Origin of the sequence: Acetobacter farinalis (assembly GCF_011516935.1) — a bacterium.
Lineage (GTDB): Bacteria > Pseudomonadota > Alphaproteobacteria > Acetobacterales > Acetobacteraceae > Acetobacter > Acetobacter farinalis.
On sequence record NZ_WOTF01000003.1, the window covers coordinates 1 to 57671 of the forward strand.

Sequence of the window (57671 nt, forward strand, 5' to 3'; positions counted from 1 at the left end):
TTCTCTTGTCAAAGACCACCCCCCAACCGGGCCAAGTAACTTAGCAGAGCCTCTCAGCTCCGTCAACCGTTAAACACCACCGCGTCGGTGAAGCGGTTTCTAAGCGATCAAACACACCCCGTCAACACCCCTCATCATAAAAACTTCAAAAAAATGCACCCCACACCCATGCCCTAAACAAAAATCCTAGTTTCCCGCCAGTTTTTCCCCACACGCTCCGCTTGGACACCGTTTGAATTGCGCCTCACAATCAGCCTGCACGGGTTTTACGACGGAATTCGACCTGATGAATGAAGCGATTTCCCCCTCGGACAGCCATCCTGTGCGCATACTTTGTCTACTCCCCCCTCCCCGCCACGCCCCCGCGAGAGCCTATGCATCTTTATTATATGGGAGACGGGGGTGCTGGCCTGATGTTACCTCCCCTCCCCGAAGGGGGAGAAGCCGGGAGATGAGTGCCTCTTCCCCTTGCGCTCCTGCTCACGAAAAACCGGGGCTTTAAGGCCCTGCCCCCTCGTGACTGACCTTGACTATATGGAGCGTGCCACGATTTGTGCATGTGTGCCGGTTATAGTGCCGCACTATGGACAGGTTGATGAGGCACAGAATGACGCGAGCGACCAAGCCGGATCATGCCTCAACACAAGAGGTGTTATTTTACTGATGCGCGTTCTTTTTCCTTACATCGCACAGCCGCACCAAACCTTGCATTCCCTGCCGATTGCAATGGAAATTGCCAGCCGACACCCGGAGACGGAAGTCCATGTTGCCTGCGCCACACAGGCTCATCTGGAGTATGCGCAATCCCTCGCGGCGTATTACCCGGAATCGAAAGCAAGCTTCGAGCTTCTGCACCTGCCAAACGTGATTCGTGAACGTGTGGAACGGCATGGGCACACCGTTTTTTCCCGCCTTGCGAGCCTTTTTTTCAACAAGAAATATTTCTCTACGTTTCAGGCCATTGTCGTGCCCGAACGGACATCACTCTATTTAAGGACGCTTGGTGTCCGCCAGCCACGCCTGATCTGGACCCGCCATGGCGCGGGTGACCGTGCCATCGGGTTTGCGCGGGATGTCAAAAATTTTGACTATGTTCTTATGGCCGGGAAAAAGGTCGAGCAGCGCCTTCTTGCGCAGGGCGCCATTCGCCCGGGCCATTACCATACGGGTGTGTATGCCAAGTTCGACATGGTTCGCAGGATGCGGAACACCGGTGAACGCCTGTTCAACAACAACCGCCCGACCATTCTTTATAACCCGCACTTTAATGCGCGCCTCTCCTCCTGGCCGCAGATGGGGCTGAATATCCTCAGCCATTTTGCCAACCAGGACCGCTACAACCTGATTTTCGCGCCGCATTACCGTCTGTTTGACAACAGACGCGCGGAAGCGACGCAGCTCCAGCGGGCTTTTGGCGGCCACCCGCACATGATTATTGATACAGGCAGCGCCCGTAGCATCGACATGACCTACACCTCAGCCGCGGACCTGTATCTTGGCGACGCCAGTTCCCAGATTGCCGAGTTCCTGATTCATCCGCGCCCCTGCCTGTTCCTGAATGCGCACAAGGTCGCCTGGCAGGGGGATGAGAATTACCGCTTCTGGACCCTGGGGCCTGTGCTGGAACGCCTGGAAACCCTTGCTGAAGACGTCGATGCCGCATTTTCTTCACATGATGCTTTCGTAAATCTACAAAAAGATTATATACGCGACACGTTCGATCTCACGGGGGACGAACCAACCGCGCCGGTAGGGGCCGACGCTATTGTTGATTTTCTTCGAATGGCCAGCTGATGAACGTTTTGAATCCTGCTTCTTCACTTTCTGACGAAGAGACCCTGCAACCCGTTCCAGCTGCTTCCGGCCAGCCGCGCCGCTATGGCGATTTTGCGACATTCCCCGCAGCGCTGGATTATGCCGCACAGGGCGGAGCAGGTTTTAATATCTATTCCGGCAAAGGGGTTCTGCTTGAAGCCCTGCCGTATCGCGTCCTGCGCGAGCAGGCGATTGAAACCGGCCTGCGCATGCTGGGCATGGGACTTCAGCCGGGTGATCGCGTGGCGATTGTCGCGGAAAGCGATGGCGATTTTGCCCGCATTTTCTTCGGCTGCCAGTATGCCGGGCTGGTTGCGGCCCCCCTCCCCCTTCCCGTTGCCTTTGCCGGGAAAGAAACCTACCTGACCACTCTGCGCGGCATGATTACCAGCGCAGGGGCCAGTGCCGTGGTTATCCCGCAGATCATTGAAGGCTGGACCGATGATATTGTCAGCGGCCTTGGCCTGACCTTTGCCGGTTCCCCCGCTGAACTGATGGCACGCCCCGTGCCGGATATGGCTCTGCCGGAAATCCGCCCGGAAGACCTGTCTTATCTTCAGTTTTCTTCGGGCAGCACCCGCTCCCCGATGGGTGTGTGCGTCAGCCAGCGCTCCGGCATGGCCAACGTGGCCGCCATTGCCCATGATGGGTTGTGTGTGCACGAAACCGGCGACCGCTGCGTTTCCTGGCTGCCGCTTTATCATGACATGGGGCTGGTCGGCTTCTTTCTGACCCCCATGACATGCCAGCTGACGGTTGACCTGCTCCCGACACGCGAATTCGCCCGCCGTCCGCATGTCTGGCTGGATCTGATCAGCCGTAACCGAGGCACCATCGCCTACAGCCCTTCCTTTGGCTATGAGCTGTGCGCGCGCCGCCCTGCCTCTGCCGGGCTGGATCTCTCTTGCTGGCGTGTGGCCGGCATTGGGGGCGACATGATCCGCCCGCATATCCTCAAAGAGTTCTCTGAACGGTTTGAACCTGCCGGCTTCAACCCCAAAGCCTTCGTCGCCAGCTATGGCATGGCGGAAGCAACGCTGGCCATCAGCTTTGTTCCCCTGAACAGCGGCATTGAAACTGATACGATTGATCTGCCCGCTCTGGAACGCGACGGCGTTGCCCGCGCCGCGACAGACCCGGCCACGCCGACCAGAACATTCGTGATCTGCGGCAAGGTGCTGCCCGGCCATGACATGGAAGTTCGGAGCCCGGACGGAACCGTGCTGGCTGACCGGCAGATTGGCACCATTTTTGTGCGTGGCCCGAGCCTGATGGATGGCTACTTCCTCAAGCCTGCGGATACGGAGGAAGTGCTCGACCACAACAAATGGCTGAATACGGGTGACCTCGGCTACATGCTGAATGGTCAGATTGTGGTCACCGGTCGCGCCAAAGACCTGATTATCATCAACGGTCGCAACATCTGGCCGCAGGATCTGGAATGGTCCGCCGAGAGCCACATTCCCTCCCTGCGCAGCCGCGATGTGGCCGTGTTCTCGCTCGATCAGGGAGATCATGAAGAAATCGTCGCTCTGATCCAGTGCCGTGCGACAGCGCCGGACGCACGGGAAGCCCTGCGCGCAGAGGCAGCCAGCCTGTTCCGCCGCCTGCATGGTGTGGATGTTTCCGTCGTGCTGGTGGCCCCGCATGCCTTGCCGCAAACCTCTTCCGGCAAGCTGACACGCGCCAAAGCCCGCAAGATGTTCCAGTCCGGCATGTTTGAACCGCAGTCCGAAGCAGCCTCTGCCTGTTGAGGCGGGAAAAAAGGAGTCCAAAATGAGCGAAACTGTTGAAAGCGTTTCTGCGCTGATCATCCAGAAGCTTCTCGCCAACCCGAAAGTGCCGCGTGATATCGACGGCAACTGCAAGATTATGGACGATCTGGCTTTTGACTCTCTGGCTGTCATGAATTTTGTCATGGAAGTGGAAGACTGCATGGATGTCTCCGTTCCGCTCGACAAGCTGGCCGATATCCGGACTATCAATGATCTCGCAACCTGCGTTGTCGATCTAAAAAACAAAGGCTGACCACGCATGACGTCCCTGTTTTCCAAGTTTGACGGTATTGCAAGTTCACTCGGTGCCCTGATGGAAGCCGGTGGACGCAATCCGTTCTCTGTTGTGATCGAAAAGCCCCTCTCTTCCACGGTGGGTCTGATTGAAGGCCGCGAGACGCTGCTTTTCGGCACAAACAACTATCTGGGCCTCAGCCAGTCCCCCCGCGCCATCAAGGCGGCGCAGGACGCTGTTGCCGCCTGCGGCGTGGGCACCACCGGCTCCCGCATTGCCAACGGCACGCAATCCCTCCACCGGCAGCTTGAAAGCCGGATTGCCAACTATTTTGGTCGGCGCGACGCAATGGTGTTCTCCACCGGGTATCAGGCCAATCTGGGCATGATTTCCACCCTGGCGGGGAAAGACGACTACCTGATTCTGGATGCCGACAGCCACGCCAGCATTTATGACGGTAGCCGCCTGAGCCCTGCACAGGTCATTCGCTTCCGGCATAATGATGCGGATGATCTGCACAAGCGCCTGAAACGTCTGGACGGCACGCCCGGAGCCAAGCTGATTGTTGTGGAAGGAATTTATTCCATGACCGGCAATGTGGCTCCCATTGCCGAGATGGCTGCGGTCAAACGCGAAACCGGTGCCTATCTGCTGGTTGACGAAGCCCATTCCTTCGGCGTGATGGGGGAAAAGGGCCTCGGTGTTGCTGAAGCCGCGGGTGTGGAAGCCGATGTCGATTTTGTTGTCGGCACGTTCTCCAAAAGCCTTGGTACGGTTGGTGGGTACTGTGTGTCCGACCATCCGGAGCTGGAATTTGTGCGGCTGAACTGCCGCCCTTACATGTTCACCGCCTCCCTGCCGCCGGAAGTGATTGCCGCAACCATGGCAGCGCTGGAAGACATGGCCGAGCACCCTGAACTGCGCACGCAGCTTATGGACAACGCCGCGCGCCTGCATGCCGGATTCCACCGTATCGGGCTGAACGCCAGCAAACAGGTAAGCCCGGTGATTGCCGTGACACTCGAAGAAATCGGGCAGGCCATTACAATGTGGAACCGCCTCCTGGATCTGGGCGTTTACGTCAACCTCAGCCTGCCGCCCGCAACGCCGGACTCTCGCCCGCTGCTGCGCTGCTCTGTGATGGCAACACACACCGCAGCCCAGATCGACAAGGCTATCGAGATCTTCCAGCAGGCGGCCCGTGACGCCAACGCTCTGCCGAGCGCTGCTTAAGAGCGCCTGAAAGCCCCTTTGCGCCATAGCCACCAGACCAGCGGTGGCGCGGCCAGCAGAGGGTGCTTTTCTGCAAACGGTGTCAGAGGGACTTTTATCCCGCTATGGCGTTCGATTTTCCACGCGGCATAGCGGGCTCCCCCGGTAAATGTATAGGCTGCCTTTATCAGGCGCAGGATATTCAGCGGACGCCCTGACTGCCGCCGGACCTGCCATGCCTGCTCTGCCCGGGTTTTCTCCGCAGGGGTGATCAACGGGCGCACTTCGCCCCCCTCCGCCACGTAGGGCACGTCTGCCAGTTGCCAGCACGGCAGAAGCAAAGACTGATACCGTTCCTGATAGCTGGCGACGATCCCCGCACCCCGGCCCGCTTTTTCAACACGCAGTTCCGCCTGATAGGTCTGGCGGTAGAGCGCGTTCCAGAACGCATCGCACTCGCCTTTTTCGGGGCCAAGAAAGGCCGCCCAGCGGGCCGCCGTCAGGGTGGCACGCATGACGCACCGCCGCAGGGCATGCGCCGCCGCCGCATCACGCTGCCAGACCAGCCGGACGGGTTGAGAAAAACGCGCCCAGACTGTGGTGTTCAGCGCGCTGAAGCGGGTCAGCCTGCGAAACTGGGCCAATGTCAGGATGGCAATCTTGGCCCGTAAGAGGCGGCCCCCGATGCTCAGTTCACGATATTCAACATTGGGGGGCAGAAGCGTATTGGCCAGACAGGCCAGCCTCCCCCGGGGCCAGTCGGACTGGTTGTGAACAATGACGTAAAAATCCAGCAGGGTATCCGCGTGAATGCCGCTGCGCAGACCAGACCCGTAAAACAGCACCCCAAGCGGGGTGGCCTCGCCAAGCATCTGCTCGACAAAATCCACCACATGCCGGCTGACCGGCGTTGCCAGTTCCTGCCCGATCTGTTCATCCAGACACTGAAGAGCGCGGCCCTTCATGCCAGAAGATGTATCCTTCAGGGGTGGCTGTTCTATCATGTCATGCCTGCAGGAAAGAGATAACGGGCCCGGCAGAGAGTTCCAGACTGTGTTCAGGTCCGGTTTCCAGAATCTCACCGTCCAGCACAAAAGATTGTTTTGTTTTCAGCAGGATGCGCCGCACAGACGCACTTGTGTAAGCAGGATTGTCCCGCAGCCATGCAGGAGTGCGCCCGCGCAGCAGGTTCCAGAGAGCACGCAGCAGTTTTGGCGGGTGTGCCGCCACATCCAGATAGCTGATCCCTTCATCCTTCTGTGCGCTCTCGCGCCAGAACGGCCAGACGCCATATGGCAGGCGGTGCAACGCCGTGCACAGAAAGAGAAAACGGCTCCGCTCCACTGGCGCGGCCTCATCCAGCGCCAGCGCCACAGGAGTGCCTTCCACCCATTTCTGCCGCAGGCGCGGGGTGATGATCTGGCGCAATGTTTCCGCCAGCGTGATCAGCACAGCCGTATCATGCGCGTAATTTTTCAGGATGGCTGGCTGATGGGCAATTTCAATGCCCCGGGTAAACGCCCCCAACCCGCCAAAAAAACCAAGGACAGGAGCCCGATTCAAGCCCGGCCAGGACACAACCAGCGGCTGCCGTTTTTTGACGCCTGACTGCAAATCCCCCGACCGGCACCGGTTCTGAAGGCAGTGCAGGGCCTCTGCCCCGCGCAGGCCGAAGCCGACATCGGCAGCAATCAGATTAGTATTGCCTGACGGCAGAACCGCAATCACGGGCAGTTTGTCTTTGGGGTAAGAGGAGGCATACACGGCGCTCAGCACATTCCCGACCGTGCCATCCCCCCCATCCACCACCAGGCACTCAACCTGCTGCCGGGCCAGACTCTCCACCGCCTCATACAGTTCCTCCTGCGAGGTGGGCGAAAAAAACATCGGCCCCAGCATGCTCCGTGCGCACTCCAGGTAACGACGATCCGCTTCGATATTGCGCCGACTGCGGGAATTGTGGATCAAGGCAAAACGATCGGACACTCGGAAACTCTTGTTTTTGCAGATACGGCGCCAGCGCTTTTGCCCCGGCATATGGCGGTGGTATAATTAGACTCACAGCACTTGTCACATATTGTCCTTGCAGGCCCCTGTGCCGGAGATCTTCCTTCTTGTCTTTTTTTCAAATCGCACATCTCTCCGACCCCCACCTGCCGCTGGCAGAACTGCCCGCTCCGGACGAAATTCGCTTCAAGCGCCTCCTCAGCCTGCTGTCCTGGACACTGAAACGCCGCCATCTGCATAAGGCCGCGCCTCTGGCACGCGTGATGGACGATATCAGGCAGGCTCACCCCGAACTGATTGCCCTGACGGGAGATCTGACCAACCTTGGCCTGCGTTCCGAGTTCCGGCGCGCCCGGCAGTGGCTGGAAGAGCAGAGTCTGCCCCCGACCCTGCTGGTGCCGGGGAACCATGATGCGCTGATCCGGGAGAATGCCTCGGGCAAGGCGGCCCTCTGGGCTGAGTGGCTGAAAACGGGCACAACCTTTCCCTCTTTGTTGGTCAAAGACCATATTGCCCTGATTGGCGTGAACTCAGCCGTGCCAACCGCCCCGTTTTTTGCTTCTGGCAGGATCGGGGCTGCGCAAGCGGAGCGCCTGCGCGCCCTTCTTGCCAGAACGGGGCGGGCCGGACTGTGCAGGGTTGTGCTGATCCACCATCCACCTGTGGAAAATCTGGTCAGCCGCCGCAAGGGACTGGAGGATTTCCGGCTGTTCCAGACCATCCTGCGCGAAGCCGGAGCCGAGCTGGTGCTGCATGGCCACTCGCACCGCGCAACGCATACCTGCATCCCCGATACGGATATTCCGGTTGTCGGCACGACCTCCGCCTCTCATAGTGCGGGCAACCCGGCTACCGCAGCGGGGTGGAATGCCATTGCAGTCCATCCGCAGGCCGGACACTGGTCAATCACCGTTCTGCGGCGGGAACTTGGAGCCGATGGCATGATGCGGGATGGTTTGATACGAAATTTCACACCTCATCGCCTTTCCCGTTCAATCCCGCTATGACAGCCCCATGCTGAATCACCCCCTGCTGCACCGCGTGAAAGCGTTTTTCACTCCAGGCACTCTGGACCGCTATCTGATTGCGCAGCTTGTTCCCCCCTTCATGGTCGCACTTTCTGTGGTGATGATCGCCCTGCTGCTGGAACGGCTGCTGGTGCTTTTCAATCTGCTGGCCGCAGGCAACAACCATCTCGGCATTTTTGTTGAGCTGCTGACCACCCTTCTGCCTCATTATCTGGGGCTGGCCATACCGGCCGCGCTGTGTGTAAGCGTTTTTTCCATTATCCGGCGCATGAGCCAGAATGAAGAGATTGATGCCATCACGAGTAGCGGCATCTCTCTGGTGCGTATCACCCGCCCCTATATCCTGCTTGGGGGCGTGCTGAGCTTTATTGCCTTCCTGCTGTACGGGTTTGTTCAGCCGCATGCCCGATATGATTTCCGTGCGACCTTCTACACAGCCAGCCACACCGGGTGGGCACCGCGGCTGCAATCCAACATGTTTGCAAGCCCCTCCCCCACGCTCACCATTGTGGCAGACCACGTTACACAGGGCGGGTCAGACCTGCAGGGCGTGTTTATCCGCGATACCTCGGACCATCAGGAGCGCGATATTACTGCCCGGCACGGCCATATCCGCCTGGCCTCTGACAATTCCGCCGTGGAAATTGATCTGGAAAACGGCACAATTCTGACTGATCCCGGCAAGGGCCTCCCTACCCTCACCACGTTTGAGCACGCAACGCGCCTGCTGACACGGGCAAACCATATTGCCCCGTTCCGTGAACGCGGAGAGGATGAACGGGAGCTGACCTCCCCGGAGCTGGTCAGCCGGCTTCTGCATCAGGACCCGTCCATCTCCCGCCCGCATATGCGCTCGGAAGTGCATTTTCGTCTGGCCCGCAGCCTGACCATTCCCTTCATTCCCGCCCTGGCTGCGGCTCTGGCCATCATGCGCAAACGCCAGCGGAGCAGTGCCGGGCTGGTGCTGGCCTTTATTGTCATGGTGGGGTTTGATCACATGCTCCAGTTCGGGCACAGCATGGTCGCTACCAAGAAGGCCTCGCTTCTGATGATCTGGGGCCCGGCCCTTGTGTTTGTCACTGGCAGCTCCCTGTTGCTGCTTTATAAGTCCGGCACGTTCCAGACTCTGAAGGCCCGGTGGGGCGGCGCGCGGCGCATCGAAAAGAAAAACAACCAGAAGGCCCTGCCTTGAAAACGCAGCCTCCCGCCCCGACCCATGTTCTGCTGCGCTACCTGTCTGGCGTGCTGTTCAACCGTGTGATGTTCAGTTCCGCCATTCTGGTCGGGCTGATGGAAATTCTGGCCCTTCTGGAACAGACCACCCCCATTCTCCAGCGGCATCTGGGGGTGGCCGGTATCCTGACCTATGCGGGCATGCGGCTGCCGTTTCTGATGTCTGGAGCCCTGCCCCTTGGCGTGCTGATTGGCGCGCTGCTGATGCTGACGCAAATGACGCTCGCCAGCGAGATGGCCATCCTGCAGGCCTCCGGCCTGTCCATGTGGGGGCTCTACAAGCGGCTTGTTCCGGCCACCCTGCTGGTTGGCGCGCTGGGGATTGTTCTGGATGATCAGGTCACACCCCGATCCGAGCAGGCTCTGGCGGCCTGGTGGAACCGTACGGACCCACACCCGGAGGACGGCCACGCCTTCTGGTTTCATGAAGGCGGGCGACTCGCGCATGTGCGGTATGTGGCGGATGGCGGCAACATGCTCGCGCACCTTGACCTCTACACCCGTACTCCTGAAGGCCTGCTTCAGGAAACACTCCATGCCGAACGCGCGGACTATACCCATGCCCACGGCTGGCAGCTTCATGCCATTACCCGCGTTCAGATAGACCAGCAGAAAGCCCAGAGGCTCCCCGCAGAGGACAGCATGCCCTGGCAGACCACCCTGCACCCGTGGGATTTCATCAGGCTTTCCGCCGAAAACCCTCCGCTTTCTTCCGGCACCATTATCGGGATGCTCCGTGGGCGGTTGCCTTCGGATTCCAGTTCGGGATTTCTGCAGGCCGGCCTGCTGGAACGCTTCCTCCGCCCCGCGGCCATGATGGTGCTGCTGTTGCTTGCCATGCCGGTAATCTATATCCCCCCCAGAACAGGCACACGTAGCTGGGTTCCGGTCTGGTGCCTTGGGGCCGGGCTACTTTTCATTATTGCGCAAGGGCTGTTACGGGCCATGGGAAATGCAGGACTTCTGCCCCCGCCCGTTGCAACCATTCCCGGGTTGATTATCTTCACGCTCGGGGCAGTCACTGCGCTCCTGAGGAACGAAGCAAAATGAGCGGCACTCTGAATAACGCAACCCTACGGACAGGCCGGAGTTTCGATCTGGGCAAGATGAACCTCCGGCAGTTGTGGGTTGCCTATCTGACCTACCCGACCATCCTGCTGTATTTTGTGCTGATTATCGCCAGCGTTGCAGCCTCGGTCCTTGCCTTTGCGGGGTGGGGCCCCACGCTTGTTGCGATTGTGGCGGTCATTCTGGTCTATCCGCTGGCGTGGTACCTGCTGCATCGTTACGTTCTGCACGGGCGCATGCTGTACAAGATGAAATGGACGTCCTCCCTGTGGAAGCGCATCCATTTTGACCATCATCAGGACCCACATCTGCTGGATGTTCTGTTTGGCTCCCCCCTCACCACGGTGCCGACCATCGGCTGCATTACCGGGCCCATCGGCTATCTGATCGGGGGCTGGGGCGCGGCCGCCACGGCATTTGGCACGGGTCTGGTCATTACCTGCATCTATGAATTCTTCCACTGCATCCAGCACCTGAACTACAAGCCTCGTTCCGCATGGATCCAGCGCATGAAAGCGCGGCACGTCCTGCACCATTTTCATGATGAAGACGGCAACTTCGGCATTACCAGCTTTGTGGTGGACCGCCTGTTCGGCAGTTACTATGTGGACGCCAAAGCCCGCCCCCGCAGCCCTACCGTGTTCAATCTGGGGTATGACATCAAGGAAGCCGGGCGCTTCCCCTGGGTCATGCGTCTGACAGGCTCCCCCCCGCGTGACCGGCCCGATGGCGCACGCCCGGACGCCAGATCATGATGCGCGCTCATCACACCAGACACCCGGTATGAGCACGCCGCGCGGAGCACTTTCCGCACTGGTTCTGGCCGGGACACGCCCCGGCACGCCAGACCCGATGGCACAGGCTTATGGCGTGTCCCACAAGGCCATTCTGCCCGTAGCGGGCGTCCCCATGATCCTGCGCGTAATTCAGGCTCTGCGGGCCACGCCGGAAATCGGACGGATTGCTGTCTGTATTGATGCCCCCGCCGTTCTGGAGGGTCTCCTCCCCACGGATATCGAGATCATCCCCGCCAGCCCGAACGGCCCCAGCGCCAGCGTGCTGGCCGGGCTGGAGCGGATGGGAACTCCCTTGCTGGTCACCACTGCTGACAATGCCCTGCTGCGCTCGGCCTGGATCAGTGAGTTTCTGGCCCGATGCAGCCCGCAGAGTGACGTGGCCGCCGCCGTTGCGCCGGAGGCCGTGGTCCTGCGGGACGTTCCCGGCACGAAGCGCACTTTTGTCAGGCTGGCCGATATGGCGTTTTCCGGCTGTAACCTGTTCCTGTTCCGCACGCCCGCGGCTTTGCAGGTTGCCGCCCTGTGGCAGCGCGTGGAAAAAAACCGCAAGCACCCGTTGCGCATTGCCTGGCTGCTTGGCCCCGGCATTCTGCTGCGGGCACTGTGCAAGAAGCTGACCCGCGCCGCCTTGTGCGCGCGGATTGGGGCCCTGAGTGGCACAACGGCCGAACTGGTGCCGCTTTCAGATGGTCGGGCTGCGGTGGACGTGGATAAGCCGGCCGATCTGGAACTGACGGAAAAGCTGATTGCCGCTGAAGCCGCAGCGAAACCCTGAGCCACCATGCGCATTGCCTATCTTATCAATTCGACCGAAGGGGGCGGTGCGGCGTTTCCTGTACCGGCCATTACCGGTGTGTTTCGCAATGCCGGGCATGAGGTGGCCGTTTTCGCCCTGACGCGGCGCGATGGCCGGGCCATCAAGCCCATGCAGGATGCCGGGCTTGATGTCCGGATTCGTGATGGCGGCCGAAAAGATCATCTCGCCGCCCTGTTCTGGCTGAAGCAGCAGATGGACGCCTGGCGCCCCACCCATATCTGGACCTCCCTGACGCGCGCGACACTGCTCGGGCAGATTATCGGCCAGATGCGGGGTGTGCCTGTGGCAAGCTGGCAGCATTCCGCCCGGCTCCGCCCGCCCAACGGCACCCTGCTGCGTCTGCGGCGAAACGCCTCCTGCCTCTGGCTGGGCGATTCCCGATACGTGACGGACATCACGCGCCAGCAACTCCACATTCCCTCTGAGCGCCTGCTGTGCTGGCCGATTTTTCACGCGCGCCCCACAGCCCTTCAGTCCCGCCCCTGGATGCGGGGGGAACCTGTGCGCCTTGGTTCTCTGGGGCGGCTGCATCCGGTGAAAGGGTTTGACACGCTCTGTCTGGCCCTCGCCCGGCTCAGACAGGCAGAGGCGCTCCCCCCTTTTCATCTGACCCTTGCGGGAGAAGGTGAGGAACGCCCGGCACTGGAAGCCCTCATCCGTGAAAACGGGCTGAGCGAACAGATTTCCTTGCCCGGCTTCTGCGAGAGGACGGAGCAGTTTCTGGCCGACCAGCATCTTTATCTGCAACCGTCCCACTGGGAAGGGTTCTGCATGGGCGCGCATGAGGCCATGCAGGCGGGTTTACCCGTTATTGCCTCCGCCGTTGGAGAACTGACGCATTCCATCCGGAATGGCGTAACCGGCTGGACCGTCCCGCCGAAGGACCCTGATGCACTGGCCCAAGCTCTGGCAACCGCCCTGAGCCAGCCGGAGCAGCTCGCACCCATGGGGCAGGCTGGCCGGAACTATGTCCTGACCCAGTTCAGCGAACAGGCCTTTACCCGTGCGGGTGAAGCCGCCCTGCAGAAATTTGCCTCCCTCACACCCTGAGCACCTCTGACACTACCCTAGAAGAGCCTGTGCCTTGACTGGAACCTCCGCCATGCTTGCCGCACTGGCGTCCGCCGCGTTTGCGAAAGCCGGATCCCCATAGCCCCATGCGGCAAACAGGGAGGGTGCTCCCGCACCTTTTGCTGCCAGCAGATCGGGCATCATATCCCCGACCATCACCGTGCTGGCGGGCTGCCCCCCGGCCTGAGCAATGGTGCCCAGCAGATGGCGCGGGTCCGGCTTTCTGACAGGAAAGCTGTCCCCGCCCCCTATGCTGGCAAACAGCGGCGTCAGTCCGAACTGGTCAAGAATATGCCGCGCCGCTGCTTCGGGCTTGTTGGTGCAGACAGCCAGCCGCCAGCCCTGCCCCCGCAACACCTCAAGTGCCGCCTCCGTGCCGGGAAAAAGACGGGAAAGGCGCGTTGCACGCGGGGTGTACAGCGCGAGAAACTGTCGGACGATCTGATCCGGCTGCATCCCCACATTTCCGGCAGGGTCCGCCGTATGGATCAGCGCTTCCGCCAGCGCCTGCACCCCATTGCCAATCATACCGCGCACCACACTGTCCGACACGGGCGGCAGGCCGTGTGAAGCCAGAATTTCGCGCACGCAATCCGCAATATCCGGCAGGGAGTCCAGCAGGGTGCCGTCCATATCAAACACTGCAAGCCTTGGGTGAGTCATGGACTGTTATCCTTCGGTAAATTTCGGAAAAATTTTATGATACCCTTATAACGCCTTTACCCTGCCAGACGTTTGACACGTGCATGAGCTTGGCTTACCGCAAGGTGATCATGACGTCTTCCTCCTCATCCCGCCCCGCCACCGCCGTGCTGCTGGCCGCAGGCCTTGGCACCCGTATGAAATCCTCTCGCCCGAAGGCCATGCAGCGTCTTGCAGGCAGGCCCATGCTGGCTCACCTGATAGCCAGCGCGGCCGAGGTGTTTGACCGGCTGGTAATCGTCATCGGTCCGGAGATGGCCGATGTGGCTGAACTGGCTGCCCCTTACCCTGTTGTGATCCAGCATGAACGTCTGGGCACCGCACACGCCGCCCTGCAGGCGGAAGAATGGTTTGGCGAGGGGGATGTCGCGGTCCTGTATGCTGATAATCCGCTGATCTCCTCTGAAACACTCACCCGCCTTCTCGAAGCGCGGCATGCGCCGGATGTCGGGCTGGCGCTTCTGGCCATGCGCCCCACTGAACCGGGCCGTTATGGCCGGGTGATTGCGCATGACGGCCTTGTGGAACGGATTGTGGAATGGGCGGATGCCACGCCGGAAGAGCGGGCTGTTGATCTGTGCAATGCCGGTGTACTGTGCGCGGATGCCGCAACCTTCCGCCGCTGGCTGCACAGCGTGAAAAATGACAACGCAAAAGGCGAGTTCTACCTGACGGACGTGGTTGATTGCGCCGTGGCCGATGGCGTGCGCGTCCACGCGGTGGAAGCCGCCGAGGCTGAACTACGCGGTATCAACTCCCGCAGTGAACTGGCCGAAGCGGAAGCCGCCCTGCAAAACCGCCTGCGCCAGAAGGCCATGGAAAACGGCGTGACTCTGGTCGCACCTGAAACCGTCTTTTTCTGTGCGGATACCACGCTGGCTCCGGATGTTCTGGTGGAACCCCATGTGGTGTTCGGCCCCGGTGTGACCGTTGAAAGCGGTGTGGAAATCCGCGCCTTCAGCCATCTGGAAGGCTGCACGGTACAGGCGAATGCCATTATCGGCCCGTATGCCCGCCTGCGCAGCGGCACCAATATTGGCGCACAAGCCCGCGTCGGGAACTTTGTGGAAGTGAAAAACACCACACTCGGTGATGGCGCCAAGGCCAACCACCTGACCTATCTGGGGGATGCCTCCATCGGGGCTGGCACCAATATCGGCGCAGGAACCATTACCTGTAATTATGATGGTTTCTTCAAACACAGGACGACCATTGGGGACCGGGTTTTTGTCGGCTCCAATGCCATTCTGGTCGCCCCTGTCAGTATAGGCACCAATGCGCTGGTCGCGGCTGGCAGCGTGATTACCAAGGACGTGCCTGAAGAGGCCATGGCCTTTGGCCGCCCCCGGCAGGAAAACAAGCCGGAACTGGGCAAACGCTTCAAGGAAACCCTTCGGGCCAGAAAGGAAAACGGCTGATGTGCGGAATATGCGGCGTTGTCGGCCTGCGGCACGCCACCCCGATTGTTTTTGAAGGTCTGCGGCGGCTGGAATATCGCGGGTATGATTCCGCAGGGATCGCAACACTGGCGAATGGCCGGGTAGAACGCCGCCGCGCGGCGGGCAAGCTGGACAATCTGGCCCACGTTCTGGAAGAAAACCCGCTCCCCGGCACCACCGGCATTGGCCACACACGCTGGGCCACGCATGGCGCGCCTACCACCTGCAACGCCCATCCGCACAGCACGGAGCGGGTTGCGATTGTCCATAACGGCATTATCGAAAACTTTGAGACCCTCCGCCGGGAGCTTGAAGCCGTCGGGCAGGTTTTCCATACGGAAACGGACAGCGAAACCATCGCCCTGATGGTGGATTATCATCTGGCGCAGGGCCTTGGCCCGAAAGAGGCCGCTCTCAAAACCCTTCAGCGCCTGGAAGGGGCCTATGCCATCGCAATGATTTTTGCGGGGCATGAAGGGCTGATGATTGGCGCCCGCCACAATGCCCCTCTGGCTGTGGGCTATGGTGACGGGGAAATGTTTCTGGGCTCTGACTCCCTCGCCCTCGCCCCGCTGACCCGCCGCATTACCTACATGGATGATGGGGACTGCGTGGTGATCACCCCCGCGGGCGCTGAATTCATGACGTTTGATGGCACGCCCGTCACGCGGAAAGAGCAGACAACCGCACTGGTCGCAGGGGCTATCGGCAAGGATGGCTACCGCCATTACATGGAAAAGGAACTGCACGAACACCCGCTGGTTATCGGCCAGACGCTCCAGCGTCTGGTAGACCCGGCGAGCCGCACGGTTGTGCTGCCCGACATGCCGTTCGATCTGGCGTCCGTGCCCCGCGCTGTCATCACCGCCTGCGGGTCCGCATTCTATGCGGGCATGATCGGCCGGTACTGGCTGGAAGATATTGCCCGCCTGCCGGTGGATATCGATGTGGCCAGTGAGATGCGCTACCGCAATCCGCCGCTCACATCCGGCTCCCTTGGGGTGCTCGTCTCCCAGTCCGGTGAGACGGCGGATACGCTGGCGGCCCTCCGCAGCCTGCGGGAAAAGGCGGTGCATATCCTCTCCATCCTGAACGTGGAGCAGAGCACCATGGCGCGGGAAAGTGCTGTTGTGCTCGGCACGGTCGCCGGTCCGGAAATTTCAGTCGCCTCCACCAAGGCCTTTACCGCCCAGTTGACCGTTCTGGCCTGCCTGACCATTGCCACGGCCCGTGCCCGCGGCACGCTGGACACCGCGGGGGAAGAAGCTCTGGTGGCTGCCCTGCTTGATCTGCCCAGCCGTGCGGCTGACGTGTTCACGTCAGGCGATGCCATCCGCCGCATGGCGCGGGTCGTAGCGGAAGCGCGGGATGTGCTCTACCTTGGCCGGGGCAGCATGTTCCCCGTCGCCATGGAAGGCGCTCTGAAGCTGAAGGAAATTTCCTACATCCACGCAGAGGCCTACGCTGCGGGTGAGATGAAGCACGGCCCCATCTCCCTGATCGACAGAACCGTGCCGATTGTTGCCAGCGCGCCGTACACACCGCTGTTTGATAAAACGCTTTCCAACCTTCAGGAAGCCAAGGCCCGCGGCGGACGCCTGCTGGTCTTTACCGACACCAAGGGCGCGGACCGTGTCTCTGCCATTGCAGAAGATATGGTGGTGCTGCCGCATGTGCATGATTTTGTGGCCCCCATCCTGCAAACCATTCCGGTGCAGATGCTGGCTTATGAAGTTGCCGTGCTCAAAGGCACGGATGTGGACCAACCCCGCAACCTCGCAAAGTCAGTCACGGTCGAATAAGGACGCTTGATCCCTGCAAGGGCACGCGTCCGGAAAAGCTGAACGCCTGCATTCGGATCGTGCAGGCGTTCAGCAGATTTCAACGCAAACCGGCCACGCACTCAGGCTTCAGAGAATGCCACGTTCAGAGTGTGCGGCGTGTGATGTTCCGGCAGGTGCGTCTCACAGCTCTCCGGTCAGGCGCTGCCAGTTCCCGCTGGCAAACGCCAGCCTGCCGGCCTCATCCAGACCGCATGTTTCAAGAAACTGCCGTGCAGTTCTGCCTGGCCGATACTGGTAAGGGTAGTCGGTTGAGAAAAGCAGCCGGTCCGTGCCGACAATGCGCGCGGCCTGCTCCAGATAGTGCGGCAGGAACATGCCACTGGCCGTAACGTACAGGTTCCGCTGGAAATACGTCATCACCGGGTGTGCGAGGCCGGAGACACGATCCACATTGGCAAAGCGTTCAGCGTAGAACAGCACCAGCTCTCCCCAATGCCCCAGAATAATCTGCAAGTCCGGCATCCGGTCAAAGTGCCCCGCGAGGATAAGGCGCAGGAACTGAAGCCCCGCATCATAATGCCAGCCCAGACTAAAGCAGGAAAACGCTGCATCCACAGACGGGCTGAAGCCGGAATAATAGGCATCCCGGACTGACTGTTCCGGCACTCTCGGGTGCAGCAGCACCGGCGCTTTCAGCGCGGCGGCACTCTGGAAGATGGGCAGCAGGTCTGCGTGGTCCAGACTACGCTGCCCAACCCGGCCGCAGAGCATGGTGCCTTTGAAGCCGAGCGTCTTGACGCAGCGCTCAAGCTCCAGCGCGGCCTCATCCGGCTGTGTTACGGGAAGTGTCGCAAATGCCTGAAAGCGGTCAGGATGCCGCGCCACGGCCTCGGCTACGGCATCGTTGACACGGCGGGCCATGGCAACGCTTTCAACCCCGACATCATGTAAGGATGGTGTGGTGAGTGAGAGAACCTGCACATCCAACCCGGTTTCATCCATGAGCGCCAGACGCTCATTGGAGAGATCACACAGCCGCGTCTCCAGTGCGCCACCATGAAAGGCGACACTCGGGTCGGACGCTTCAAGGCTGAGGGCAGACCATGCGGCCTTTACCTCGTTTGTGAGGAAATGTTCTTCAATGCCAATCAGTTTCACGAGACTGTCCCCTTTTCCAGAAGCTCCCTTGTCGTAACGGTGGTCACGCCAACAGGGTCTTACAAAGAGATACGGCGCGCCGGGAGCAGGCACCAGGCGCATCAGGATTAAGATAATTTTGCATCCAACGCTATGTATCGCAGGGCATCGGGGTTAAAGTCTCACCATGAGCACAGTGGATCTCAATCTTCTGGCGGCCCTTGATGTGCTGCTTGACGAAGGCAGCGTGACGGGAGCCGCCCGACGCCTCGGCCTCAGCACCTCGGCGATGAGCCGCACGCTTGCACGGCTCCGCGCCGCAACGGGGGACCCGTTGCTGGTCCGGGCCGGCCGCCATCTTGTGGTGACACCTTATGCGGCTGAAATGCGGGATCATGTTCATGATCTGACCCGCACTGTGCAGGCTGTCCTGCGTCCGCGCGTTCAAAATCTGGACCTGCACACACTCGACCGGACGTTTGTCCTGCGCACAAACGAAGGCTTTCTGGACAGTCTCGCGCCCCCACTTGTTGCCGCTGTCATGAAAGAGGCACCGCGCGCACGCCTCCTGTTTACCCCCAAACCCGACAAGGATGCCCTGCCGTTACGGGAAGGGAAACTTGATCTGGAGATTGGCGTGCGCGGCACGTCCGCGCCGGAAATCCGGAGCCGACTCCTGTTCCGGGACACATTTGTGGGCGTTGCGCGGGCCGATCACCCGATATTCGGAGAGGGCGATATCACGGACGAACGCTATGCCGCATATCACCATGTCGCCACCTCACGGCGTGGAGCCTTCTCCGGCCCTGTTGACGCGGCACTGGAGCAGAAGGGGCTGCACCGGACTGTGTCCGTGGTTGTGCCCGGATTTCCAGATGCGCTTCAGATCGTGCGGCATTCGGACCTGCTCACCCATGTTCCGCAGTCCTGCCTCACCGGCAGCCCTGCGTGCGATGCCACAAAATCAGCCGGGCTGAGAGCCTTCACGCTCCCCTTCAGCACACCCGAAATCGTCATTTCGGCCATGTGGCACCCGCGTATGGAGGCTGACCCCGCTCATCGCTGGCTGCGGGACACCGTTCAGGCAGTTTGCCGTGCCATGAGACCCCGGCAACGGCCTCCCCTGACCGATCTTCCCTGACCAACCTGAAATTATCCGCGTTCTGACGCGCCTTCCCGGAAAACCGGCACTCCCGTGCCGGAAACCTTTACTCAGCTCGCCTGTTGGGGTGGACCGTCCATCACAATGGTGATGCGCCCGAGCTTGGGGTGATCCACCTCCACCCGCACGGCCACAAACCCGGCCTCTCCCACTTTTTCAAACCATGCGCGCCCCGGCTGCGGGTTGCGCAGTTTGCTTTTCTCGCTGGAAAATTTGAAGCCCTCTGTCTGCTGGGCAACAAAATCACAACGCAGCGCATCTTCACCCCAATCCAGCGGGCCGCCGGAAGGAATGTGCTGCAACCCTGCGGGATGAATGGAAAGCGTGCTCAGGCGCATGCCATCAAACACTTTTTCCTGCCCGCCACAGCTCTGGGATGTGCGCACCTGATGCAGGAGGTTCATCAGGGCGGACAGGGTATCAATGGCACCCAGCTTATCTGCTGCCGGGACGCTTTCCCGATCGGTCTCAACAGGGTCAATCAGCGTGACCTCCGGCATCTGGTCCCGATAGACAACCGACACATGCCGGTTCCGGCCACGGGACCACCCCGCACTGTCGAACAGGGCAGGCTCCACCTCTGCCCCGCTGAAATGCCCCTGCGCGCTGGTCTGCAAATTGGTTTTCATGAACATGCCAAAAAAACCGCCCGTTTTGACCCGCGCCGTAATGCCATACTGAGACTCGCTCAGCCGGTAAGAGGCCTGAATATCCATGACATTAAAGCCATGCGCATAAACGCGGTATTTCACGATGGTCTGGGGCAGCACCCCATCCGCTCGCGCGGGAGCCGCGGAACCGCCCCCCAGCAGAAAAACCGTGCACAGACCCGGCATGAAAGACCGCAGAAGCGCAGTTCCACCAGAGAGCAAACGTAAACGCGGCATAGTATTCCTTTTCAATCCGCCAACCTGAGGTGCCTTCCAGCCGGAAGGACTGTCTCGGAGCCAGACGTTTCAGGCAGACTCGCCCTTCTCCACGCGATACCCTAACCGGCGGGAAAGAGCCTGCGCCAGAGCCTCCGCCATTTTACCAAGCTGGCTGACCTCATACCGGCCAAGCTCGGTCTGTGGCAGGCTCAGACCAACCCCGGCAACCATCCGCCCGGAATGATCCCGGACCCCGGCCCCGAAGCACCAGAGGCCATCATGAACCTGCTCATCATCCACGGCGTACCCTCGCTCCCTGATCTCGGCAATCTCCCGCACCAGCGTGGTGACAGAGCGGATACCATGCGGTGTCAGCGGTTCCGGCCAGGTTGAAGCCGGGTGCAGGGTCAGCCATTCCCTGAACGAGGTATCATCCATCTCCGCCAGCATGGCATTCCCTGTTGCCGTAAAAATGGCAGGCAAATGCATCCCGACGCGGAAGGATGCCCCCAGCACTGTGGCGCTGTTACGGCAGGCCACGTAGACCACATCCGTATCTTCCAGCAGCGTGAGCGTGACGGTGAAGGCCGCGAGATCTGAAAAACTCTCCAGAGCCTGATAAAATTCAGTCACCAGATCCCGGCTTTCCGTGACTCCGGTAGCCCAGTCCGCCAGCCGCGCCCCAAGACGATACCCCTGCAGGCTCGTTTTCTCCAGCAAACCAAGCTCCACCATCACCGCCACAAGGCCATGAACCGTGCTGCGGGGCAATTCAAGCTGGCGGGCAATATCCGCCGCCAACGGCGGGCGCTCAGCGCTTTTCACCAGATCGAGAATACGCACGGCGCGACGCAGGGCGGGCACAGAATCATGAGATGGGGTCATGCCGAGTCTTATTTTCCTTGTTGACAAAGAGGGCTCATACCCTCATATTCGAAATACGGGATCGAGTTCAATATAATGAACAATAAAAATCAGAACTCGATCCTTCATCACAGAGCGATCTGGTGGAAGCCTGACAAGAACCCGGAACAGGGCAGCAGGCTTCCCCCCGGCTTTTCCAATCACACACCATCTACTCGCCCCCTTGAATGTCCTGCGCTAAACACAGCAGGGACAAACCCTGTCAATGCAATAGAGATGAGTGCCGGACCGTGACGACAATCTACGACTTCACACTTCCCGCCCTTGAAGGCGGTGAGATCAATCTGGCTGAGTATCGCGGTCGTCCCATTCTTATTACCAATACGGCCTCCAAATGTGGTTTCACCCCGCAATATGAAGGGCTGCAAGCCCTGTGGTATCAGTTCCGCAGCATGGGGCTGATTGTTATTGGTATTCCCAGCAATGATTTTGGCCAGCAGGAACTCGGGTCTTCCTCTGAAATCGCTGCTTTCTGCCACAGAAATTATGGGGTCAGCTTTCCGATGGCGGCCCGCAGCCCTGTTCGGGGGGCGCAGTCGATCCCCCTGTTCCGCTGGCTGGACAAGGAATGCGGCTTTCTGGCCCGCCCCCGCTGGAATTTCTATAAATATCTGACAAACCGCACCGGCAAGCCCGTGGCGTGGTTTTCCAGCATTACGCCCCCCACCTCTGCCCGTGTCAGCAATGCTGTTGAACGCGTGATCCTGAACCCCTGACCGGGGCTCAGGTCATCTTGCCTGAGCCGTAAAAGAACGCCGGGGTTTTAGCGCGGGACGATCAACCCGTCCCGCAGTGTCACCACGCGATCCATGCGGCTCAGAAGTTCTTCATTATGCGTGGCAACTAGTGCCGCCAGCCCCTGCCCACGCACTGCGGCCATCAGTTCTGAAAACACGGCGTCTGCCGTGCGCACGTCCAGATTGCCTGTCGGCTCATCCGCCAGCAGGAGAGCCGGATTATTGGCCAGCGCCCGGGCAATGGCCACGCGCTGCTGCTCCCCGCCGGAGAGTTTACCCGGCAGATGGCTGACACGATGCGCCAGACCGAACATTCCCAGCAATTTTTCCGCTTTCTGGCGGGCATCCGGCTTGCGCACACCTGCAATCATCTGCGGGAGCATGACATTCTCACGCGCTGTGAATTCAGCCAGCAGGTGATGAAACTGATAGACAAAGCCGATCTGGTCCCGCCGCAGCGCAGTCCGGCCCACCTCGGCAAGGCCCCGCGTCTGTTTGCCGCAGATCTCGATTTCGCCTTCATCCGGCGTATCCAGCAGGCCCGCCAGATGCAGCAGGGTCGATTTCCCTGTGCCGGACGGCGCGACAAGAGCCACAATCTCACCGGCATGCAGGCTGAAATCCACCCCCTGCAAAACGGGCAGTGTGCCGTCTTCCCCGCTCCGATAGGTCTTCTTCACGCCGCGCAGGCTGAGGGCGACATTACTCATGGCGCAGGGCCTCCACAGGGTCAGTTTTTGCCGCACGCCAGGACGGGTAGAGTGTTGCCAGCAGGGAAAGCGCAAGGGCGATCACAATCACTTCCCCCACCTGCCCCCACACCAGTTTGGCGGGCAGATGCTCAAGGTAATATACCTCGGGGTTGAAAAGATTTGTGCCTGTCAGCTTCTGAAGGGCCACGCGAATACGCTCGATATTCTCACAGAACACCACCCCCAGCACGGTGCCGACCACAGTCCCTGTGACACCAACCGAGGCCCCGCACATCAGGAAAATGCGCAGAATTGCTCCCCGGCTGGCCCCGATGGTGCGGAGCACGGCGATATCGCCCGTCTTGTCCTTCACCATCATGATCAGGGAGGACACAACGTTAAACGCCGCCACCAGAATAATCAGTGTCAGGATGAGGAACATCACATTCTGTTCCACCTGCACCGCGCCAAACAGGGCATTGTTCGCGTTTGTCCAGTCCAGCACCCGCAGGCCGGGCTCACCAACAGCGTTGACAATGCGCATCGTGACCGGGCGGATGTTCTGCTCATCCGTCACCATGACCTGAATCTGGGTCACTTTATCCGGCATCTGGAAATAGACCTGCGCCGCGTGCATCGGCACGAACACGTAGCTGGAATTATAGTCGTTCACGCCCGCATCAAAAATGGCCACCACACGATAGGCCCGCACCCGTGGCACGGTGCCAAACGCCGTGGCAGCCCCATCGGGCGAGACAAGCGTGATGCGTGAGCCGATGGAAAGCCCGGCACGGTCGGCCAGTGTCACACCAATGGCGATGGAATCATCACTGCCGAAATCATCCAGCGTGCCTGCCACAAGGGAAGAACTCACCCCTTTAAGGTCAAGCAGCCCCTGCCGTGTCATGCCATGCACCACACCGCCAGAACTGTAGGACCCGGCGCTGAGCAGCACCTGTCCTTCAATCAGCGGTGTTGCACTGATAACGCCCGGAACCTTGCGCACCTTTGCCGCGACATCCTCATATTGAGAGATCGTGCGGCCCGTGCCGTAAATGCTCAGATCCCCGTTCAGGCCAAGAATGCGGCTCATCAGGTCTGCCTGAAAGCCATTCATGACCGCCATGACGATAATGAGTGTCGCCACCCCGAGGGCAATCCCCACAAGCGAGAAGATGGCAATCACGGAAACAAAGCGTTCCCCACGCCGTGCCCGGAGGTAGCGGCCTGCCACGGCCCGCTCGAAGGGACCAAACATCATCAGCCTGCCAGCACCAGAGCGAGGGCTTCTTCCACGCTCACGTCCTGACGTTCACCGGTAGCGCGGCGCTTGAGCTCCACGCGGCCTTCCTTGGCGCTGCGCGGCCCGACCACAATCTGCCAGGGGTGGCCCATCAGGTCCGCATCCGCGAATTTCGCCCCGGCGCGGTCTGTCCGGTCATCATACAGGAAGGCTTCCGTGTTGGTGTTGTAGATCCGCTCACACACGGCATCACAGGTTTCATCACCAACCTTCAGGTTCAGGATCGCGGCGCGGAACGGAGCCACGGCATCCGGCCAGATAATACCGGCCTCATCATGGCTGGCCTCGATAATCGCTCCCGCCAGACGGGAAACACCAATGCCGTAGGAGCCCATTTCCGGGTAAACCGGCGCGCCCTCCGGTCCGCTGACCGCGACATCCATGGACTGCGTATATTTGGTGCCAAAGTGGAAAATATGCCCCACTTCCACGCCGCGCCCTTCCCGACGGCGCGCCTCGGGCACGGACTCCCACGCAGTGGTATCGTGCATTTCATCGGTTGCGGCATAGGGTGTGGTCACGCGGGTGTAGAAGGCTTCCAGCGCCTTGGGGTCTTCCACATCCACCGGCTCATCCAGCCAGTCCTGCTCTTCCAGAGCGGCATCATAAAACACGCCGCTTTCCCCTGTGGGGGCAAGGATCAGGAATTCGTGGCTCAGTTCCCCACCAATCGGCCCGGTATCGGCCCGCATGGGCACCGCCCGCACGCCCAGACGCTGGAACGTGCGCAGGTACGCCAGCAGCATACGGCGATACGTGGCCACGGCGGAGTCATAATCCAGATCAAAGCTGTAGGCATCTTTCATCAGGAATTCGCGGCCGCGCATCACACCAAAACGGGGGCGCATTTCATCGCGAAATTTCCACTGGATATGATACAGCACCTGAGGAAGATCCTTGTAGGACTTCACGGCCTGCCCGAACAGATCGGTAATCATTTCCTCATTGGTCGGCCCGTAGAGCAGTTCCCGCTTGTGGCGGTCCTGAATACGCAGCATTTCCGGGCCATAGGCATCATACCGGCCAGAACGCTTCCACAGATCAGCGGACTGAAGAGTGGGCATCAGCACTTCCTGCGCGCCAATACGGTCCTGCTCTTCCCGCACGATCTGGCTGATGTTGCGCAGAACCTTCAGCCCGGCAGGCAGCCATGCATAAATGCCGGATGCCGTCTGCCGGATAAGCCCGGCCCGCAGCATAAGACGATGCGAGACGATCTGCGCCTCTGCCGGGTTTTCCTTAAGCGTGGGAAGAAAACTGCGCGAAAGACGCATGATACACTCAGCCTTGTCTGGCAGGTGAGGCCACAGGCGGCCTCACTCTGAAATTCTAGTCTTTATCTGCTCTAAAACAGTGCGCGGACAAAGAAAACCCGCCTGACGCGGGTCTCCTTTTCATCACTGTTTCTGCCCTGCTCCGTGCAGGGGCATGTTCTGTGCGTCAGACGCGCAGAACATGCACGTCCACCAGCGGACGCTTCTGAAGTTTGCGGCCAAGTGCGCGGCGCAGCGCGGTTTTGGCGGCATCACGGAAAGCCTGGTCATCCCCGCGCAGTTCATCCGGAATCACGTCAATCGCATTGGCGAATTCTTCGCGCACGCGCACGCTTTCCAGATCATCCGGGTCCAGCAGGCCGGGTGCGCTGACTTTGGGCTCACCAATCACGAAGCCTTCATCATCCACCGCGAAGCTGGCAATCACCACACCGTTGAACAGCATCTTGCGGCGTGCCGCCAGAACACCACCGTTCATGGGCAGCAGACGGCCCCCATCCAGCGCCAGACGGCCGCTCGGGGCGGTATCCACCACTTCAACCTTGCCGGGGGACAGACGCAGGATATCCCCATCTTCCAGCAGAATCGGGGCAATTCCTTTTTCCTGTGCCAGAGCGGCATGCGCTGTAAGGTGGCGCCATTCTCCATGCACCGGGACGGCATATTTCGGCCGCACCAGATCATACATGGTGCTGACATCACCCGCCGTTGCATGGCCGGAGACATGCACGAACGCTTCCTTGTCCGTGATCACGGTCACGCCGCGACGGGACAGATTATCCTGCACCGCCATAATGGCGCGCTCGTTCCCCGGAATCATGCGGCTGGAATAAATGACCGTATCGCCCTCACCGAGGGACACATTCGGGTGCATATCCAGCGCAATACGGGAGAGAGCTGAACGCGGTTCACCCTGACTGCCGGTAATGATCATGACGAGCTGATTATCAGGCACATCATTCACATCCTGTTCCGTCAGGAACGGCAGCACCCCGGAGAGATACCCGCATTCACGCGCCGCCACATCCAGATTGCGCAGGGAGCGGCCAACCAGCACCACCGTGCGGCCCGCAGCCTGTGCCGCCATGGCAATGGTTTCCACGCGCGCCACGTTGGAGGCAAAGCAGGTGACAGCAATGCGCCCCTTCAGCCCGCTGATCAGGTCCGTCATGCTCCGGCGGACTTCAGCTTCGGACTGGGATGGGCCGGGCTTCATGACGTTCGTGCTGTCACACACCAGCGCCAGAACGCCTTCATCCCCCACTTCCTTCAGACGCTTGATGTCTGTCGGCGGGCCGACCAGCGGATCCGGATCCAGCTTCCAGTCCCCCGTATGCACCACAACGCCTTCCGGCGTGCGCAGCACAACAGCCTGCGCTTCCGGCACGGAGTGGGTTACGGGAATGAATTCCAGATCAAACGGGCCGACTTCAAAGCGGCCGGCACACGGAATAACGTGAATGAGCACCTGCTGGAGCAGGCGCGCTTCCGCCAGTTTGCGGCGCAGCACAGCCGCGGCAAACGGTGTCAGATAAACCGGGCACTGCAGCAGCGGCCACAAATGGGCCACGGCCCCAATATGGTCTTCATGCGCGTGGGTAATTACCAGCCCGGCAAGCTTGTCCTTGCGCTCGGCAATAAAGGTGGGGTCGGGCACCAGGATTTCCGCTTCCGGGGTGTCGTTCCCGCTGAAGCCAATCCCGCAATCTATGGCCAGCCAGGTTTCCCCAAGGCAATAGAGGTTCAGATTCATGCCGATCTCACCCGTCCCGCCTAGAGGCAGAAAGGCCAGACCGCCGTTCTCTTCTTTCATCAGTATCGTTATCCTTCTGTCAAAAAATCTTTTTCGATTGTGAGACGCGGCAGGGGATTCCGCCCCGCCAATATCCGCAGGCCGTTCAGGGTCAGCATTGAATCCACATGATCAAACACCGTCGTACCTTCTGAGAAGAGCGGAGCCAGACCGCCAGTTGCGAGCACCTTCATGGTCTGCCCGACTTCCAGCCTGATCCTCTCGACGATCCCCTCGATCAAACCGACATACCCCCAAAACACGCCTGACCGCATGGCCGCGACCGTATTGCGCCCGATGACGGACTCCACCGCCGGGCGGCCAACGCCTATTCTTGGCAACCGTGCGGCTGCCTGATGCAGGGCCTCAACCGAAAGATTGATGCCCGGCGCGATCACGCCACCGCAATAACTGCCTTCCACATCCACCACATCAAACGTTGTGGCGGTTCCAAAATCAATCACTGTCAGCGGACCACCGTACAGATGGTGTGCCGCAAGTCCGTTTAACAGGCGGTCCACCCCGACTTCGTCCGGGTTATCCATTTTGATGGAAAAGCCCCAGTCCAGCCGGGCCGACGCCAGCAGCGGCTCTACCGCAAACCACTGGCGGCACAGGGTGCGCAGGTGGTACAGGGCCGCAGGCACCACGGTGCCAATCACAGCCCCTTCAATATCATCCGCCACAATACCCTGCATCTTCAGCAGGGCCAGCAGCCAGACGGCATATTCATCAGACGTGCGCTGGGCCTGCATGGTAATGCGCCAGACACCCCGCCATTTTTCACCATCATGCACGGCAAACACGACATTCGTGTTCCCTGCATCAATGACGAGAAGCAACGTCAGCCCCGTGTTGTGCCAGCAGGATATCTCCTGTTGCGATCGTTTTCATTCCATCTTCCGTCTCAAGCAGAAGCCGGCCATCAGCGGCAAGCCCTGCAAACTGGCCCTTTTCATAAGTAGTCCCGCCGCTTACGACAAGGGGCGTGCCAACAGGATGCGCCCGTTTGCGCCATTCTGCACATAAAGCGGCAAACCCTTCACGGTTCCAGACATCACACCAGTTCGTCAGATGTGCAAGAATGGCCCGCGCCACATCGGCGGAAGACGGCACGGGACCGTAATCCCCCAGCGCGCCCGCTTTCCGGCCAATCTGCGCCTCCTGCGGGGGCTGTGCAAGGTTGGCCCCCATGCCGATGACCAGCATGGTCCCTTCCCGCTCGATCAGAATACCCGCCAGCTTCTGTCCATCAAGCAGAATATCATTGGGCCATTTGATCATCAGATGCTTACGGGCGGCAGGAACGCTCTCTGCCAGCCCTTCAAAAAACGCCAGAGAGGCCACGAAGGGCCATCCGCCCAGCGCGTCCGCCCCTGCTTGCCCTGCATCCAGCAGAACGGAAAACGCCAGGCTCTGCCCGGCATTCGCCCAAGCCCGCCCCCGACTGCCTCGCCCCTTTGTCTGGTGGTGTGCAAGCAGCGCCAGACCCGGAGCCTCTCCGGCCCGGGCACGCTCAAGGCAGATATCAGAGGTTGATGTCAGTTCCTCATAACATTCCAGCCGCCAGGCGGCCGCCTCCGGCTGCGTCATCCGCCAAGAGCCAGAGCAGCCTGCCGGGCCAGAGCCATCAGCGGGCCAAGAGCCAGAACAAAGAACACGGTTGCCAGCCCCATGCTGCCCGAAACAAACACAAGGCTGCGTGCTGGCTGGTCCAGCCTCTCAGCAGAGGCATCAAAATACATAACCTTCACCACCCGCAGATAATAATACGCACCAATCACACTCGAGAGTGCCCCGATCCCGACCAGCACGTAAAGACCGGATTGCCATGCGGCGGCAAAAACCATCAGTTTGCCGAAAAAACCAGCCAGCGGCGGCGCGCCAACCATGCTGAACATGAACACCGCCAGCGCCGCCGCCAGACCGGGGTCTGTCCGCCCCAGCCCGGACAGATCGGCAAGGGATGTCACCTCCCGCCCTTTGCGCCGCATGGCGGTGATCACGGCGAACACCCCGGCGTTCATAACGAGATAGGCCGCCAGATACACCAGCGTGGCCCGCACGCCATTGGTGGACGCCGCAGCCAGACCCATCAGCGCATACCCCATGTGACCAATGGAGGAATAGGCCATCAGGCGCTTGATATTGGTCTGCGGAATGGCCGCGAGCGCGCCGTAAACCATGGAGAGGATGGACAGCGTTTCAATCAGGATCTGCCAGCGGGGGGCCATGGCCCCGAACGGACCGCTCATCACCCGCAGCAGCAGCGCAAAAGTTGCGAATTTGGGAGCACCCGCCATATAGGCTGTCACAGGGGTCGGGGCACCCTGATACACATCCGGCGTCCACATATGGAACGGCACGACGGAAAGCTTGAAGCACAGCCCCACAACAAGAAACACAAGGCCGACCATCAGCCCCACAGGCAGCGCTGTGGTCTGCTGAATGGCCGCAATCAGCCCGCTGTACTCCATGGTTCCGGCGTAACCATACACCAGAGACATGCCATACAGCAGCAGGCCGGACGCCAGAGACCCCAGCACGAAGTATTTCAGCCCGGCTTCGGAGGAGAGCACGTCATCCCGTTCCAGAGCAGCCAGAATGTAGATGGAGAGTGAGGATAGCTCCAACCCGACAAACAACGTCATCAGATTGGCTGAAGAGGCCATGATCATGGCCCCCACTGTTGAAAACAGGATCAGCACCGCTGTTTCAAAAGGCAGGGGCGCACGCTCGTCCGTGCGGTAGCTGACTGTCAGCAGCAGAGCAACCAGCCCGCCCAGCAGAACCAGAATTTTCATGAACCGGGCGAAGCTGTCATTCACGAACGTGCCCGCGTAGGCTGCACCATCCGGCGAGAGGGCCACCAGCACCGCGCACCCCACAAAGGCCGCGATGCTCAGAACGGTGCAGGCCCCAATTCCCTTCCCCGGCCGCTGAAGCACACCAAACACAAGGATAACCAGCCCTGCCAGGGCAAGCGTGATTTCCGGCAGAGCCAGTATCCAGTTGACTGACATCGCGTTCATTGCACGGCACTCCGTTCAGAGCGGAAGGAAACTGAAAAAACAGTGTGACTCATCTGCCGCCTCATCCACACAGAGCCACGGTCAGCACCACGACAAGACCCGCCAGCATGGTAAAGGCATACAGCGCGATGGACCCTGTCTGCAGGCGGACAGCATCGACCGCGCCACTCGCGGTTGCCCGCACCAGATCACGCGGGAGGCCTTCCACTGCCCCTTCTTCCCCATCTTTCCATAGGAAACGGGCAATGGCGGCATAGGGCTTTACGAAAATATGTTCATACAGCTCATCAAAATACCATTTGTTGAGCAGGAACCGGTACACAGGCCCACAGGAACGGGCCAGAGCCTCAGGCAGCCCCGGAGAGGCGATGTAGAACAGGAAGGCCAGTGCGATACCGACCAGCGCCACCAGAGAAGGCAGCAACGCCACCACACCAGGCACCTGCTCAAACGTTTCCATAATGGTGTTTCCGGGGGCATTGAAAATGCTGCCCTGCCAGAACGCGCTCTGCTGTGCGCCAATATAGTACGGGGCAAGAACCAGACCACTCACCACAGCGCCGATCGCCAACAGCACCAGAGGAACGCTCATGAAAAGCGGGCTTTCATGCGCGGCATCCCGCTTCTGCACATCGGCCGGAGCACGGTGGAACACCAAAAACAGCAGACGCCAGCTATAAAAGGCTGTGAGAAAGGCCGTTATAACCCCCAGCATCCAGGCATAGTGGCTCATGCGGCCATCAGCAGCCCACAGGGCATTCAGAATAGCGTCTTTCGACCAGTATCCGGCAAAGGGGAAAACACCTGCAAGCGCCAGACTGCCAATCCACATCACGCCATAAGTCAGCGGCAGTTTTTTCCACAGGCCTCCCATACGGAACATATTCTGTTCATCATGCATGGCGTGGATAACGGACCCCGCCCCGAGAAACAGCAGCGCCTTGAAAAAGGCATGTGTTGTCAGGTGAAAAATCGCAACCTGATACGCACCCACACCCACGGCGGCAAACATGTAACCAAGCTGGGAACAGGTGGAATAGGCAATGGTCCGCTTGATGTCCGGCTGCACCATGCCGACAGTGGCGGCAAAAAAACAGGTTGTGGCACCAATGAAGATAATAAACAGGCGGGTGTTTGGCGCCACTTCCAGAAGGGGGGACATCCGGGCCATCAGAAACACGCCTGCCGTAACCATTGTTGCAGCATGGATCAGCGCGGAAACGGGGGTCGGGCCTTCCATGGCGTCCGGCAACCATGTGTGCAGGAAAAGCTGGGCCGATTTCCCCATAGCGCCGATAAACAGCAGAAAGCAGATGACTTCCAGCATGGGGAAAGAGTGCCCGAACAGCGTATAGAACGCCCCGGCAGCCTGCGGCACAGCCGCGAAAATCTCGTCATACCGCACGGAATGAAACAGAACGTAAATCAGCCCGATGCCCACAATGAAGAACAGATCGGCCACGCGGTTCACCACAAACGCCTTGATGGCTGCGGCCGTTGCGGCAGGGCGGTCATACCAGTACCCAATGAGCAGATAACTGGCGAGCCCCACTCCTTCCCAACCGAAAAACAGCTGGATGAGGTCCGAGGACGAGACCAGCATGAGCATGGCGAACGTGAACAGCGAAAGATACGCGAAAAACCGGTAAACCGGCATGGTTTCATGGCTCATATAGCCAACGCTGTAGCAATGAACCAGCAGGGAAACGCAGAGCACCATGGCACTCATGGTGACGGAGAGCGTATCGAACCGCAGGGTCCATGTCGCATGGAAACCGCCGGCATTCACCCAGTCGGCCAGAGGCACAGCATAGGGACCAAAACCCGATGTCCACCCCCCCCACAGCGCCCCAATTCCGCAAACGGTCGCAGCCCCCATGCACAGCAGCGTGACGGCTTTTGCCAGTGTATCGCCCATCAGGCGGCCACCCAGACCCGCCACAACCGCTCCCGCCAGAGGCAGGAGAATAGCTGCGGCAAACAGGTGAAGATCGGTCTGCATCAGTCCGTTCATCCCTTCATCATCGTGACGTCTTCGACCTGGATCGACCCACGGTTACGGAAATACACCGTGACAATCGCCAGCCCGATGGCGGCTTCCGCCGCGGCAATGGTGAGCACAAACAGCACCATCACCTGCCCGGAAAGATCCGCATGCGCGGAAGAAAACGCCACAAAATTCAGGTTTGCGGCCAGCAGGATAAGTTCCATGGACATGAGAATGATGATGATATTTTTCCGGTTGAGAAAAATACCCAGCACTCCCAGCACCAGAAGGGCCGCACTCACCACCAGATAAGAGCCCAACCCGATAGGGGCGATTGCCGGTGTCATGCGCCTGTCTCCTCTTTTTCCACCGCGGGCTGCCCGGTAGAGCCGTAAGAGCCCGGAACAGCCGTATCGTAATAGGAGGTTTGGGGGCGCAGGAAACCACCTTGCTCCAACACGTTTTCGCCAAGTGGCACACGCACAAGCACCAGCGTTTCTTCAGGTGTGCGCGCATGCTGTTTTTCAATATTCTGACGCCGCCCGCTGCCAGTCTGGCGCAGGGTGAGCACAATGGCGCCGATCATGGCGACAAGCAGCACCAGCCCGCAGGCCTGAAACAGCAGGACATAATGCGTATAGATCAGTGTGCCGAGGGCTGCGGTATTGGTCAGGCCAGGGGCTGCCTGAAGCGGCACGCTCACGCCGGCCGGGGCCATGGTCCAGTGGCTCAGCGCCATGATCAGTTCGGCAAACAGAACGCCCCCCACACAGATACCTATGGGGGCGTGCCGCTGTAATCCTTCCCGCAGTTGCGTGAAATCAATATCCAGCATCATGACAACGAACAGGAACAGCACCGCAACCGCGCCGACATAGACAATGACCAGCAGCATCGCCAGGAATTCCGCCCCGGCAATCAGGAACAGTCCCGCTGCGTTGAAAAATGCCAGAATAAGAAACAGCACCGCATGCACCGGGTTGCGCACACTGATGACCATGGCGGCAGAAAGCAGCAGCACGGCGGCAAAAACATAAAAAACAAGCTGAGCCAACATCAGCCGGCCTCCTGCCCCGTTCGGGGCTGCACGGGGTTAACGGTACGGGGCATCGCATTCCAGCCGGCGGGCCAGCAAGGCCTCCCACTGGTCTCCATTCGCAAGGAGCTTCTCCTTGTCGTACATCAACTCTTCCCGTGTTTCTGTCGCGAATTCGTAATTCGGCCCTTCAACAATGGCATCCACCGGACAGGCTTCCTCACACAGCCCGCAATAGATGCATTTTGTCATGTCGATATCGTAGCGCGTGGTGCGCCGGGAGCCGTCATCCCGCTCTTCGGCCTCAATGGTGATGGCCTCCGCCGGGCAGGTTGCCTCACACAGCTTGCAGGCAATGCAGCGTTCCTCCCCGTTCGGATACCGCCTGAGCGCATGCTCCCCGCGGAAACGGGGGGAGAGCGGGCCTTTTTCATACGGGTAGTTCAGCGTGACCTTGGGCTGAAACATCATTTTGAATGTCGAGGCCATACCGCCAACCAGTTCTGCCAGCAGAAATGAGCGGAACGTGCGCTTCAAGGCACTCATCAGTTTACCCCTCCCACCTGCGGCAAAAGCCCTGTGGCCATCAGGAACCCTGCGGTTGCAATCATCCAGACCAGTGAGAGCGGCAGAAACACCTTCCAGCCAAGACGCATCAGCTGGTCATACCGGAAGCGGGGGAAGGTCGCCCGGATCCAGATAAAAACGAAGAGACAGAAAAGAATTTTAAAAATCAGCCATAGTGGGCCGGGAATCCATGTGAACGGTGCCAACCCCAGCGGCGGCAGCCACCCTCCGAGGAACAGAATGCTGATCATGCCTGACATCAGGATCATGTTCGCATATTCGCCAAGGAAGAAGAGACCGAACGCCAGCGAGGAATATTCCACGAAGAACCCGGCCACGAGTTCACTCTCTCCTTCCGGCAAGTCAAACGGAGCGCGGTTGGTTTCCGCAAGTGCCGAGATGAAGAAAACGATAAACATCGGGAACATCGGCAGGCAGAACCAGACATGGCGCTGCGCGAGCACGATATCATTCAGGTTGAGACTACCCACAGCCAGCAGGACAGAAACGATCACCAGCCCGATGGACACTTCATAAGACACCATCTGCGCGGCGGAACGCAGGCCACCGAGAAAGGCATATTTCGAATTGGACGCCCACCCGGCAATCAGAATTCCGTAGACACCAAGAGAAGAAATGGCGAGCAGATAGAGAATACCCACATTGATATCCGCCACGGCCAGACCATTCCCCGTGGGAATGACGGCCCAGGCCAGCATGGCGAGTGAGAAGGTCAGGAAGGGGGCGAAAAGGAACAGCGCCCGGTTGGCTCCAGCCGGAATAACCGTTTCCTTCATGATCATCTTGATGGCATCCGCAAAGGCCTGAAGCAGACCAAACGGGCCATTCACGTTCGGCCCGCGCCGCCGCTGCATGGCCGCCATCACCTTGCGTTCCATCAGCGTCAGATACGCCACACCAATCAGCAGCGGGACCAGAACAGCCAGCGTTTCCAGCAGCATCAGGATAATCTGGCCCGCCAGGGTATGATAAAAAAACTGTGCCATTCGCCCTTACTCCGCCGCCACTGCCGCTGCAGGCCCGTAAACGCGGGAACATTCCGCCATGGTCGGGCTGGCCCGGCTGATGGCATTTGTCAGGTAATAATCCCGCACCACAGGCCTGAAGGCTCCTGCCTCAACGCGCCCTTCCGGCGCGCTGACCGAAGCCGCCGCAGCGGGAGCAGAAGTCCCCTGCCCGGCAATCTGCGCCGCGGGTTGCAGCCCCCCGCCCCCCTGCCGGAATACCGGATTGATGGCCGCCATACGTTCGCGCACTGCCTCCAGCGTGTCATAAGGCAGCGTCTTGCCCAGCACTTCTGAAAAAGCCCGGAGAATACGCCAGTCCTCCCGCGCCTCGCCGGGCGGGAAAACAGCGCGGAAACTGCGCTGAACACGGCCTTCCGTGTTCACATAGGTGCCGGGTTTTTCCGTATAGGCCGCACCGGGCAGAATGATATCCGCACGGGCCGCTGCGGCATCCCCATGGTGGCCCTGATACACCACGAATGTCTCTGTCCCGATTTTATCAACCGGGAACTCATCCGCTCCCAGCAGCCAGAGAATATCCACCCCGCCACGCAGCATGCCGGACGCCGAGCGCCCACGCAGGCCGGGCACAAGCCCAAGATCCAGCCCAGCCACGCGGGACGCGGCCGTATGCAGGATATTCAGCCCCTGCCAGCCCTCGGCCACGGCTTCACCCTGAGAAAGCAGGGTCTGGCATGCCGCATAAATTCCGGCGGCATCCGGGCGCGTCAGGGCACCATGCCCGAGAATGATCATCGGGCGCTTTGCCTTGCGGAAGGCCTCGGCAAATTCTGAGCCTCCGGCCTGCAGCGCGCCCAGCGCCTCCGGCCCATCCCCCAGAACCGTGACATCATATGTCGGGTCCGTAGGCGGTTGGCCAATCATCCCGATGGGAAAATGCCCCCGCCCGGCAGCAAGAAAGCGCTTGCGGATACGGGCATTGAGCACCGGCGCTTCATGCCGGGGGTGCGTTCCCACCAGCAGAAGGACATCCGCTTCCCCTATGCCGGTAATGCCACTGTTAAACAGATATCCTTCGCGCGAGGTGAGATCATACCACGCGTTATCCTGCCGACAGTCGACATTGGGGGAGCCGAGAGCGGCCATCAGGTCTTTCAGGGCGCACAGGCTTTCCGCATCACACAGATCTCCCGCCACCGCACCAATCTGATAGCCTGCAACACCATCCAGCCTGCGGGCCAGCGCCACAAATGCATCCTGCCAGGAGGCTTCCACAAGCTTGCCATGCACCCGCACCCACGGGCGATCCAGCCGCCTGCGCTTCAACCCGTCAATTGAAAAACGGCCTTTATCAGACAGCCATTCTTCATTCACCTCATCATTCACCCGAGGCACAATCCGCATAACCTCACCGCTACGCGCATGAACCTGAATATTGGTGCCGACAGCATCCATCACATCAATGCTGTCTGTCTTCTTGTATTCCCAGGAGCGACCGTGGAAGGCTGCGGGCTTGGATGTCAGTGCGCCAACAGGGCAGACATCAATCAGATTGCCTGACAGCTCGGACGTCAGGGCCTTTTCCACATAGGTGGTGATCTCAGCGTTTTCCCCGCGAAACACCATGCCCAGTTCCGGCGTGCCAGCAACCTCCGTGGTGAAGCGCACACACCGCGTGCACTGGATGCAGCGCGTCATGACGGTTTTGACCAGCGGGCCAATATCCTTGTCCGTCACGGCCCTCTTTGCTTCGTGGTAGCGTGAGATGCCCGTGCCGTAACCGTATGCCTGATCCTGCAGATCACACTCACCGCCCTGATCACAGATCGGGCAATCCAGCGGGTGGTTAATCAGCAGAAATTCCATCACGGCACGCCGGGCGCGCCGCACAACTTCCGTATCCGTCAGGATTTCCATCCCTTCGGACACGGGAAAACCGCAGGAGGCAACAGGCTTTGGCGCACGCGCCACCTGCACAAGGCACATCCGGCAATTCCCCGCGACCGAGAGCCGCTCATGGTAGCAGAAGCGCGGGATTTCCTTCCCTGCGGCCTCGCAGGCCTGCAAGGCGCTGAAATCGGGCGGCACATCAACCGGAGTGCCATCAACAATCACCCTCACCATAGCCTTTACTCCGCAGCCACTGGCACGCCGGAGGCTGGCACCTGAACCAGCCCGGTGCCGCCATGCGTTGCCTTATAGTGGCGGATGCGCGCCTCCAGCTCCGGCCGGAAATGGCGGATAAGCCCCTGAATAGGCCAGGCCGCCGCATCCCCCAGCGCGCAGATGGTATTGCCTTCCACCTGCCGGGTGACCTGCTCCAGCAGGTCAATTTCTTCCAGTTCGGCCCGCCCCTGCACCATGCGGTCCATCATGCGCATCATCCATCCGGTACCTTCCCGGCATGGCGTGCACTGCCCGCAGCTCTCATGTTTGAAAAACCGTGAGAACCGGGCAATAGCTTCCACAATATCGGTGGATTTATCCATGACGATCATGCACCCCGTTCCCAGGCCAGACTGCACGGCACGAAGACTGTCATAATCCATAAGAACAGTCTCACACACGGATTTTGGCAAGACAGGAACAGAGCAGCCACCGGGAATAACGGCCAGAAGATTATCCCACCCACCACGGACACCGCCTCCGTGCTTCTCGATAATCTCTTTGAGCGGCACACTGAGTTCTTCTTCAAAAACACAGGGTGTATTCACATGGCCGGAAATGGCCATCAACTTGCTGCCTGTATTATTCGGCCGGCCAAGCCCAGCAAACCATGCCCCTCCCCGGCGCATGATTGTCGAGGCGACGGCAATACTTTCCACGTTATTCACCGTGGTCGGGCAGCCATACAGACCCACCCCGGCAGGAAACGGCGGCTTCATCCGGGGCTGGCCTTTTTTGCCTTCCAGACTTTCCAGCTGGGCCGTTTCTTCCCCGCAGATATAGGCACCTGCTCCACGATGGATAAAGAAATCAAAATCCCAACCCGAGCCCGCAGCATTTTTACCAATAAGCCCGGCTTCATAGGCTTCATCAACAGCCACCTGAAGACGCATTGCCTCGTTGAAAAACTCACCGCGCACGTAAATATAGGCTACATGCGCACCCATTGCGAAGGCGGCAATCAGCGCACTTTCAATCAGCTTGTGCGGTTCATGCCGTAAAACTTCGCGGTCCTTGCAGGTGCCGGGCTCAGATTCATCCCCGTTGATAACGAGATAGTGCGGCTTGCCATCAGACTGTTTTGGCATGAAGGACCACTTCAGTCCGGTCGGGAAACCAGCCCCCCCACGGCCACGCAGGCCTGAGGCTTTCATTTCCGCAATAATTCCGTCACGCCCCTTTGCAAGAATGGCAGCCGTATCCTGCCAGTCACCCCGCTTGCGCGCGCCCTCAAGCCGCCAGTCCCCCTGGCCGTAGAGGTTTGTGAAGATCCGGTCCTTGTCCTGCAACATGCCCGTCTCTCCTACTTGTTTTCTGAAATGGAATGGACGGGGTCCATCAGTGTTTTACGTCCGCCTTCGGGAGCAGAACCACTGCGATTAATGGTTGGCCCTGCCGGAGGGCGTTCCCCTTTACGCAGCGATTCAATCAGCGCGACGGTACGCGGGCCGTCCATGTCTTCATAATAATCATCATCCACCTGAAGAATGGGCGCATTGGAACACGCCCCCAGACATTCCACCTGTGTCAGGGTGAACTGGCCATCCGCGCTGGTTTCTCCAAATGCCGTAATGCCCGTGGCCCGCTTGCAGGCCGCCACAACATCATCCGAGCCACGCAGCCAGCAGGGTGTGGTGGTGCAAACCTGCAAATGGTAGCGCCCCACAGGTTTTGTGTTGAACATGGTGTAAAAGGAAGCCACCTCGTAAACACGAATGGCCGCCATACCCAGCCTGCGCGCAATCTCATCCATCGCAACAACAGGCACCCATGCGCTGCCGGTCAGCCGCCCCATCTGTCTCTGTGCGATATAGAGCAGAGGCATGACCGCGCTAGCTTTGCGCTCCGGCGGATATTTGCTGAGCGCAACAACAATTTCTGCTTCGGAGGCAGAATCAAAAACAAAGCTGTCTGGTTGTGCCTGTTGGGTGTTCATCGGTCAATCTCCCCAAAAACAAGATCGAGAGAGCCAAGAACCGCCACCATATCCGCCAGCATGGACCGGCGGGACAGTTCATCCAGCGCCTGCAAATGCGCGAAACCGGTCGGACGAATTTTGCAGCGATACGGGCGATTGCTACCATCAGCCACCAGATACACCCCGAACTCCCCTTTCGGGCTTTCCACCGCCGTATATGTCGCACCCGGCGGCACATGATACCCCTCACTATAGAGCTTGAAGTGATGGATCAGCGCCTCCATCGAGCGCTTCATTTCCGCACGCGGCGGCGGGCTGAATTTCGGGTCCTGCACTTTGACCGCACCGGGCCGGATCTGTGTCAGGCACTGTTCGATAATGCTGACACTCTCACGCATTTCCGCAACACGCACCAGATAGCGATCATAACAGTCGCCATGCCGGGCTACAGGCACATTAAACTCCACCTTATGGTAATTGTCATAAGGCTGCGTACGCCGCAGATCCCACGGCACACCGGACGCCCTGAGGCAGGGGCCACTGAACCCCCACGCCAGAGCCTGCTCACTTGTAAAAATGCCAATCCCGACAGTGCGTTGCTTCCATATCCGGTTTTCCGTCAGCAGCCCTTCCAGCTCATCAATCCACGCCGGAAATTCCTTGGCCCAGGCCCCGATTTTATCTTCCAGACCCGCCGGAATATCCCGCGCCACACCGCCCGGGCGGAAATAATTGGCATGGAACCGCGCACCGGATGCTGCTTCGTAGAACTCCAGAAGCTTCTCGCGCTCTTCATACCCCCACAGGGCGGGCGTTACCGCGCCACAGTCCAGACCGAGAGCGGTAATATTCAAAATATGGTTCAGAACACGAGTGATTTCCGCAAACATCACCCTCAGCCAACGGGCGCGTTCAGGAATTTCAATCCCGAGAAGCTTTTCCGTCGCCAGCGCGAAGGCCTGCTCCTCACACATGGGAGAAACATAGTCCAGCCGGTCAAAATACGGGAGCGCCTTCTGATAGGTCTTATACTCGATCAGCTTTTCCGTACCACGGTGTAAAAGGCCGATATGCGGCACCGTGCGCGTAACAAGCTCGCCTTCCATATCCAGCACAAGGCGCAGCACACCATGCGCGGACGGGTGCTGTGGCCCGAAGTTCAGCGTGTGGGAGTTAAGCTCCAGCGTCTTGCTTTCCTGCGCAGCCCCCGGCTGGTCAGGCAGCAGGGTTTCCGGAATATCCACGCGCAGAATCTCATCTGCTTCACGGAGCAGGGCTTCCTTGCTTACATCCGTCATCCGCGTGACCTCTTGATATGCTGCCTGACTTCATGGGCCTTCTCGTCACCCGGCAAGGTCATCATGCCTTCCCAAGGGGAAACGAAGTCAAAATCCCGGAAGTCCTGCGTGAGGGAAACCGGCTCTTTCACCACCTCGCGGCGCTCCAGATCGTAACGGACCTCTTCATACCCGGTCAGCGGGAAGTCCTTACGCAGAGGGAACCCCTCAAACCCGTCATCCGTCAGGATGCGCCGCAGGTCCGGGTGCCCGGAAAACTGCACGCCGAACAGATCGTAACACTCACGCTCCCACCAGGAGGCAGACGGCCACAGCCCGGATATGGACGGCACCGGCGTCCTTTCATCCGTGGTGATAATCACGCGGATACGCTGATTATGCGTGACAGACAGCAGGTTATAGACAACCTCAAACCGCTCCGCGCGGCTGGGATAGTCCACCCCGCACAGATCCATCATCTGCTCGAAGCGGCAGGCACGATCATCCCGCAGGAACGCCATGAGCGGCAGAATCTGGTCGCGCGTGGTGCGCACCACCAGTTCCCCCTTTTCCAGCTCTGCGGAAGAGATGCCCGGCCGTGTCGTGGCGAGGGTAAAGGCCAGCGCCCCGAGGCGCCCCTGCATACGGACCTGCCGTGAGGAAACGGGACGCTCAGCCACGGAGAATGGTCCCTGTCCGACGGATTTTCTTCTGCAACAGCATAATGCCGTAAATCAGGGCCTCAGCCGTGGGCGGGCACCCGGGCACATACACATCCACCGGCACAATCCGGTCACACCCGCGCACCACGGAGTAGGAATAGTGGTAATAGCCGCCACCATTGGCGCAGGACCCCATGGAGATCACCCAGCGTGGTTCCGCCATCTGCTCGTAAAGCCGACGCAGCACCGGGGCCATCTTGTTCGTCAGCGTACCTGCCACGATCATGACATCAGACTGGCGCGGTGAGCCGCGAGGAATAATCCCCATCCGGTCCAGATCATAGCGGGGCATGTAGGCGTGGATCATCTCCACGGCACAGCAGGCCAGCCCGAACGACATGGGCCACAGGCTACCCGTACGCCCCCAGTTGACCAGCTTGTCCAGATTGGCAACCACGAAGCCCTTTTCGGCAATAGCTCCGGTAATGCCGCGCACAACAGCATCCTGCTCCGGGCCCGGAGGAAGGGCTTCCCGATTCCAGAGAATGGTTTCGTCTTGCGGATTTGCAGACATCGGCGGCTCCCTCAATCCCAGTCCAGCGCGCCTTTGCGCCATTCATATAAAAACCCGATCCCCAGAACACTCAGGAACCCCAGCATGGACAAAAAACCGAACAGGCCAATACGGGAAAGGCTGACAGCCCAAGGGAACAGGAACGCGACTTCGAGATCGAAAATAATAAAAAGGATTGCGACCAGATAAAACCGCACATCAAAGCGACGCCGGGCATCATCAAAAGCTTCAAACCCGCATTCGTATGCCGTTACTTTTTCCGGGTACGGTTTCTGCTGGCCGCATACAAGGGCCATACCTAACATTGCCGCCGCAATAACAACCGAAATAGCACCGAATACCAGAACGGGCGCGTAGTCACCAAGAACAGAGGGCATCTGTATTCCTTGCGTGAGGAAGATCGTGAAGATCAGACATCATGCAAAGGAGCCTAAACCCAAGTCCTGACAACAACCATGCCCCATCACCAGTAATAATGGGCACTTTCCCGTGATTATTTTGGTCGGGAACGTTAAAACGCCATAAATATGGCGGAATACTCAAGATTTGGGGGGGAATTCATAAAAGCGAGAGCATCTTGAATTTTCAGTGCTCTGCGCGGAACACCATGACATTCCTGAAGAAATCATGGTGGGCGATGACGGGGTCGAACCGCCGGCCCTCTCGGTGTAAACGAGACGCTCTACCTCTGAGCTAATCGCCCGCTGAAAGCGTATGTGTCACAAACAGAAGCGGCCGGCAACCCTTCCAGTGGAAGTTTTACCGGCCGGAAACCAGAAAACTGTCAGTCAGGAGACTTCAGCTCACGGCATCCTTCAGAGCCTTACCCGGCTTGAAGCGCACTGAGGTAGAGGCCGGAATATCAATTTCCTCGCCCGTACGCGGATTGCGCCCTTTGGCTGCCTTGCGTGAGGCCGTTACAAACGTGCCAAAACCGACCAGACGGACTTCCTGCTTGCGGGAAAGGGCCTTTTCGATTGCACCGAATACGGCGTCGACCACTTCTCCAGCCTTCGCCTTGGGCAGAGCTGCCTCGTCGGCCACTGCCGCAACGAGTTCCTGCTTGTTAAGTGGCTTCTCCATATTACGCCTCTCTTTGTTTATCATGAATGGAGCGGCGGGCGGCTTTAACGTCCGCCTCTCCGCTTCCCGCTCGCACTATGCAGCCGTTTTCCGTTACGTCAACCAAGCAAGCGTAAACTTCCGTCACATAGCAAAATTTACGTCAGTGCGGCAGAGCGGCTGCCACCCCATTTCCTTCCTGAGTCGGAACAACTTCGGAAACCTCTTCCCAATGAATGGGCAGGGGTTTGCGCACCAGCGCCCGCTCAATCACTTCATCCACATGCGAAACAGGGATGATTTCGAGATTATTCTTTACGGAATCAGGGATTTCAGCAAGATCCTTCTCGTTTTCCTTCGGCAGGAAAACCGTCCGGATCCCGGCCCGCAGCGCTGCCAGAAGCTTCTCTTTCAAGCCGCCAATCGGCAGTACACGCCCCCGCAGAGTGATCTCACCTGTCATGGCAACATCACGCCGCACCGGAATTCCAGTCATGACGCTGACCAGAGCCGTTGCCATGGCAATACCGGCGGACGGGCCATCTTTAGGAGTCGCACCTTCCGGCACGTGCACGTGGAAGCTCCGTTTTTCAAACAGAGTCGGCGCGATCCCAAACGTGGTGGAGCGGCTGCGCACGTAGGAAAACGCCGCTGAGACGCTCTCCTTCATGACATCACCCAGCTTGCCCGTTTCGACCACACCGCCCTTGCCAGGCACCATGACGCTTTCAATCGTGAGGATTTCCCCACCGACTTCCGTCCAGGCAAGACCGGTGACAATGCCCACCATGTCTTCCGCTTCGGTTTCGCCGTAGCGGAAGCGCTTCACGCCAGCCATCTTTTCAAGGTTATCAACCGTGACAGCAACCTTCTCAGCCTTGCCTGTCACAATCTCCTTCACCGCCTTGCGCGCCAGATTTGCAATTTCGCGCTCAAGGTTACGCACCCCGGCTTCCCGCGTGTAATAGCGGATCAGGTCGCGCAGGGCTTCATCGGTAATAGACCATTCGTCAGGCTTCAGGCTGTGCGCCTCGGTCTGCTTGGAAATCAGATGGCGGCGGGCAATCTCAACCTTCTCGTCCTCCGTGTAGCCAGACAGACGGATGATCTCCATACGGTCCAGCAGCGGCTGCGGCATATTCAGGCTGTTTGCCGTCGTGACAAACATCACATCCGACAGATCATAATCCACTTCCAGATAATGGTCTGCAAATGTGCTGTTCTGCTCCGGGTCCAGCACTTCCAGCAGGGCAGAGGCCGGGTCTCCGCGCCAGTCCGCTCCGAGCTTGTCAATTTCATCCAGCAGGAACAGCGGGTTGGAAACCTTCGCCTTTTTCATGCCCTGAATGATCTTGCCCGGCATGGACCCGATATAGGTCCGGCGATGGCCGCGAATTTCGGCTTCATCCCGCACGCCGCCCAGAGACATGCGCACATACGTGCGGCCTGTTGCCTTGGCAATGGACCGCGCCAGAGAGGTTTTCCCCACGCCCGGAGGCCCGACGAGGCAGAGAATCGGCCCCTTCAGCTTCTGGGAGCGGCTCTGAACCGCCAGATATTCCAGAATACGCTCTTTCACCTTCTCCAGAGCGTAATGGTCCGCATCCAGCACGGCTTCTGCCTCGGCCAGATCATGCCGGACCTTGGTGCGCTTCTTCCACGGGATACCCAGCAGCCAGTCCAGATAGTTCCGAACCACGGTGGATTCGGCAGACATCGCACTCATGCCACGCAGCTTTTTAAGCTCCGCGAGGGCCTTTTCCTTCGCTTCCTTTGAAAGCCGGGTTTTGGCGATGCGCTCTTCTATCTCGCTGGTTTCGTCTTTACCGTCCTCGCCTTCCCCCAGCTCTTTCTGAATGGCTTTCAACTGCTCGTTCAGATAATATTCGCGCTGGGTTTTCTCCATCTGGCGCTTTACGCGGTTGCGGATTTTCTTCTCAACCTGCAACACGCCGATTTCCGCTTCAATATGCGCGAAAACCTTCTCAAGCTGCGCAAGAACGGAGGGAGCCTCCAGAATTTCCTGTTTCTCGGAAATCTTGAGATTCAGATGGCTGGCAACGGTATCAACCAGCTTGGAGAGATCACTGATCTGGTTGAGGGAGACCAGAACTTCAGACGCGATCTTCTTGTTGAGTTTGATATACTGCTCAAACTGGGAGACGATGGACCGGCCAAGCGCTTCAGCTTCCGCGCCTTTTGCCGGGTCTTCCACCACATCTTCAATTTCAGCTTCAAAATGCCCGTCAACATCGTGCAGGGCTTTCACCCGCGCACGGCGGACACCTTCCACCAGCACTTTCACCGTGCCATCAGGCAGCTTGAGCAGTTGCAGGATGGTGGAGAGGGTGCCGAAGCGATAGACATCATCCGCACCCGGATCATCCTGCGCGGCATCTTTCTGCGCAACCAGAAGAATTTGCCGGTCTTCACGTGTGACGGATTCCAGCGCCTTGACGGATTTTTCACGCCCGACAAACAGCGGGACAATCATGTGCGGGAATACAACAATGTCACGCAGCGGCAGAACGGCAATGCGCCCACGCCCGCGTTCCGCAACAGCCGGAGGGGCGGCCTCTTCCGGAACACTCACAGGCACTTCAGCCGGAGAGACTGCCGCGGGGGTTTCCGCAGGAGATTTGCGCTTACGTTTTACTGCTGGTTTTTCATTATCAGCCATAACCATGACCTCCTTCAAGGACGATCCAGGCCGGGCACCCGTCTTGTGGCATACCCAAGCCTGCGGAAACCTGCCAACAGGCTTCCAACACCTACCATGTCGTTACGAACGCCCCATTCTGCAATGGGTTAACCAGAAAACCCGCCCCGCAGACCCCATCGGGCCTGCGGGCGCTGTTTTGCAGTTCTTAGGCTGACTGCTCTGTAGGGACGTCTTTCCGCTTCCCGTAAACATAGACCGGGTTTGTTTTTTCCTCGGCCACGTCACGATTGACCACCACTTCTTCCACGTTCTCAAGGCCGGGAAGATCGAACATGGTGTTCATCAGGATGCTTTCCATGATGGAACGCAAACCACGGGCACCCGTCTTGCGGGTAATCGCGCGGTCCGCAATCGCCTTCAGAGCATCCTCCGTGAAGGAAAGCTGGACATCCTCCATCTGGAACAGGCGCTGATACTGCTTGACCAGAGCATTTTTCGGCTCGGTCAGAATTCTGATCAGGGCGGCCTCGTCCAGATCTCCCAGCGTTGCCAGAACAGGCAGACGGCCGATAAATTCCGGGATAAGCCCGAATTTCATCAGGTCTTCCGGCTCCACATCATGGAGAATTTCACCGGTCTTCCGCTCATCGGGGGAGCGCACGTCAGCCCCGAAGCCGATCCCGGTTCCCTTGCCACGCGCTGTGATGATCTTGTCCAGACCAGCAAAGGCCCCGCCACAGATAAACAGCATGTTCGTGGTATCCACCTGCAGGAATTCCTGCTGCGGATGCTTGCGCCCACCCTGCGGCGGCACGGATGCCACGGTGCCTTCCATCAGTTTCAGCAGTGCCTGCTGCACGCCTTCACCGCTCACGTCACGCGTGATGGAGGGGTTGTCAGACTTGCGGGAAATCTTGTCGATTTCATCGATGTAGACAATGCCGCGCTGGGCGCGTTCCACATTGTAGTCAGACGCCTGCAACAGCTTGAGAATGATGTTTTCAACATCTTCCCCCACATAACCGGCTTCGGTCAATGTGGTGGCATCCGCCATGGTGAACGGCACATCCAGAATGCGGGCCAGGGTCTGCGCAAGCAGGGTCTTGCCCGAACCGGTGGGGCCTACCAGCAGGATGTTGGACTTTGCGAGTTCAACATCATTACCCTTGGTGGCCTGCGTCAGCCGCTTGTAATGGTTATGGACGGCAACAGAGAGAACCTTTTTCGCCTCAAACTGCCCGATCACATAATCATCAAGAACCTTACAGATCTCTCTGGGAGTCGGCACACCCTCGCGCGACTTTACCAGTGTCGTCTTGTGCTCTTCACGGATGATATCCATGCAGAGTTCAACACACTCATCGCAGATGAACACAGTCGGGCCAGCAATAAGCTTGCGCACCTCGTGCTGCGATTTCCCGCAGAAAGAACAATAGAGCGTGTTTTTGGAATCGCCGGACTTTGCGTTCATCAGTCCACTCCCTCGATCGTCCCGGCTCTCAGAGAACCAGAAGCCGGGTTACAAACCCTATCTGCCTTGCTGCGGGCAGACCACCCCTGCCATTGGGCAGGGGCTTCAATGCACACCAGATTAAGGATGGCTTTTATCCTTCTTTCCAGTCTCTGTGGCCTTATGATGGCTGATCACCTTATCAACAATACCGAAAGATTTCGCTTCCTCGGCTGACATATAGGTATCGCGCTCAAGCTTGTGCTCGATATCCTCAAGGGTCTGACCGGTATGTTCGCGATAGATCTCGTTCAGGCGCTGCCGGATAATGAGGATTTCCTTGGCCTGGATTTCAATGTCACTGGCCTGCCCCTGCGCACCGCCGGACGGCTGATGCACCATCACGCGGGCATTCGGCAGAGCGAAACGGCGCCCGGCCTCACCACCAGCCAGCAGCAGGGAGCCCATGGAGGCCGCCTGACCGATACAGACTGTGCTGACGGGGCTGCGGATATACTGCATCGTATCGTAAATCGCGAGCCCTGCCGACACAACGCCGCCGGGGCTGTTGATATAGAAAGAAATTTCTTTCGTCGGGTTCACGCTTTCCAGATAAAGGAGCTGTGCGGAAATCACAGATGCGACCTGATCATAGACCGGTCCGGTCAAAAAGATAATCCGTTCCTGAAGCAGGCGGGAATAGATATCAAATGCCCGCTCACCCCGGGAGGTCTGTTCGACCACCATCGGCACCAGAGCGTTGCTGAAAACCTCAACGGGATCACGATCCCTCATGTCAGTCATTCCCGTAAAAAAACCTGCACCATCCCTCCCCGCACCTGCCCGAAGACAGTGCCCGGTTCAGGCACTCTCAATCAAGATAGAGATAAAGTGGCAAGATGCCACCCCGGAAAAGAAAAACTACCCTGAAAAAGAATGTCCCGCCGGTTCACACCGGCGGGACACAAATTTCTCAGATATCAGCCGGGGGGATATCCGATAACTCTTCCGGAGTAACTTCCTTGTCCTCCACTTTCGCAAGTTCAATCAGATAATCGACAACCTTGTTCTCGAAAATCGGACCGCGAAGGGATTCAATGGCCTGCGGGTTGTTCTGGAAGAAGGTGAAAACCTCCTTCTCCTGACCCTGATAGCGCATGGCTTCCGCACGCATGGCGCGACCAAGTTCATCCTGTGTGACCGTAATGGCGTTCTTGCGGCCGATTTCAGCCAGAAGCAGACCGAGCTTCACGCGGCGTTCGGCAATCTTGCGATAATCGGAACGCAGGGTTTCTTCGTCTTTCCCTTTGTCTTCATCGTCAAGCTGGCCGTCTTTACGGTCGGCTTCAACGCGCTGCCAGATCTGCTGGAACTCGGCCTCAACCATGCCCTGAGGAGCCTGGAAATCGGTTTTCGTTGCCAGTGCGTCCAGCAGTTCGCGCTTGATGCGCAGGCGGGAGAGCTGTTCGTATTCGCCTTCAATCTGCTTGCGGACGAGGTCACGCAGCTGTTCAAGCGTTTCGAAACCAAGCTGTTTGGCCAGTTCATCATCAATCGGCGCATCAACCGGCTTTTTCAGCGATTTGACGGTGATGTCAAAGGTCGCTTCCTTGCCTGCCAGCTCTTCCGCCCCGTAATTTTCCGGGAACGTCACGGTGATGACTTTTTCCTCACCGGCCTTCATGCCTTCAATCTGCTCGGCAAAGCCGGGAATGAAGCCTTCGCCGCCGATCTCGACATTGACGTCCTGCGCCGTGCCACCATCGAACGGCACGCCGTCGCGCTTGCCGAGGAAGTCAACGCAGACAACGTCACCCTTTACAGCCGGGCGAACTTCTTCAACCGTTTCAAAGGTACGCTGGCGCTTGGCAACGTCTGCCACGATCTTGTCGATGGCTTCATCGCTGGCAACAGCCTTCAGGCGTGTCAGGGAGAGATCAGACAGATCCGGCACGGTGATGTCGGGCAGGATTTCGGTTTCAACCTTGAACTCAAGGTCCTTGCCGTCATCTTCCTGACCGGAAACCAGCTCAACCTGCGGCTGGCCGGCGGGGCGCAGGCCGCGCTCTTCCAGTGCCGTGCGCAGGGCGTCAGACACTGCCTGCTCGAGCACTTCCGCACGCACGGCCTCGCCATGGCGCTGGCGCGCCAGAGAGACAGGCACCTTACCCGGACGGAAACCCGGAAGAGTCAGGTTGGCAGCAACCTCTTTCAGACGCGCATCGCGCTTTTCTGCAAGCTCCGCTGCCGGAATGGTAATGGTGAAACCACGCTTCAGCCCTTCGGAGAGGGTGTCAGTAACCTGCATCGGCCAGGCCTTCCTTTCGGTACAAACTCAAATTCCCCGCTGCAATGTGCCGAAAGGCTGCCGCGGAACAGGACGGGAGCACCACAAAAATGGTACGGGCGGAGGGACTTGAACCCCCACGACTTGCGCCACCAGAACCTAAATCTGGCGTGTCTACCAATTCCACCACGCCCGCACGGTAAAACCCCGTCACAAGTTGCGAGCACTTAGCCCAGAGTGCCGCTCCCGGCAAGAGACACTACGCACATCTTTCCGCTTCATTCTGCAATCGGGTCGCTTTTTCTCGCGCCGGGCCCAGATAGCGGTCCAGATCCTCCGCAACAGGCCAGGCACCAGCCTGCAAACCGGCCTCTCCATGCAGCCACACGCCGGCGCAGGCAGCCTCCCACACCGGCATTCCGGCAGCAAGAAGCGCGGCAATCACACCGGAAAGCGTATCACCGGACCCCGCCGTGGCCAGAGCGGGACTCGCGTGATCATTGATCGCAAGCCGCCCGTCCGGCGCGGCAATGAGGGTGGAGGCCCCTTTCAGCACGACAACCGCATTGAGAAATGCCGCCGCTTTCCGCACGGACTCTGGCGGATTTTCAACTGGCGAGCCGAACAGACGGGTAAACTCCCCCTCGTGCGGCGTGATCACCGCGACGCCCCGCAACTTTTCCGGGCATCCTGCCGCGGCGGAAAGCGCTCCGGCATCAGCCAGCACGCATTTCCGGGCCGCCAGCAGCACCGGAAGGGTTTGAGCCACCTCATCTGTCGTCAGGCCCGGCCCGCACACCCAGACAGCCCGCCGTGTATCTGCCAGTAAACTCTCCAGAGAGCCGTCATCAACCACCAGCCCCGGCGCACCAAGCCGATAGGCCGGAGCGGCCTCCCCCGCAGCCAGACGCACCAACCCCGCGCCAGCGGCGCGGGCACCTCCGGCGCACAGGCGGGCCGCCCCGGGCATGGAGCGCCCGGCACAGACACTGACCACCCCACGCGTATATTTATGGCTTTCAGGCCCCGGCTCCGGCAGATGCCACAGCCCCGGCGCATTGCGCCATGCGCGAGGGTGAACCTGCGTCAGGGCAGCCTGCGGCATGCCGATATCCGCCAGAACAAGACGGCCCATGTAGCTGAGCCCCGGATAAAGCAGGTGCCCCGGCTTGAACCGGCAGAAGGTGACAGTCATGGCCGCACGCGGCGCACTGCCGCGCACCCGCCCTGTCGCGCCATCAATTCCGGAAGGGATATCAACCGCCACGACCTTGCGTGCGGCCTGCAACAGCGCGGCGGCCTCACCGCTCACATCGCGGCTCAAGCCCGCACCAAAGACAGCGTCTATCACGAGGTCCGAGCGCGCGACTTCCGCCAGCGTGAAAGGCACCCGCAGCCCCTGAAAGCGCGCGGAGGCCTCCGCCGCAGCCGAGCCAGCACGGGGGGGCACCATATCCGCCACGGCAACTGACCAGCCTGCTTCATGCAGGAAGCGGGCCGCAACAAAACCATCCCCCCCGTTATTGCCCGGCCCGCACAGCACCAGCACCCGGCATGGGCGCATAAACCGCCGCACGGCCCGGGCCACGGCCCACCCTGCGCGGTCCATCAGATCGGAAACGGGAACCTGGGCTGAGGCCAGCCTGTCCACCTCCCCCATCTCCTCTGGTGTATACAGGCTGAGTGCGGAAAGCGGCGATACAGGCACGGAAATCCTCCTGATGCAGGGAGCCCCGGAATGAAAGTCTTGCTGAATACTGACTTGCACGCACGCTCACCGCTTGGCAATCAGGCAAGCTGATAGCGCATCAGGAGAGCCTTTCAGCCGCTGGTGCGCCTGTTCCTGAAGTCAGCCTTATTTTGCGAGCGGAGTCCGCATGCCTCATTCCATTCTCTGGAGCGCCATCCTCGCTCTTCACCTTGGCAGCATGATGTTCTGGATAGGGGGTATCGCCTATGCCGCCCTCATCATGAGCCGGAGCCTCTCCCTGCTGGACACCACACAGCGCAATTCCGTTCAGCTCCAGTCACTGGGGCGGTTTTTCCGGGTGCTGATGCATGTCATCCCCACGGGGCTGATCACGGGCTGGCTGATGATCCTCCATGAAGGTGGCTTCGCGCATATGCCATGGACCACCAACCTCATGCAGCTCCTCGGCGTGATCATGGCGGCTCTGTCCGTGCGCATCCTCACCGGCCCCTTCCAGAAAGCCCGGCGCGCCCTGCGCCCGCAACCCGCTCTGTTCGACTCGATCCGCAAGCAGCTTCTGGTTATCCTGTTTCTCGGACTGGTCAGCATTATTGCCGCCGCTCTGGGCCATCCGTTCGTGTAAAATCGGAAGGGCGGACGGGGAAAGCTTGATTCTGGCGGGAAATGCCTTTATCGCAGCAAGCGCCTGACCGGCTTCAGCTTGCATCTCTGCTCCGGCCTCTGGAGCATAAAAAACCAAGGCCAGTCGGTCCATGATCACAACGACTGAAGTATCTCCGAGAGCATATTGATAGCCAAAACGCCCACCCGCACCCGCAAGACAACGACGCGCAGCCGCACAAAAACGGCTGCCACCGCTGTAGAGACGGCCACAACGGAGACGGGCGCAGAAGCGCTTGAAGCCGCTCCTGCCAAAAAGGCGGAAGCACCGAAAACACCTGCGCGCCGGCGCAGGAAAGCCGCCGAGCCGGCCGTAGCGCCAGAACCGGCCGCCGTACAGGAAGAGGCTGAAACCTCCTCCGCGCAGCCGGCTGAAGCCGCGGCCCCTGCCGCGAAAGCGGCAGCAAAGCCCGCACGGACCCGCCAGAAAGCGGCTCCCGCGAAAAAACCTGCCCGTGCAAAAGCCACTGCGAAACCAGCAGCGGAGCCCAAGAGTGAGCCCGCAGCCCGGCAGGACGCAGCCCCCGCAGGCGTTGAACCCCAGACTGCTCCGCTGGACGCCCCGCCTGCCCCCGTCAAAAGTGAACAGGTGCCGGCCGTAGTGGCCCCCGCTCAGGAAAAAGCGGCGGAAACCCCGGCGGAAACCAAGACAACCTTTGCTGACCTTGAACTGTCAGCCCCCATTCTGAGCGCTATTTCCGACATGGGATATGTTCATCCCACTCCCATTCAGGAACAGGCCATTCCGGCCATTCTGATGGCGCGGGACGTTCTGGGCGTGGCCCAGACCGGAACTGGGAAAACAGCCTCCTTTACGCTGCCCATGCTGGAAATTCTTTCCGGCTCACGGGCAAGAGCGCGTATGCCGCGCTCCCTGATTCTGGAACCCACACGGGAACTGGCTCTTCAGGTTGCTGAAAATTTTGTCAATTACGGCAAAAACCTCAAACTGACCCATGCGCTGCTGATTGGCGGCGAGAGCATGGCGGACCAGAAAGATGTGCTGAACCGGGGTGTGGATGTGCTGATTGCCACCCCCGGCCGCCTGCTGGACCTGTTCGAGCGGGGCGGCCTGCTGCTCACCCAGACGAAAATTCTGGTGATTGATGAAGCAGACCGTATGCTGGACATGGGCTTCATCCCCGACATTGAAAAAATTGTCGGCCTGCTGCCCGCCAACCGCCAGACGCTCTTCTTTTCCGCCACTATGGCTCCGGCCATCAAGCAACTGGCGGATGCCTTCCTGCATTCACCCAAGGAAATCACGGTCAGCCGTGCCTCTTCCGTTGCGACCACCATCACGGCGGGTCTGGTGATTGTGGATGAGCACAACAAGCGCGAAACACTCCGCAAACTGCTGCGCGACTCCAGCATGCAGAACGCCATTGTGTTCTGTAACCGCAAGCGCGATGTGGATGTGCTGATGCACTCCCTGCAGAAGCATGGCTTCTCCGTAGGCGCGCTACATGGAGACCTGCCGCAGTCTGTCCGCTTTGCGACTCTTGAGAAGTTCAAGAACAACGAGCTGAAGATTCTGGTGTGTTCAGACGTTGCCGCACGCGGGATCGACATTGGCGGTCTGTCTCACGTCTTCAATTTCGACCTACCGTTCCATGCGGAAGATTATGTCCACCGGATTGGCCGCACAGGCCGCGCCGGAAAGGAAGGCCATGCGTACAGTCTGGCCACGCCCTATGACAAAAATCTGGCCGATGCCATTGAAACCCTGACCGGCAAGACCATTCCGCGTCTGACGATTGACGGCATTGAGCAACTGGAATGGTCGGACGAGAAGCGTCCGTCTCATGGCCGCCGCAGGGAAACGCCCGGCGCGAAGCCCACCTCCGGACCGCGGAACGAAAAACCCGCCGCCCCGAAGCAGCAGAAGCCCGCCGCCGCAGCCCCCGCGCCTCACGCCGCGCAGGAAACACGCGCCCCGGCTGCGCGCCTGCCCCGCCGCGAGGACGCACCGCCGATGCCCGCCGGAGATGTGGTCGGGTTTGGGCAGAGCGTCCCTGCTTTCATGCAGTTGCCGCGCCGCACGACCATTCTGGCCAATCTTCCGGCCCCGACCGCAGACGTTTCTGTTTCTGAAGAAGAGGCCGCAAAGCACTCAACGTGACAGCTCACACACCGGAGCAGCACGCTTCAGAAACAGCCGAAACCTCCATTGCCTATCTTGGCGCACAGGGTGACGGCGCCGCGATACTGCCAGATGGCCATACTGTGCACGTGCCCTACACCCTGCCGGGAGAGCGGGTGCGGATAGCACATACGGCCTCTGGCAAATGGTCCCTTGTGGATGTTCTCTCTCCCTCACCCGCCCGGGTAGAGCCTGAATGTGCTCTGTTTGGCCTGTGCGGCGGCTGCACGCTCCAGCATATGGACCGCGCGGCCCTGCTGGCCTGGAAAACAGGCCGGGTGAGAGCCGCTCTTGAAAAAGCTGGTTTTTCTGATCTGCCTGAGCCTCAGGCCTTTCAGGTGCCGCCGCACAGCCGCCGCCGGGCGGATCTTGCCGTGCGCAGGCAGGGGAAGGATATCCTGCTCGGCCTGCATGGCCGGGGCAGTGCGGATGTGGTTGATCTGACAACCTGCCCCGTTCTTCACCCCGCCATTATGGCGTGCCTGCCTGCCCTTCGGCAGACATTGAGAAGTCTGGAAGGCCTGTATCGCGCGGGTGATGTCCGGATCAATCTGCTGGAATCGGGGCTCGATATTCTTCTGGTCACAGATGGACCGCTTTCCACGGCTGACCGCAGCAGACTCGCAGCCCTTTCTTCGGAACAATCTATTCCGCGCATCTGCTGGCAGCGGCAGGGAGACCAGGGCCTTCCTGAAACGGCCGCCCAGACCGGCCCCGTGCAGCATGTTCTGGCAGGTTCAACGGTCAACCCGCCGACGGGCGCGTTCTTTCAGGCCACTGCCGAAAGTGAAGCCCTGATCCAGAACGCGGTGCTGGAGGCTCTGCCCCCGAAGATGGGGAAGCGCGACAGTGTGTTTGAACTCTACGCAGGCTGTGGCACGCTCAGCTTCTCGCTGGCCAGCCGCGCCCGCGTGCAGGCTTACGAAGGCTATCCGCCAGCCGCAGAAGCCCTGAAAAACGCTTCTGGCGGCTCGCGTCTTGCCGTGGAATGCCGGGATCTGAACCGACAGCCGATTATGGCGAAGGATCTGGCCACCGCAGCCTGTGTGGTGCTCGACCCGCCCCATGTCGGAGCCAAATTACAGATGAAACAGATTACGCAGGGCAAGCCCCGCAGCGTGATTTATGTGAGCTGTAACCCCGCCGCACTGAGCAAGGATGCTTCAGCCCTTCAGGCCGCAGGCTATCGTTTGACCAGTGTGACGGTTATTGACCAGTTCCTGTGGTCAACCGAGGTGGAAGCCGTTTGCGGCTTCACACATGAAAGCTCTCGCCGCAGCCGCACCGGCCCTTCTCGTTAGGATTGAGGAAGACAAACCCTTCCTCAAGCTCGGTCTGGTGGTAATCCATCTGTGTGCCGATAAGGAACAGGGTCGCCTTGCGGTCCACCAGCAGTGTCAGCCCTTTGTCTGACACCACCTCATCCCCCTCGCTCGGGCCATCCACAAACTGCATGTCATAGGCTTTACCCGAGCAGCCTTTGGTGGTCACACCAATGCGCAGAAGCTGCCCGGCATGCGCCGTCTTATACAGATGCTCAAGGCGCGCAGCCGCTGCCTCTGACAGGCGCATGAGGGGCGGCAGAGCTTTTCTGGCGGGCGGCACAACACTGGTCTGAGACATCGCTCCGTCCTTTCACTTAAAACATATTCAGGGCAAGGCGGGCTTCATCGCTCATGCGCGACATATCCCATGGCGGGTCCCACACCACCTCCACCTGAGCCGAGGCAACCCCCGGCACTTTCTCGACCGCCTCTTTCACCTGCACCGGAAGTTCCTGTGCGCTGGGGCAATTGGGGGCAGTCAGGGTCATTTCAATTTTCACGCGGCCATCGTCATACAGATCAATCGCGTAAATCAGCCCCAGTTCGTAAATATTGACCGGAATTTCCGGGTCATGAACCGTTGCAATCGCTTCAATAACGGCCTCTTCAGAGGCAGGGCCGGACGCCGAACCTTCAGACGCAGGGGCTGTTGCCACCTCTGAGGAAGACTGCCCCTCTACCGATGCGGCACTGGCACTGGCACTGGCACTGGCACTGGCAGACCCGGCATCCGCGTTATCGGGTGTCCAGCTTTCCACTCTGGCTGTCTCCCCACGCCCTTGCGGGCCTTCCGCGTGCAGGACAGCTCCGGCGGTCTCCTGCCGCTCGGCGTCCTGATCCAGCATTTCAGGAGCATGCACCTTTTCAGACGTCGACATGAGAAAGCGCCTCCTTCAAAGCAACCCAAGGTAGTTCTGCGCAGCGGTGCCTCGCCCGGTGCGCGCGCAGTGGGGCAAATGCTTCCAGCGGCCCCAGCGCAGATGTTTCCGTATGCGCATCCGGTGCGCTGCCCGAGTCCCCCACCAGCATGGCGGAAAACCGGTGGCTCATATCCCGGGCCTGCAAGACGGTCAGACCCGTGACCCGTTCCGCCATCAGGTCAGCCGCTGCAAGGCAGATGGCGCAGCCACGGGTCTGATGCCTGATCTGACTGATATGGGTGTCCATCATCTGAAGTTCCACCCGAGTCTTGTCCCCACACAGCGGGTTTTTCCCCTCCCCCTGCGCGTCCGCCTGCTCCAGCCGCCCGGCGTATTGCGGCGTGCGGGCACGCTCGACAATCAGCCGATCATAGAGAGCGCCACTATCCGCCAGAGTGCTGTTCCCCGACGTATGCACTTCAGGGCTGGTCACACCCGCACTCCGCACCCCGAAACCATTCGCCTCCGGGTGGGGCGCAGCGAGGCTGTTCGCACCCGACGTGGTCACACAAAGAAATTCCGGATCCGCACCAGCGTATCCACCAGTGTGTCGATTTCTTCCGGCAGTGTGTAAACGCCAAAGCTGGCTCTGGCGGTGGCGCTCAGCCCGAGGCGACGCATGAGTGGTTCCGCGCAGTGGTGCCCGGCGCGCACGGCAACTCCGTTCCGGTCGAGCAGGGTTGCGATATCATGAGGGTGGACATCATCCATGGTGAAGGAAATCACCCCGCCGCGCTCCTTGGGCTGCCCGATAACCTTCAGGCCCGGCACATCCGCCAGCCGCGTGAGGGCATGTGCCGTCAAGGCGGCTTCATGCGCGGCAATGGCCTCGAACCCGATGGCCTCAACCCAGGAGATGGCCGCACCCAGACCGATGGTCTCGATAATAGCTGGCGTGCCCGCCTCGAACTTGTGCGGCACATTCGCCCAGGTGGATTTTTCAAACGTGACGGTGGAAATCATATCTCCGCCACCCAGAAACGGCGGCATGGCTTCCAGCAGGGCCTTGCGTGCCCACAGCACGCCAATGCCCGTCGGCCCATACAGCTTGTGCCCGGTAAACGTATAGAAATCCGCCCCCAGCGCCTGCACATCCGTTTTACGATGCACAACGAACTGGCTGCCATCAAACAAAACCTGCGCCCCGGCAGCGTGCGCTATCTCGGCTATACGCTTTGCGGGTGTCACCGTGCCGAGCACGTTGGACATGTGGGTAACGGCAACCAGAGCCACCTTCCCATCCGCCAGCAGGCCCTGCAGGGCATCAAGATCGATATCCCCGGCCTCTGTAATCGGGGCCACGCGCAGTTCAATGCCGGCCCGGTCCCGCAGCATCTGCCACGGGATCAGGTTGGCGTGGTGTTCCATCTCGGAAATCACCACCGCCTGCCCCGGCTTGAGCAGGGCGCCAAAGGAATGCGCCACCAGATTGATGGCTTCCGTGCTGTTGCGCGTGAAGATGATTTCGTCACGGGATGGCGCGTTCAGGAAATGCGCGACCTGATCACGCACCGCTTCATACGCTTCCGTTGTCCGCTCGCTCATCCAGTGCAGGCCGCGATGGATATTGGCGTACTGACCGCGCATGGTGTGCGTCATCGCGTCAATCACCGCATCCGGTTTCTGGGCCGAGGCGGCACTATCCAGAAACACCAGAGGGCGGTCATGCACCGTCTGTGACAAAATGGGAAACTGCTGGCGGATGGCCGCCACATCCAGATCCTGCCGGGATTTTTCCCGAGTGGCTGCCTCGGTCATACCGTCTCTCCTGTAACAGGGAACGCACCCGCCAGCATCTGCACGCACAGTGCGCGGGCAGTTTCATCTTCAACCAGAGCCAGTGCCTCATCCATAAACGCATGAATGAGAATCTGGCGGGCTTCCGCATCCGGCACGCCGCGACTGCGCAGGTAGAAAAGCTGGTCTTCATCCAGCGCCCCTACGGTCGCACCGTGGCTGCACTTCACATCATCCGCATAGATTTCAAGCTCGGGCTTGGCATCAATTTCCGCGGTTTCAGAGAGCAGGAGCGCCTGATTCATCTGATAGCCATCAGTTTTCTGCGCAACCCGGTCCACATAGACCTTGCCCTGAAACACGCCGCGGGCATGGCCATCCAGCACATTCCGCACTGTCTGGCGGGAGATGCAGTCCGGCGCGGCATGGGTCACCACGCTGGTGATATCCCCAATCTGCCTTGCCGCCAGCCTCTGCGCCCCATTCACATGCACCGTGGCATGCGGGGCTGACAGACGCGCGTGAATCTCCTGTCGGGAGAGCGCCCCGCCGATACCCAGAACAAAACTGTCATAGGTTCCGCGACCGGCGACATCGGCATAGGTGGTGGCCAGACAGGCGGCAGCCTCCCCT

At 59.7% G+C, this 57671-nt stretch carries 53 protein-coding genes and 2 tRNA genes (1 of these 55 running past the window's edge); 17 read left to right on the forward strand and 38 right to left on the reverse strand.

Annotation, left to right across the window (positions count from 1 at the left end):
* The first annotated feature begins 663 nt into the window (after positions 1 to 663).
* Genes GOB82_RS04910 through spt form a run of 4 tightly spaced genes read left to right on the forward strand, consistent with a single transcriptional unit; the run spans position 664 to position 5058 of the window.
* Entirely contained in the window at positions 664 to 1794 is a 1131-nt protein-coding gene (locus tag GOB82_RS04910) for a sensor domain-containing protein (protein ID WP_166120467.1), read from the forward strand.
* Positions 1794 to 3569: a fatty acyl-AMP ligase gene (locus GOB82_RS04915; protein WP_166120470.1), complete on the forward strand. Its 1776-nt coding sequence runs from the start codon at positions 1794 to 1796 to the stop codon at positions 3567 to 3569. The genes GOB82_RS04910 and GOB82_RS04915 overlap by 1 nt, the downstream gene beginning before the upstream one ends.
* Before the next feature lie 22 nt (positions 3570 to 3591).
* Positions 3592 to 3843, forward strand: coding sequence for an acyl carrier protein (locus GOB82_RS04920; RefSeq protein ID WP_166120473.1), 252 nt, complete (start codon positions 3592 to 3594; stop codon positions 3841 to 3843).
* A gap of 6 nt (positions 3844 to 3849) precedes the next feature.
* Positions 3850 to 5058: a serine palmitoyltransferase gene (gene spt, locus GOB82_RS04925; RefSeq protein ID WP_166120475.1), complete on the forward strand. Its 1209-nt coding sequence runs from the start codon at positions 3850 to 3852 to the stop codon at positions 5056 to 5058.
* Here spt and GOB82_RS04930 read toward each other — a convergent pair.
* Together GOB82_RS04930 and GOB82_RS04935 are read right to left on the reverse strand one after the other, a co-directional pair.
* A complete protein-coding gene (locus tag GOB82_RS04930) occupies positions 5055 to 6002 on the reverse strand; it encodes a hypothetical protein (RefSeq protein WP_166121044.1) in 948 nt (315 codons plus the stop codon). The genes spt and GOB82_RS04930 overlap by 4 nt on opposite strands.
* 40 nt (positions 6003 to 6042) lie before the next feature.
* On the reverse strand, positions 6043 to 7023 hold the full coding sequence (locus tag GOB82_RS04935; protein ID WP_166120477.1) for a diacylglycerol kinase family protein: 981 nt from the start codon (positions 7021 to 7023) through the stop codon (positions 6043 to 6045).
* 128 nt (positions 7024 to 7151) lie between these two features.
* Here GOB82_RS04935 and GOB82_RS04940 point away from each other — a divergent pair, with 128 nt between their 5' ends.
* Genes GOB82_RS04940 through GOB82_RS04965 form a run of 6 tightly spaced genes read left to right on the forward strand, consistent with a single transcriptional unit; the run spans position 7152 to position 13037 of the window.
* A complete protein-coding gene (locus tag GOB82_RS04940) occupies positions 7152 to 8051 on the forward strand; it encodes a metallophosphoesterase family protein (protein WP_242007211.1) in 900 nt (299 codons plus the stop codon).
* Between the two features lie 7 nt (positions 8052 to 8058).
* Positions 8059 to 9264, forward strand: a complete 1206-nt coding sequence (locus GOB82_RS04945) for an LptF/LptG family permease (RefSeq protein ID WP_166120480.1) — start codon at positions 8059 to 8061, stop codon at positions 9262 to 9264.
* The gene (locus GOB82_RS04950) at positions 9261 to 10355 is read left to right on the forward strand and encodes an LptF/LptG family permease (protein WP_242007212.1); all 1095 of its coding nucleotides are present in this window, start codon (positions 9261 to 9263) and stop codon (positions 10353 to 10355) included. Before GOB82_RS04945 ends, GOB82_RS04950 begins: the two co-directional genes overlap by 4 nt.
* Positions 10352 to 11128 (forward strand): sterol desaturase family protein, encoded by a 777-nt coding sequence (locus GOB82_RS04955; protein ID WP_166120483.1) that lies wholly within the window; start codon positions 10352 to 10354, stop codon positions 11126 to 11128. Before GOB82_RS04950 ends, GOB82_RS04955 begins: the two co-directional genes overlap by 4 nt.
* Before the next feature lie 28 nt (positions 11129 to 11156).
* Positions 11157 to 11945: an NTP transferase domain-containing protein gene (locus GOB82_RS04960; RefSeq protein ID WP_166121053.1), complete on the forward strand. Its 789-nt coding sequence runs from the start codon at positions 11157 to 11159 to the stop codon at positions 11943 to 11945.
* 6 nt (positions 11946 to 11951) lie between these two features.
* On the forward strand, positions 11952 to 13037 hold the full coding sequence (locus GOB82_RS04965) for a glycosyltransferase family 4 protein (RefSeq protein ID WP_166120487.1): 1086 nt from the start codon (positions 11952 to 11954) through the stop codon (positions 13035 to 13037).
* 12 nt (positions 13038 to 13049) lie between these two features.
* Here the strand turns inward: GOB82_RS04965 and GOB82_RS04970 are convergent, their stop codons facing one another.
* Positions 13050 to 13721, reverse strand: a complete 672-nt coding sequence (locus GOB82_RS04970) for an HAD family hydrolase (protein ID WP_166120490.1) — start codon at positions 13719 to 13721, stop codon at positions 13050 to 13052.
* An 83-nt stretch (positions 13722 to 13804) separates the two neighbouring features.
* Between GOB82_RS04970 and glmU the strand changes: the two genes are divergently transcribed.
* A complete protein-coding gene (gene glmU, locus GOB82_RS04975) occupies positions 13805 to 15178 on the forward strand; it encodes a bifunctional UDP-N-acetylglucosamine diphosphorylase/glucosamine-1-phosphate N-acetyltransferase GlmU (RefSeq protein ID WP_166120493.1) in 1374 nt (457 codons plus the stop codon).
* Positions 15178 to 17001, forward strand: a complete 1824-nt coding sequence (glmS, locus tag GOB82_RS04980) for a glutamine--fructose-6-phosphate transaminase (isomerizing) (RefSeq protein WP_166120496.1) — start codon at positions 15178 to 15180, stop codon at positions 16999 to 17001. The genes glmU and glmS overlap by 1 nt, the downstream gene beginning before the upstream one ends.
* Positions 17002 to 17163: 162 nt before the next feature.
* Here glmS and GOB82_RS04985 read toward each other — a convergent pair whose 3' ends face one another.
* Positions 17164 to 18141 (reverse strand): amidohydrolase family protein, encoded by a 978-nt coding sequence (locus tag GOB82_RS04985; RefSeq protein WP_166120499.1) that lies wholly within the window; start codon positions 18139 to 18141, stop codon positions 17164 to 17166.
* 166 nt (positions 18142 to 18307) lie between these two features.
* Between GOB82_RS04985 and GOB82_RS04990 the strand changes: the two genes are divergently transcribed.
* The gene (locus GOB82_RS04990; protein WP_166120502.1) at positions 18308 to 19261 is read left to right on the forward strand and encodes a LysR family transcriptional regulator; all 954 of its coding nucleotides are present in this window, start codon (positions 18308 to 18310) and stop codon (positions 19259 to 19261) included.
* Positions 19262 to 19332: 71 nt separating this feature from the next.
* On the opposite strand, the gene GOB82_RS04995 is transcribed toward GOB82_RS04990, so the two are convergent.
* Entirely contained in the window at positions 19333 to 20169 is an 837-nt protein-coding gene (locus tag GOB82_RS04995; protein WP_166120505.1) for a DUF3108 domain-containing protein, read from the reverse strand.
* Between the two features lie 69 nt (positions 20170 to 20238).
* Entirely contained in the window at positions 20239 to 21036 is a 798-nt protein-coding gene (locus GOB82_RS05000; protein ID WP_166120508.1) for an IclR family transcriptional regulator, read from the reverse strand.
* Positions 21037 to 21305: 269 nt separating this feature from the next.
* Between GOB82_RS05000 and GOB82_RS05005 the strand changes: the two genes are divergently transcribed.
* On the forward strand, positions 21306 to 21791 hold the full coding sequence (locus tag GOB82_RS05005) for a glutathione peroxidase (protein WP_166120511.1): 486 nt from the start codon (positions 21306 to 21308) through the stop codon (positions 21789 to 21791).
* A 47-nt stretch (positions 21792 to 21838) separates the two neighbouring features.
* Here the strand turns inward: GOB82_RS05005 and GOB82_RS05010 are convergent, their stop codons facing one another.
* The 27 genes from GOB82_RS05010 to GOB82_RS05140 form a co-directional block, all read right to left on the reverse strand.
* Positions 21839 to 22522, reverse strand: coding sequence for an ABC transporter ATP-binding protein (locus GOB82_RS05010; RefSeq protein WP_166120514.1), 684 nt, complete (start codon positions 22520 to 22522; stop codon positions 21839 to 21841).
* The gene (locus GOB82_RS05015) at positions 22515 to 23762 is read right to left on the reverse strand and encodes a lipoprotein-releasing ABC transporter permease subunit (RefSeq protein WP_166121057.1); all 1248 of its coding nucleotides are present in this window, start codon (positions 23760 to 23762) and stop codon (positions 22515 to 22517) included. Before GOB82_RS05015 ends, GOB82_RS05010 begins: the two co-directional genes overlap by 8 nt.
* 2 nt (positions 23763 to 23764) lie before the next feature.
* The gene (gene proS / locus GOB82_RS05020) at positions 23765 to 25081 is read right to left on the reverse strand and encodes a proline--tRNA ligase (protein ID WP_166120517.1); all 1317 of its coding nucleotides are present in this window, start codon (positions 25079 to 25081) and stop codon (positions 23765 to 23767) included.
* 166 nt (positions 25082 to 25247) lie between these two features.
* Positions 25248 to 26894 carry a ribonuclease J gene (locus GOB82_RS05025; RefSeq protein ID WP_166120520.1) on the reverse strand — a complete coding sequence of 549 codons (1647 nt, stop codon included), beginning with the start codon at positions 26892 to 26894 and terminating at the stop codon, positions 25248 to 25250.
* Positions 26895 to 26902: 8 nt separating this feature from the next.
* Positions 26903 to 27715, reverse strand: a complete 813-nt coding sequence (locus GOB82_RS05030; RefSeq protein WP_166120523.1) for a type III pantothenate kinase — start codon at positions 27713 to 27715, stop codon at positions 26903 to 26905.
* Entirely contained in the window at positions 27699 to 28466 is a 768-nt protein-coding gene (locus tag GOB82_RS05035; RefSeq protein WP_166120526.1) for a biotin--[acetyl-CoA-carboxylase] ligase, read from the reverse strand. Before GOB82_RS05035 ends, GOB82_RS05030 begins: the two co-directional genes overlap by 17 nt.
* Positions 28463 to 29905, reverse strand: coding sequence for an NADH-quinone oxidoreductase subunit NuoN (gene nuoN / locus GOB82_RS05040; RefSeq protein ID WP_166120529.1), 1443 nt, complete (start codon positions 29903 to 29905; stop codon positions 28463 to 28465). The genes GOB82_RS05035 and nuoN overlap by 4 nt, the downstream gene beginning before the upstream one ends.
* Positions 29906 to 29966: 61 nt before the next feature.
* Positions 29967 to 31907, reverse strand: a complete 1941-nt coding sequence (gene nuoL, locus GOB82_RS05045; RefSeq protein ID WP_166120532.1) for an NADH-quinone oxidoreductase subunit L — start codon at positions 31905 to 31907, stop codon at positions 29967 to 29969.
* A gap of 8 nt (positions 31908 to 31915) precedes the next feature.
* The gene (gene nuoK / locus GOB82_RS05050) at positions 31916 to 32239 is read right to left on the reverse strand and encodes an NADH-quinone oxidoreductase subunit NuoK (protein ID WP_194300375.1); all 324 of its coding nucleotides are present in this window, start codon (positions 32237 to 32239) and stop codon (positions 31916 to 31918) included.
* A complete protein-coding gene (locus GOB82_RS05055; protein ID WP_166120535.1) occupies positions 32236 to 32949 on the reverse strand; it encodes an NADH-quinone oxidoreductase subunit J in 714 nt (237 codons plus the stop codon). Before GOB82_RS05055 ends, nuoK begins: the two co-directional genes overlap by 4 nt.
* Positions 32950 to 32985: 36 nt before the next feature.
* A complete protein-coding gene (gene nuoI, locus GOB82_RS05060) occupies positions 32986 to 33474 on the reverse strand; it encodes an NADH-quinone oxidoreductase subunit NuoI (protein WP_166120538.1) in 489 nt (162 codons plus the stop codon).
* Positions 33474 to 34502: an NADH-quinone oxidoreductase subunit NuoH gene (gene nuoH / locus GOB82_RS05065; protein WP_166120540.1), complete on the reverse strand. Its 1029-nt coding sequence runs from the start codon at positions 34500 to 34502 to the stop codon at positions 33474 to 33476. Before nuoH ends, nuoI begins: the two co-directional genes overlap by 1 nt.
* 6 nt (positions 34503 to 34508) lie before the next feature.
* On the reverse strand, positions 34509 to 36608 hold the full coding sequence (nuoG, locus tag GOB82_RS05070; protein WP_166120543.1) for an NADH-quinone oxidoreductase subunit NuoG: 2100 nt from the start codon (positions 36606 to 36608) through the stop codon (positions 34509 to 34511).
* A gap of 5 nt (positions 36609 to 36613) precedes the next feature.
* The gene (gene nuoF, locus GOB82_RS05075; RefSeq protein WP_166120546.1) at positions 36614 to 37942 is read right to left on the reverse strand and encodes an NADH-quinone oxidoreductase subunit NuoF; all 1329 of its coding nucleotides are present in this window, start codon (positions 37940 to 37942) and stop codon (positions 36614 to 36616) included.
* A gap of 11 nt (positions 37943 to 37953) precedes the next feature.
* The gene (locus GOB82_RS05080; RefSeq protein WP_166120548.1) at positions 37954 to 38586 is read right to left on the reverse strand and encodes a complex I 24 kDa subunit family protein; all 633 of its coding nucleotides are present in this window, start codon (positions 38584 to 38586) and stop codon (positions 37954 to 37956) included.
* Positions 38583 to 39866, reverse strand: coding sequence for an NADH-quinone oxidoreductase subunit D (locus GOB82_RS05085; RefSeq protein ID WP_166120551.1), 1284 nt, complete (start codon positions 39864 to 39866; stop codon positions 38583 to 38585). The genes GOB82_RS05080 and GOB82_RS05085 overlap by 4 nt, the downstream gene beginning before the upstream one ends.
* Positions 39863 to 40525, reverse strand: a complete 663-nt coding sequence (locus GOB82_RS05090) for an NADH-quinone oxidoreductase subunit C (protein ID WP_265794333.1) — start codon at positions 40523 to 40525, stop codon at positions 39863 to 39865. Before GOB82_RS05090 ends, GOB82_RS05085 begins: the two co-directional genes overlap by 4 nt.
* Positions 40518 to 41081 (reverse strand): NuoB/complex I 20 kDa subunit family protein, encoded by a 564-nt coding sequence (locus GOB82_RS05095; RefSeq protein ID WP_043550655.1) that lies wholly within the window; start codon positions 41079 to 41081, stop codon positions 40518 to 40520. The genes GOB82_RS05090 and GOB82_RS05095 overlap by 8 nt, the downstream gene beginning before the upstream one ends.
* A gap of 11 nt (positions 41082 to 41092) precedes the next feature.
* Complete coding sequence (locus tag GOB82_RS05100) at positions 41093 to 41458, reverse strand: NADH-quinone oxidoreductase subunit A (protein ID WP_166120554.1); 366 nt, start codon at positions 41456 to 41458, stop codon at positions 41093 to 41095.
* Positions 41459 to 41709: 251 nt separating this feature from the next.
* Positions 41710 to 41784, reverse strand: a tRNA-Val gene (locus GOB82_RS05105).
* A 95-nt stretch (positions 41785 to 41879) separates the two neighbouring features.
* Positions 41880 to 42164, reverse strand: coding sequence for an HU family DNA-binding protein (locus GOB82_RS05110; protein WP_166120557.1), 285 nt, complete (start codon positions 42162 to 42164; stop codon positions 41880 to 41882).
* A gap of 142 nt (positions 42165 to 42306) precedes the next feature.
* Positions 42307 to 44823: an endopeptidase La gene (gene lon, locus GOB82_RS05115; RefSeq protein ID WP_166120560.1), complete on the reverse strand. Its 2517-nt coding sequence runs from the start codon at positions 44821 to 44823 to the stop codon at positions 42307 to 42309.
* Between the two features lie 187 nt (positions 44824 to 45010).
* Positions 45011 to 46276, reverse strand: a complete 1266-nt coding sequence (clpX, locus tag GOB82_RS05120; RefSeq protein WP_166120563.1) for an ATP-dependent Clp protease ATP-binding subunit ClpX — start codon at positions 46274 to 46276, stop codon at positions 45011 to 45013.
* A 120-nt stretch (positions 46277 to 46396) separates the two neighbouring features.
* On the reverse strand, positions 46397 to 47059 hold the full coding sequence (locus GOB82_RS05125) for an ATP-dependent Clp protease proteolytic subunit (protein ID WP_194300376.1): 663 nt from the start codon (positions 47057 to 47059) through the stop codon (positions 46397 to 46399).
* Between the two features lie 169 nt (positions 47060 to 47228).
* Entirely contained in the window at positions 47229 to 48563 is a 1335-nt protein-coding gene (gene tig, locus GOB82_RS05130) for a trigger factor (RefSeq protein ID WP_166120568.1), read from the reverse strand.
* A gap of 90 nt (positions 48564 to 48653) precedes the next feature.
* Positions 48654 to 48738 (reverse strand) — tRNA-Leu (locus GOB82_RS05135).
* Positions 48739 to 48801: 63 nt separating this feature from the next.
* Positions 48802 to 50202 carry an NAD(P)H-hydrate dehydratase gene (locus GOB82_RS05140; RefSeq protein WP_166121066.1) on the reverse strand — a complete coding sequence of 467 codons (1401 nt, stop codon included), beginning with the start codon at positions 50200 to 50202 and terminating at the stop codon, positions 48802 to 48804.
* A 217-nt stretch (positions 50203 to 50419) separates the two neighbouring features.
* Here GOB82_RS05140 and GOB82_RS05145 point away from each other — a divergent pair, with 217 nt between their 5' ends.
* The 3 genes from GOB82_RS05145 (at position 50420) to GOB82_RS05155 (ending at position 54357) form a co-directional block, all read left to right on the forward strand.
* Complete coding sequence (locus GOB82_RS05145; protein ID WP_166120570.1) at positions 50420 to 50875, forward strand: hypothetical protein; 456 nt, start codon at positions 50420 to 50422, stop codon at positions 50873 to 50875.
* A 165-nt stretch (positions 50876 to 51040) separates the two neighbouring features.
* Positions 51041 to 53035, forward strand: coding sequence for a DEAD/DEAH box helicase (locus GOB82_RS05150; RefSeq protein WP_194300377.1), 1995 nt, complete (start codon positions 51041 to 51043; stop codon positions 53033 to 53035).
* Positions 53032 to 54357, forward strand: coding sequence for a class I SAM-dependent RNA methyltransferase (locus GOB82_RS05155; protein ID WP_166120573.1), 1326 nt, complete (start codon positions 53032 to 53034; stop codon positions 54355 to 54357). Before GOB82_RS05150 ends, GOB82_RS05155 begins: the two co-directional genes overlap by 4 nt.
* Here GOB82_RS05155 and GOB82_RS05160 read toward each other — a convergent pair.
* The 5 genes from GOB82_RS05160 to sufD form a co-directional block, all read right to left on the reverse strand.
* Positions 54311 to 54679: a HesB/IscA family protein gene (locus GOB82_RS05160; protein WP_166120576.1), complete on the reverse strand. Its 369-nt coding sequence runs from the start codon at positions 54677 to 54679 to the stop codon at positions 54311 to 54313. The two genes, GOB82_RS05155 and GOB82_RS05160, sit on opposite strands and share 47 nt — an antisense overlap.
* Positions 54680 to 54695: 16 nt before the next feature.
* Complete coding sequence (locus tag GOB82_RS05165) at positions 54696 to 55259, reverse strand: SUF system Fe-S cluster assembly protein (protein WP_166120579.1); 564 nt, start codon at positions 55257 to 55259, stop codon at positions 54696 to 54698.
* Complete coding sequence (gene sufU, locus GOB82_RS05170; RefSeq protein WP_166121071.1) at positions 55246 to 55719, reverse strand: Fe-S cluster assembly sulfur transfer protein SufU; 474 nt, start codon at positions 55717 to 55719, stop codon at positions 55246 to 55248. Before sufU ends, GOB82_RS05165 begins: the two co-directional genes overlap by 14 nt.
* Before the next feature lie 86 nt (positions 55720 to 55805).
* Positions 55806 to 57059, reverse strand: a complete 1254-nt coding sequence (locus GOB82_RS05175; RefSeq protein WP_166120582.1) for an aminotransferase class V-fold PLP-dependent enzyme — start codon at positions 57057 to 57059, stop codon at positions 55806 to 55808.
* Positions 57056 to 57671 carry the final stretch of a Fe-S cluster assembly protein SufD gene (gene sufD, locus GOB82_RS05180; RefSeq protein ID WP_166120585.1) on the reverse strand. Its footprint extends 662 nt past the window's final position, so only the last 616 of its 1278 coding nucleotides appear in the window; its start codon lies off the right edge, out of view; it ends in the stop codon at positions 57056 to 57058. Before sufD ends, GOB82_RS05175 begins: the two co-directional genes overlap by 4 nt.

Coding starts and splice junctions, on each gene's coding strand:
- spt (WP_166120475.1), top strand. CDS start 3,850: ATGACGTCCCTGTTTTCCAAGTTTGACGGTATTGCAAGTTCACTCGGT.
- nuoL (WP_166120532.1), bottom strand. CDS start 31,907: ATGCAGACCGATCTTCACCTGTTTGCCGCAGCTATTCTCCTGCCTCTG.
- GOB82_RS04995 (WP_166120505.1), bottom strand. CDS start 20,169: ATGCCGCGTTTACGTTTGCTCTCTGGTGGAACTGCGCTTCTGCGGTCT.
- GOB82_RS05175 (WP_166120582.1), bottom strand. CDS start 57,059: ATGACCGAGGCAGCCACTCGGGAAAAATCCCGGCAGGATCTGGATGTG.
- GOB82_RS04970 (WP_166120490.1), bottom strand. CDS start 13,721: ATGACTCACCCAAGGCTTGCAGTGTTTGATATGGACGGCACCCTGCTG.
- GOB82_RS04920 (WP_166120473.1), top strand. CDS start 3,592: ATGAGCGAAACTGTTGAAAGCGTTTCTGCGCTGATCATCCAGAAGCTT.
- GOB82_RS05125 (WP_194300376.1), bottom strand. CDS start 47,059: ATGACTGACATGAGGGATCGTGATCCCGTTGAGGTTTTCAGCAACGCT.
- clpX (WP_166120563.1), bottom strand. CDS start 46,276: ATGAACGCAAAGTCCGGCGATTCCAAAAACACGCTCTATTGTTCTTTC.
- nuoN (WP_166120529.1), bottom strand. CDS start 29,905: ATGAACGCGATGTCAGTCAACTGGATACTGGCTCTGCCGGAAATCACG.
- glmS (WP_166120496.1), top strand. CDS start 15,178: ATGTGCGGAATATGCGGCGTTGTCGGCCTGCGGCACGCCACCCCGATT.
- GOB82_RS05160 (WP_166120576.1), bottom strand. CDS start 54,679: ATGTCTCAGACCAGTGTTGTGCCGCCCGCCAGAAAAGCTCTGCCGCCC.
- GOB82_RS05080 (WP_166120548.1), bottom strand. CDS start 38,586: ATGAACACCCAACAGGCACAACCAGACAGCTTTGTTTTTGATTCTGCC.
- GOB82_RS05145 (WP_166120570.1), top strand. CDS start 50,420: ATGCCTCATTCCATTCTCTGGAGCGCCATCCTCGCTCTTCACCTTGGC.
- nuoK (WP_194300375.1), bottom strand. CDS start 32,239: ATGACACCGGCAATCGCCCCTATCGGGTTGGGCTCTTATCTGGTGGTG.
- GOB82_RS04965 (WP_166120487.1), top strand. CDS start 11,952: ATGCGCATTGCCTATCTTATCAATTCGACCGAAGGGGGCGGTGCGGCG.
- GOB82_RS05000 (WP_166120508.1), bottom strand. CDS start 21,036: ATGACCCCATCTCATGATTCTGTGCCCGCCCTGCGTCGCGCCGTGCGT.
- GOB82_RS04960 (WP_166121053.1), top strand. CDS start 11,157: ATGAGCACGCCGCGCGGAGCACTTTCCGCACTGGTTCTGGCCGGGACA.
- GOB82_RS05165 (WP_166120579.1), bottom strand. CDS start 55,259: ATGTCGACGTCTGAAAAGGTGCATGCTCCTGAAATGCTGGATCAGGAC.
- GOB82_RS04915 (WP_166120470.1), top strand. CDS start 1,794: ATGAACGTTTTGAATCCTGCTTCTTCACTTTCTGACGAAGAGACCCTG.
- GOB82_RS04955 (WP_166120483.1), top strand. CDS start 10,352: ATGAGCGGCACTCTGAATAACGCAACCCTACGGACAGGCCGGAGTTTC.
- proS (WP_166120517.1), bottom strand. CDS start 25,081: ATGCGTCTTTCGCGCAGTTTTCTTCCCACGCTTAAGGAAAACCCGGCA.
- GOB82_RS05110 (WP_166120557.1), bottom strand. CDS start 42,164: ATGGAGAAGCCACTTAACAAGCAGGAACTCGTTGCGGCAGTGGCCGAC.
- GOB82_RS05010 (WP_166120514.1), bottom strand. CDS start 22,522: ATGAGTAATGTCGCCCTCAGCCTGCGCGGCGTGAAGAAGACCTATCGG.
- GOB82_RS04910 (WP_166120467.1), top strand. CDS start 664: ATGCGCGTTCTTTTTCCTTACATCGCACAGCCGCACCAAACCTTGCAT.
- nuoF (WP_166120546.1), bottom strand. CDS start 37,942: ATGTTGCAGGACAAGGACCGGATCTTCACAAACCTCTACGGCCAGGGG.
- nuoG (WP_166120543.1), bottom strand. CDS start 36,608: ATGGTGAGGGTGATTGTTGATGGCACTCCGGTTGATGTGCCGCCCGAT.
- lon (WP_166120560.1), bottom strand. CDS start 44,823: ATGGCTGATAATGAAAAACCAGCAGTAAAACGTAAGCGCAAATCTCCT.
- GOB82_RS04990 (WP_166120502.1), top strand. CDS start 18,308: ATGAGCACAGTGGATCTCAATCTTCTGGCGGCCCTTGATGTGCTGCTT.
- nuoI (WP_166120538.1), bottom strand. CDS start 33,474: ATGAGTGCCTTGAAGCGCACGTTCCGCTCATTTCTGCTGGCAGAACTG.
- tig (WP_166120568.1), bottom strand. CDS start 48,563: ATGCAGGTTACTGACACCCTCTCCGAAGGGCTGAAGCGTGGTTTCACC.
- GOB82_RS05095 (WP_043550655.1), bottom strand. CDS start 41,081: ATGTCTGCAAATCCGCAAGACGAAACCATTCTCTGGAATCGGGAAGCC.
- GOB82_RS05015 (WP_166121057.1), bottom strand. CDS start 23,762: ATGTTTGGTCCCTTCGAGCGGGCCGTGGCAGGCCGCTACCTCCGGGCA.
- GOB82_RS05085 (WP_166120551.1), bottom strand. CDS start 39,866: ATGACGGATGTAAGCAAGGAAGCCCTGCTCCGTGAAGCAGATGAGATT.
- GOB82_RS05100 (WP_166120554.1), bottom strand. CDS start 41,458: ATGCCCTCTGTTCTTGGTGACTACGCGCCCGTTCTGGTATTCGGTGCT.
- GOB82_RS04945 (WP_166120480.1), top strand. CDS start 8,059: ATGCTGAATCACCCCCTGCTGCACCGCGTGAAAGCGTTTTTCACTCCA.
- GOB82_RS04930 (WP_166121044.1), bottom strand. CDS start 6,002: ATGAAGGGCCGCGCTCTTCAGTGTCTGGATGAACAGATCGGGCAGGAA.
- GOB82_RS05035 (WP_166120526.1), bottom strand. CDS start 28,466: ATGACGCAGCCGGAGGCGGCCGCCTGGCGGCTGGAATGTTATGAGGAA.
- GOB82_RS05025 (WP_166120520.1), bottom strand. CDS start 26,894: ATGAAAGAAGAGAACGGCGGTCTGGCCTTTCTGCCTCTAGGCGGGACG.
- GOB82_RS05055 (WP_166120535.1), bottom strand. CDS start 32,949: ATGTTGGCTCAGCTTGTTTTTTATGTTTTTGCCGCCGTGCTGCTGCTT.
- GOB82_RS05140 (WP_166121066.1), bottom strand. CDS start 50,202: ATGGGGGAGGTGGACAGGCTGGCCTCAGCCCAGGTTCCCGTTTCCGAT.
- nuoH (WP_166120540.1), bottom strand. CDS start 34,502: ATGGCACAGTTTTTTTATCATACCCTGGCGGGCCAGATTATCCTGATG.
- glmU (WP_166120493.1), top strand. CDS start 13,805: ATGAGCTTGGCTTACCGCAAGGTGATCATGACGTCTTCCTCCTCATCC.